The organism is Deltaproteobacteria bacterium (assembly GCA_005879535.1).
Lineage (GTDB): Bacteria > Myxococcota > Myxococcia > Myxococcales > 40CM-4-68-19 > 40CM-4-68-19.
Window position 1 is genome coordinate 1 of the sequence record VBKI01000072.1, and the last position, 50,886, is coordinate 50,886.

44 protein-coding genes are annotated in these 50,886 nt (G+C 69.2%); 19 read left to right on the plus strand and 25 right to left on the minus strand.

Going from position 1 to position 50,886, the window contains the following annotated elements:
- From E6J58_16715 to E6J58_16735, 5 genes are all read right to left on the minus strand, one after another.
- Positions 1-624, minus strand: a 624-nt coding sequence (locus E6J58_16715) for a polysulfide reductase (GenBank protein TMB35267.1), incomplete at its 3' end; no start/stop codon positions are given.
- On the minus strand, positions 621-1,388 hold the full coding sequence (locus tag E6J58_16720) for a 4Fe-4S dicluster domain-containing protein (protein TMB35268.1): 768 nt from the start codon (positions 1,386-1,388) through the stop codon (positions 621-623). The genes E6J58_16715 and E6J58_16720, both read right to left, overlap by 4 nt.
- Before the next feature lie 2 nt (positions 1,389-1,390).
- Complete coding sequence (locus E6J58_16725) at positions 1,391-4,042, minus strand: formate dehydrogenase (protein ID TMB35309.1); 2,652 nt, start codon at positions 4,040-4,042, stop codon at positions 1,391-1,393.
- Positions 4,043-4,063: 21 nt separating this feature from the next.
- Positions 4,064-4,633 (minus strand): dehydrogenase, encoded by a 570-nt coding sequence (locus E6J58_16730; GenBank protein ID TMB35269.1) that lies wholly within the window; start codon positions 4,631-4,633, stop codon positions 4,064-4,066.
- Positions 4,634-4,688: 55 nt separating this feature from the next.
- Positions 4,689-5,165 (minus strand): YbhB/YbcL family Raf kinase inhibitor-like protein, encoded by a 477-nt coding sequence (locus E6J58_16735; GenBank protein ID TMB35270.1) that lies wholly within the window; start codon positions 5,163-5,165, stop codon positions 4,689-4,691.
- A gap of 57 nt (positions 5,166-5,222) precedes the next feature.
- Between E6J58_16735 and E6J58_16740 the strand changes: the two genes are divergently transcribed.
- Positions 5,223-6,164 carry a D-glycerate dehydrogenase gene (locus E6J58_16740; GenBank protein ID TMB35271.1) on the plus strand — a complete coding sequence of 314 codons (942 nt, stop codon included), beginning with the start codon at positions 5,223-5,225 and terminating at the stop codon, positions 6,162-6,164.
- A gap of 42 nt (positions 6,165-6,206) precedes the next feature.
- On the opposite strand, the gene E6J58_16745 is transcribed toward E6J58_16740, so the two are convergent.
- The 11 genes from E6J58_16745 to E6J58_16795 form a co-directional block, all read right to left on the minus strand.
- Positions 6,207-7,373, minus strand: a complete 1,167-nt coding sequence (locus E6J58_16745; GenBank protein TMB35272.1) for an exo-alpha-sialidase — start codon at positions 7,371-7,373, stop codon at positions 6,207-6,209.
- Positions 7,374-7,466: 93 nt separating this feature from the next.
- On the minus strand, positions 7,467-11,162 hold the full coding sequence (locus tag E6J58_16750; protein TMB35273.1) for a hypothetical protein: 3,696 nt from the start codon (positions 11,160-11,162) through the stop codon (positions 7,467-7,469).
- An 86-nt stretch (positions 11,163-11,248) separates the two neighbouring features.
- On the minus strand, positions 11,249-13,750 hold the full coding sequence (gene ppsA, locus E6J58_16755; GenBank protein TMB35274.1) for a phosphoenolpyruvate synthase: 2,502 nt from the start codon (positions 13,748-13,750) through the stop codon (positions 11,249-11,251).
- Between the two features lie 45 nt (positions 13,751-13,795).
- Positions 13,796-15,070 (minus strand): pyridoxal phosphate-dependent aminotransferase, encoded by a 1,275-nt coding sequence (locus E6J58_16760; protein TMB35275.1) that lies wholly within the window; start codon positions 15,068-15,070, stop codon positions 13,796-13,798.
- Between the two features lie 46 nt (positions 15,071-15,116).
- The gene (gene ligD, locus E6J58_16765; GenBank protein TMB35276.1) at positions 15,117-17,633 is read right to left on the minus strand and encodes a DNA ligase D; all 2,517 of its coding nucleotides are present in this window, start codon (positions 17,631-17,633) and stop codon (positions 15,117-15,119) included.
- A 20-nt stretch (positions 17,634-17,653) separates the two neighbouring features.
- Positions 17,654-17,977 carry a hypothetical protein gene (locus E6J58_16770; protein TMB35277.1) on the minus strand — a complete coding sequence of 108 codons (324 nt, stop codon included), beginning with the start codon at positions 17,975-17,977 and terminating at the stop codon, positions 17,654-17,656.
- The gene (locus E6J58_16775) at positions 17,974-18,906 is read right to left on the minus strand and encodes a hypothetical protein (GenBank protein ID TMB35278.1); all 933 of its coding nucleotides are present in this window, start codon (positions 18,904-18,906) and stop codon (positions 17,974-17,976) included. Before E6J58_16775 ends, E6J58_16770 begins: the two co-directional genes overlap by 4 nt.
- A gap of 22 nt (positions 18,907-18,928) precedes the next feature.
- A complete protein-coding gene (locus tag E6J58_16780; protein ID TMB35279.1) occupies positions 18,929-19,780 on the minus strand; it encodes an alpha/beta hydrolase in 852 nt (283 codons plus the stop codon).
- Entirely contained in the window at positions 19,777-20,001 is a 225-nt protein-coding gene (locus E6J58_16785; protein TMB35280.1) for a hypothetical protein, read from the minus strand. The genes E6J58_16780 and E6J58_16785 overlap by 4 nt, the downstream gene beginning before the upstream one ends.
- Positions 19,998-20,948 (minus strand): xanthine dehydrogenase family protein subunit M, encoded by a 951-nt coding sequence (locus E6J58_16790; protein TMB35281.1) that lies wholly within the window; start codon positions 20,946-20,948, stop codon positions 19,998-20,000. Before E6J58_16790 ends, E6J58_16785 begins: the two co-directional genes overlap by 4 nt.
- On the minus strand, positions 20,945-23,932 hold the full coding sequence (locus tag E6J58_16795; GenBank protein TMB35282.1) for a 2Fe-2S iron-sulfur cluster binding domain-containing protein: 2,988 nt from the start codon (positions 23,930-23,932) through the stop codon (positions 20,945-20,947). Before E6J58_16795 ends, E6J58_16790 begins: the two co-directional genes overlap by 4 nt.
- 72 nt (positions 23,933-24,004) lie before the next feature.
- Here E6J58_16795 and E6J58_16800 point away from each other — a divergent pair, with 72 nt between their 5' ends.
- Complete coding sequence (locus tag E6J58_16800) at positions 24,005-24,502, plus strand: type 1 glutamine amidotransferase (GenBank protein TMB35310.1); 498 nt, start codon at positions 24,005-24,007, stop codon at positions 24,500-24,502.
- Positions 24,391-25,410, plus strand: a complete 1,020-nt coding sequence (locus E6J58_16805; GenBank protein ID TMB35283.1) for a M28 family peptidase — start codon at positions 24,391-24,393, stop codon at positions 25,408-25,410. The genes E6J58_16800 and E6J58_16805 overlap by 112 nt, the downstream gene beginning before the upstream one ends.
- Here E6J58_16805 and E6J58_16810 read toward each other — a convergent pair.
- On the minus strand, positions 25,393-27,219 hold the full coding sequence (locus E6J58_16810) for an AAA family ATPase (protein TMB35284.1): 1,827 nt from the start codon (positions 27,217-27,219) through the stop codon (positions 25,393-25,395). The two genes, E6J58_16805 and E6J58_16810, sit on opposite strands and share 18 nt — an antisense overlap.
- A gap of 35 nt (positions 27,220-27,254) precedes the next feature.
- Here E6J58_16810 and E6J58_16815 point away from each other — a divergent pair, with 35 nt between their 5' ends.
- The 3 genes from E6J58_16815 to E6J58_16825 are packed head-to-tail and all read left to right on the plus strand — an operon-like array spanning position 27,255 to position 29,288.
- A complete protein-coding gene (locus E6J58_16815; protein TMB35285.1) occupies positions 27,255-27,674 on the plus strand; it encodes a CBS domain-containing protein in 420 nt (139 codons plus the stop codon).
- A gap of 8 nt (positions 27,675-27,682) precedes the next feature.
- Entirely contained in the window at positions 27,683-28,585 is a 903-nt protein-coding gene (locus tag E6J58_16820; GenBank protein TMB35286.1) for a 2-dehydropantoate 2-reductase, read from the plus strand.
- Between the two features lie 37 nt (positions 28,586-28,622).
- Positions 28,623-29,288 carry a cyclic nucleotide-binding domain-containing protein gene (locus E6J58_16825; protein ID TMB35287.1) on the plus strand — a complete coding sequence of 222 codons (666 nt, stop codon included), beginning with the start codon at positions 28,623-28,625 and terminating at the stop codon, positions 29,286-29,288.
- A gap of 212 nt (positions 29,289-29,500) precedes the next feature.
- Here E6J58_16825 and E6J58_16830 read toward each other — a convergent pair whose 3' ends face one another.
- Positions 29,501-31,246, minus strand: a complete 1,746-nt coding sequence (locus E6J58_16830) for a histone deacetylase (protein TMB35288.1) — start codon at positions 31,244-31,246, stop codon at positions 29,501-29,503.
- Between the two features lie 25 nt (positions 31,247-31,271).
- Here E6J58_16830 and E6J58_16835 point away from each other — a divergent pair, with 25 nt between their 5' ends.
- The gene (locus E6J58_16835) at positions 31,272-32,426 is read left to right on the plus strand and encodes a DNA polymerase IV (GenBank protein ID TMB35289.1); all 1,155 of its coding nucleotides are present in this window, start codon (positions 31,272-31,274) and stop codon (positions 32,424-32,426) included.
- Between the two features lie 59 nt (positions 32,427-32,485).
- Entirely contained in the window at positions 32,486-33,025 is a 540-nt protein-coding gene (locus E6J58_16840; protein TMB35290.1) for a prepilin-type N-terminal cleavage/methylation domain-containing protein, read from the plus strand.
- A gap of 4 nt (positions 33,026-33,029) precedes the next feature.
- Here the strand turns inward: E6J58_16840 and E6J58_16845 are convergent, their stop codons facing one another.
- Positions 33,030-34,964: a hypothetical protein gene (locus E6J58_16845; GenBank protein ID TMB35291.1), complete on the minus strand. Its 1,935-nt coding sequence runs from the start codon at positions 34,962-34,964 to the stop codon at positions 33,030-33,032.
- Between the two features lie 94 nt (positions 34,965-35,058).
- Here E6J58_16845 and E6J58_16850 point away from each other — a divergent pair, with 94 nt between their 5' ends.
- The 9 genes from E6J58_16850 to E6J58_16890 all read left to right on the plus strand — a co-directional run bounded on the left by E6J58_16850 (position 35,059) and on the right by E6J58_16890 (position 42,414).
- A complete protein-coding gene (locus E6J58_16850) occupies positions 35,059-35,433 on the plus strand; it encodes a DUF488 family protein (GenBank protein ID TMB35292.1) in 375 nt (124 codons plus the stop codon).
- Positions 35,434-35,486: 53 nt separating this feature from the next.
- Positions 35,487-35,915: a hypothetical protein gene (locus E6J58_16855; GenBank protein TMB35293.1), complete on the plus strand. Its 429-nt coding sequence runs from the start codon at positions 35,487-35,489 to the stop codon at positions 35,913-35,915.
- 49 nt (positions 35,916-35,964) lie between these two features.
- Positions 35,965-36,999: a hypothetical protein gene (locus tag E6J58_16860; protein ID TMB35294.1), complete on the plus strand. Its 1,035-nt coding sequence runs from the start codon at positions 35,965-35,967 to the stop codon at positions 36,997-36,999.
- A 69-nt stretch (positions 37,000-37,068) separates the two neighbouring features.
- On the plus strand, positions 37,069-38,139 hold the full coding sequence (locus tag E6J58_16865) for a type III polyketide synthase (protein TMB35295.1): 1,071 nt from the start codon (positions 37,069-37,071) through the stop codon (positions 38,137-38,139).
- A complete protein-coding gene (locus E6J58_16870; protein TMB35296.1) occupies positions 38,133-38,687 on the plus strand; it encodes a hypothetical protein in 555 nt (184 codons plus the stop codon). Before E6J58_16865 ends, E6J58_16870 begins: the two co-directional genes overlap by 7 nt.
- Positions 38,680-38,928: an acyl carrier protein gene (locus E6J58_16875; GenBank protein ID TMB35297.1), complete on the plus strand. Its 249-nt coding sequence runs from the start codon at positions 38,680-38,682 to the stop codon at positions 38,926-38,928. The genes E6J58_16870 and E6J58_16875 overlap by 8 nt, the downstream gene beginning before the upstream one ends.
- Positions 38,922-40,556 carry a fatty acyl-AMP ligase gene (locus tag E6J58_16880; protein TMB35298.1) on the plus strand — a complete coding sequence of 545 codons (1,635 nt, stop codon included), beginning with the start codon at positions 38,922-38,924 and terminating at the stop codon, positions 40,554-40,556. The genes E6J58_16875 and E6J58_16880 overlap by 7 nt, the downstream gene beginning before the upstream one ends.
- Positions 40,556-41,632 carry an NAD(P)/FAD-dependent oxidoreductase gene (locus tag E6J58_16885; GenBank protein ID TMB35299.1) on the plus strand — a complete coding sequence of 359 codons (1,077 nt, stop codon included), beginning with the start codon at positions 40,556-40,558 and terminating at the stop codon, positions 41,630-41,632. Before E6J58_16880 ends, E6J58_16885 begins: the two co-directional genes overlap by 1 nt.
- 56 nt (positions 41,633-41,688) lie before the next feature.
- Positions 41,689-42,414: a DUF3014 domain-containing protein gene (locus tag E6J58_16890; protein TMB35300.1), complete on the plus strand. Its 726-nt coding sequence runs from the start codon at positions 41,689-41,691 to the stop codon at positions 42,412-42,414.
- A gap of 2 nt (positions 42,415-42,416) precedes the next feature.
- On the opposite strand, the gene E6J58_16895 is transcribed toward E6J58_16890, so the two are convergent.
- From E6J58_16895 to E6J58_16920, 6 genes are read right to left on the minus strand one after another with little or no spacing between them, the layout of a single operon-like run.
- Positions 42,417-43,946: a hypothetical protein gene (locus E6J58_16895; GenBank protein TMB35301.1), complete on the minus strand. Its 1,530-nt coding sequence runs from the start codon at positions 43,944-43,946 to the stop codon at positions 42,417-42,419.
- Positions 43,947-44,162 (minus strand): hypothetical protein, encoded by a 216-nt coding sequence (locus E6J58_16900; GenBank protein TMB35302.1) that lies wholly within the window; start codon positions 44,160-44,162, stop codon positions 43,947-43,949.
- A 39-nt stretch (positions 44,163-44,201) separates the two neighbouring features.
- Positions 44,202-44,417: a hypothetical protein gene (locus tag E6J58_16905; protein ID TMB35303.1), complete on the minus strand. Its 216-nt coding sequence runs from the start codon at positions 44,415-44,417 to the stop codon at positions 44,202-44,204.
- A 52-nt stretch (positions 44,418-44,469) separates the two neighbouring features.
- Positions 44,470-45,624: an MFS transporter gene (locus E6J58_16910; GenBank protein ID TMB35304.1), complete on the minus strand. Its 1,155-nt coding sequence runs from the start codon at positions 45,622-45,624 to the stop codon at positions 44,470-44,472.
- Complete coding sequence (locus E6J58_16915; protein ID TMB35305.1) at positions 45,621-45,959, minus strand: ATP-dependent Clp protease adaptor ClpS; 339 nt, start codon at positions 45,957-45,959, stop codon at positions 45,621-45,623. Before E6J58_16915 ends, E6J58_16910 begins: the two co-directional genes overlap by 4 nt.
- Entirely contained in the window at positions 45,956-47,011 is a 1,056-nt protein-coding gene (locus E6J58_16920; GenBank protein ID TMB35306.1) for a GNAT family N-acetyltransferase, read from the minus strand. Before E6J58_16920 ends, E6J58_16915 begins: the two co-directional genes overlap by 4 nt.
- Positions 47,012-47,343: 332 nt before the next feature.
- Between E6J58_16920 and E6J58_16925 the strand changes: the two genes are divergently transcribed.
- Entirely contained in the window at positions 47,344-50,592 is a 3,249-nt protein-coding gene (locus E6J58_16925; GenBank protein ID TMB35307.1) for a PEGA domain-containing protein, read from the plus strand.
- An 18-nt stretch (positions 50,593-50,610) separates the two neighbouring features.
- Positions 50,611-50,886, plus strand: a 276-nt coding sequence (locus E6J58_16930) for a hypothetical protein (protein TMB35308.1), incomplete at its 3' end; no start/stop codon positions are given.

Consider the following 50,886-nt stretch of genomic DNA (forward strand, 5'->3'; position numbering starts at 1 on the left):
CAACGTCGTCCGCGCCTCTTGCCAGAGCGGCACGGCGGTGTTCGCGAGCAGCACGCCGGTGTAGCTGGTGAGCGGCAAGCCGACGACTCCGGAGGCCAGCGCTGCCGCATCGCCGATCCGCCCGGGAAGCAGCGCCGCCGCGGCGCAGCCGCCAAAGGCCGAGAGCAGCCATGTCCCCAGGTTCATCGGCGAGGTCGGGCGGAAGACCCGCAACATGTAGATGAACCGCTTGCGCATCCCCAGGTCCTCGATGAGCAGGCCGGCGCTGGCCACTGCGCCGGCCGCCGCGATGAAGCGTGCACGCCGCGCAATGCGGGGAAGCTTTCCTCGACCGAACAGCGAAGCGGCGGCGCCCAAGGCCGCCGATGCGCCCGCCAGCCCGCCGACGTAGAAATAGGTCGGAACGGGCCACTTCCACACCGACTCCTTCAACAGCGGCAGGCCGTAGTACGAATCGTCATCTGCCGTCGCTTCACGCCGCCACGGTCGCCGCTCGAACGGCCGCGCCTCGTCGACGTGTCCGATGCGCTGGAGCGCACCCTCGCCGCGCAGCGCTCCAAGATGCTGGTCGATGTTCCGCCCATCCAACGGAACGCTGCGAGCGGGATCCGTCGCATCGCTCATGGCGTCACCACCGCTGCGAGCGTGAGCGCGGCGAGCCCGACCGCCGCGGCTCCCATCGACAGCCAGCTGCGCCGCACCTTCTTCGTCGGCACCACCGGATCAGGAGGCAGGTTGTACTTCTCGGGGCGATCGCAGAGCAGGAAGAAGGCGTTCAAACCGCCGGTCCCGGGCTGGCTTTCCGGATCGGCTCCGTAGAGGTACGCCTCGCCCATTCCCTGCGCGTGCAGCTCCTCGACGCGGGAGCGAGCCTTGACGCGCAGCTCGACGAGATCCCCGTACTGGATCGATCCGGTGGGGCAGTGTTTCGCGCAGGCCGGCGTCAGGTCCGCCTTCAGGCGGTCGTAGCAGAGCGTGCACTTCCAGGCCCGGCCGTCGTCGCCGCGCCGATCGACGACGCCGAAGGGACAGGCAGAGACGCAGTAGCCGCAGCCGTTGCAGATGTCCGGCTGCACGTAGACGCTGCCGAACTCCGTGCGGACGATGGCCCCGGTGGGACAAGCCTCGAGGCATCCCGCACGCGCGCAGTGCTTGCACACGTCGGACATCATCAGCCAGGAGAAGCTCGAGAGCGTTCCGCCGAGCGGGACCGGGCGCTCGACGAAGGAGACGTGGCGCCAGGTCGACGATCCGAGATGCCCGGTGTTGTCGTACGAAAGGCCCGTGAAGTTGAAGCCGTCGTCGGGGAGCTGGTTCCACTGCTTGCAAGCGACCTCGCAGGCCTTGCATCCGATGCAGAGCGTGGTGTCGGTGAAGAAGCCCTTCATCGCTACTCCTTCGCGGGGTCGTGCTGCAGCGGCTGCTGCTTGAACGGCCGCAGCCCGACGATGTCGCGCGGCGGCCCCAGCTCCGGCCGCGCGGGGAACCCGTGGACCGCCGCCCGCCGCACGCGACCGCGCCGCCCAGGGCGGATGTCGGCGGTCAGGGCCTTCGATTCCTGGATGTGCACGTTCGGGTCGGCGACGAAGGCGAGGAGGTCATTCGAGGAGTCGCCGCGGACGCGGCCGGTATAGCCCCAGTGATATGGCACCCCGATCTGGTGCACGGTGCGGCCGCGGACGCGCAGGGGCGAGAGGCGGCGCGTCACCAGTACGCGGCATTCGATGTCGCCGCGGGCGGTGGAGATCGTCGCCCAGCCGCCGTGCACGAGCCCGCGCTTGCCGGCGAGCTCGGGCGATACTTCGCAGAACATCTCGGGCATCAGCTCGGAGAGCCAGGAGAGCCAGCGGCTCATGCCGCCGGCCGTGTGGTGCTCGGTGACCCGGTACGTGGTGAGGACGCACGAGAACCGCGGATCGGCGAAGGCGCGATGATACGGGTTGCTGCTGGTGTGCCACTCCAGGCGGCGCGGATTGCATTGCTGCCGATAGAGCAGGTTCTCGACCACCGACTCTTCGGGTTCGTAGTGTGTCGGAAGCGGACCGTCGAGCAGGCCCGCCGGCGCGTACAGCCAGCCCTTCCCGTCGATCTGGAGGATGAACGGATCGACGCCGGAGATCGCGTCCAGGCCGGTGGCGCCGAGGATGGGCCGGTACGCAGGAGGCCGATCGGCGATGAAGTCCGGGTTGTCGTAGCCGGTCCACTTCTGCGCCTCCTCGTCCCACCAGACGTATCTCTTGCGTTCGCTCCAGGGCTTTCCGTCCGGGGCCGCGGAAGCGCGGTTGTAGAGGATCCGGCGGTTGTCGGGCCATGCCCATCCCCAGTCGGGCGCGACCCAGTGTTGCTCGCGCGCTGGCTTGCGACGCGCCGCCTGGTTGACGCCATTCGCGTACACGCCGGCGTAGATCCAGCAGCCGCAGGCGGTGCTGCCGTCGCGCTTGAGCTGCGCGTATTTCTGCAACGGCTTGCCGGTGACCAGGTCGCGGCCGTTGATCTCCGCGAGGACCGCCTCCGCGTCGGGCTCGCCGGGCTTCAGCTCGGGATAGTCCCACGTCAGCGCCCGAATCGGCCGGTCGCGATCGATGGTCGAATCCGCGTACAGCTCGCGCAGCCGCTTGCCGAGCTCGTAGGTGAACTGCAGGTCGGAACGGCAGTCGCCGGGCGGCTCGACCGCCTTGTGGTGCCATTGCAGCATGCGCTGCGTATTCGTGAACGAGCCGTCCTTCTCGGTATGCGTCGCCGCCGGGAAGAAGAAGACCTCGGTGCCGATCTCTTCCGGCCGGATCTCGCCGCTCGCGATCTCGGGCGCGGTGCGCCAGAACTCCGCTGTTTCGGTGAGCGCAAAGTCGCGGACCACCAGCCACTCCAGCTTGCGCAGCCCTTCCCGGTGGTATGCCCCGTTGCTGGATCCGACGACCGGGTTCTCGCCGATGACGAAGTAGCCGCGGAGCTTGCCCTGCGCCATGTCGGCGACCGTCGTCATGTGCGAATGGTCGCCGGAGATCGCCGGCAACCAGCGGAATCCCCAGTCCGTCTCCTCGGTCGCCGCCTCGCCGAACCACGATTTCATCAGCGACACGAAGTACGCCGGATACTCCGACCAGAACCCCGCGCCGGCGGAATTGATCCGGAGGTATTCGCTCAGGTTGTCGTGGTTCGCATGTGGCATCGGCAGGTAGCCGGGCAGCAGATTGAACAGCGTGGGGATGTCCGTCGACCCCTGGATGCTCGCGTGGCCGCGCAGCGCCATGATGCCGCCGCCGGGCCGGCCGATGTTGCCGAGCAGCAGCTGGATGATGGCGGCGCTGCGGATGTATTGGACGCCGACGGTGTGCTGCGTCCATCCCACCGCGTAACAGAAGGCGCCGGTACGATCGGGCCCGGAGTTCTCGCAGAGCCACTCGCAAACCTTGAGGAACTTCTCCGGGGAAACGCCGCAGATGTCCGCTACCGCCTCGGGCGTATAGCGCGCGAAGTGCTTGCGGAGGATCTGGTAGACGCAGCGCGGGTGCTGCAGCGACGGGTCGGATTTCCGATGCGTGATGTCGAGCCCGCGGACCTTCGGAGGAACACCTTTGGGGACGACCTCCTTGTGGCCCGCGGCGGGCATGTCGCCGACGTCCGCGTATTTCCACGTCTCGGTGTCGTATTCGCCGGACGCGGCGTCCCAGCCGCTGAAGAACCCTTCCAGGTCCTCGGGATCCGCATAGTCGTCGGAGACGATGACCGGCGCGTTGGTGTAGTTGACGACGTATTCCTTGAACGCGCGGTCGTTCTCGAGGATGTACCGGATGATGCCGCCGAGAAACGCGATGTCGGTACCGGCGCGCAGCGGCACGTACAGATCCGCCATGGCGCTGGTGCGGGTGAACCGCGGATCGACGTGGACGATCTTCGCCCCGCGCGCCTTCGCCTCCATCACCCATTGGAACCCGACCGGATGGCACTCGGCCATGTTCGAGCCCTGGATGACGATGACGTCGGCATTCTTCAGATCCTGCTGGAACGTCGTCGCCCCGCCCCGTCCGAACGAGATGCCCAGACCGGGCACCGTGGAGCTGTGTCAGATCCGGGCCTGGTTCTCGACCTGGATGACGCCGAGCGCGGTGTAAAGCTTCTTGAGCAGGTAGTTCTCTTCGTTGTCGAGCGTGGCGCCGCCGAGGTGCGCGATCCCGAGCGTGCGCTGCACGCCGTTTCCCTTCGGGTCCTTGTCCTCCCAGGTCTGATCGCGCGCGCTCTTCACGCGCTGCGCGACCATCTCCATCGCCTGGGCGAGCGGGATCCCTTCCCAATGCGTCCCGAACGGACGGCGATGAAGGACGCGATCGATGCGATGCGAGCCGGTGACGAGCTGGAAGGTTGCCGCCCCCTTCGGACAGAGGCGGCCGCGGGAGACCGGCGAATCCTCGTCGCCTTCGATGTCGAGGATGCGTCCGTCCTTGACGTAGACGTTCTGACCGCACCCGACGGCGCAGTACGGACACACGGACTTGTGGACTTCCGCGCCATCGATGCGCGGGCGCAACCCGGCGCTGCGCTCCGTCCAGGCGGACGGGCCCAGGGCCGTGAGATCGCCGTGGAGCGCCTGGCGGGCGACCGGCCACACGCTCGACAAGACCTTGAAGAGGCCCACGCAGGGAAGGTATGGCGCGGCTGGGGCGCGCGCATATCGTTTGTGCTCAAACGATCTACTTCCCGCGCTTCTGATACGTCCCCATCAGCTCTGCTTTCCCCAGCAGGTGGCCGGCGAAAGCGCGCTCGAGCTGCTGTCGCGTGGGCTTCTTCAGATCGTCGAGCACCATGTCGAGCGCGGTGAGGACGAAGAAATAGCGGTGGCGTCCGACGGGTGGACATGGGCCGCCGTAGCCGATCCGTTTCCAGTCGTTGAGCCCCGGCAGCGCCCGGCCCGGCAGCGCCGTCTCGGCGACGCCCCGAGGCAGTCCTTTGCAGTCCGGTGGCAGGTTGTAGAGGACCCAGTGCACGTAGTCCATGCGCGGAGCGGCGGGATCGGGCGCGTCGGGATCGTGGACCACCAGCGCCAGGCTCTTCGCGCCCTGGGGAGCTCCGGCGAACTCCAGCGCGGGAGAGACGTCCTTTCCCTCGCAGGTATGGAGCTGCGGAATCTCGCCTCCGTTCTCGAAGTCGGGGGAGCGGATGGTCAGCATGCGCGCACTCTGCTCCGCCGTCCGGCCTCGTCAAGAGGCTCGTGATAGAGAGGGCCGGTGGAGAAGCCGCGCGTCCTGATCACCCGCAGGCTGGCGCTCGCGCCGGACAGCGTGTTGGGAGCGGGCATCGAGATCGATCAGCACGACTCCGAGGAGGCGCTCGAGCGCCGCGAGCTGTTGCGCCGCGTGCGCGAGGTGTCGGCGCTGCTCGCGGTGCTCGGCGATCGCGTCGACCGCGAGCTCCTGGATGCCGCTCCCCGTTTGCGCATCGTCGCCAACCACGCGGTCGGTTACGACAACGTCGACGTCCCGGCGTGCACCGCCCGCGGCGTCTGGGTCACCAACACGCCCGACGTCCTCACCGACGCGACTGCGGACCTGACCTGGGCGCTGATCCTCGCGCTGGCTCGCCGCGTCCGCGAAGGAGAAAGGCTGATTCGCGCAGGCGCGTTCCGCGGCTGGGCGCCGACGATGCTCCTCGGGCGCGAGCTGCGCGGCCGGACGCTCGGCGTCCTCGGCTATGGCCGCATCGGGCGCGCGGTGGCGCGGCGCGCGGAAGGGTTCGGAATGCGCGTCTTCTTCACCGCCCGGGGCGGCGGCGTGCCCTTCGACGAGCTCCTGCAGGAGTCCGACGTCCTTTCCATTCACTGCCCGCTGAATGCGCAGACGCGCCATCTGATCGGCGCCGCCGAGCTGCTGCGGATGAAGCGCGGCGGGATGCTCGTGAACACCGCGCGCGGCCCCATCGTCGACGAGGCGGCATTGGTCGCCGCGCTCGAGTCCGGATACCTGGGAGGGGCGGGACTGGACGTCTTCGAGAACGAGCCCGCAGTCCACCCCGGGCTGCTCAACCGCGACGACGTGGTCCTGCTCCCTCACCTGGGAAGCGCTACGCAGGAAACCCGCCAGAGCATGGCCCGGATTGCGCTGGAGCAGGTCGAGCGGGTGCTGCGGGGAGAACGCCCTACCAGCGCGGTGAACGAGGTCGCCGCGCAATGAAGTCGTTCGACGGGCGCCGCGACAAGCGCGTGCTCATCAAGGTCATCGGCGAGTAGTGCGAATCAGGAGGTAACCGAGCCCGCCCGGCTCGAACCCTGCCGCGTTGCGCACGTTGATTACCAACTCTCCGGAGGGAAGCTCCCAGTAGACGTCCGCGCGGACGTCCTGTTTCGCGTCGAGTTGGGGGACGTCGAGAAGCTTTTCCCAGTGGACCCCATCCGCGCTTCCCCAGAGCGAAGCCTGCCTCCAGCCCGCCGGAGAGACGTCGGCGTCGAGCTCGTAGGTGGCGCCGACCACGTAACCGCCCGCGCGGATGGCGTGCGTGGAGTAACTCGCGGACGGCAACGTCTGGTAGCGCGTCACGCTTCCGTCGAGGCCGATCCGGGCGATCCCCGGACGCGGTGGAAGGTAGCTGATGTCCTGGCCGCACAGCAGCGAGCCGTCGGGCAGGAGGGTGGCGTCGACGATGTCGCCGTCCTGCGACCCCGCGACAATTGCGGTCCAGGTGGCTCCTCCATCCGTGGACCTGTACACGCCCGACTGCAAGTCCGTGTCGCCGAAGAAGGCCCAGAGCGCGTGTCGGGCCGGGTCGGCGATCAGCCCATGGCCGTGGCGATGACCCTGGAACAGGCGACGGACGGCCCAGGTCGCGCCTCCGTCCACCGATTGCCAGAGGCGGATGAGGGCATTGCCCGCGGTGAAGACCTGGTACTCGAGGAAGTACGCCGCCTCGTCCAACTCGGCGAAGGTGTGCGGCGTCAGCGATCTGTACGCTCCGAGCGGGAGCACTTCCGTCCAGGTCGCGCCACGGTCCGTGGAGCGGGCGATGGCATGGCCAGCGCCTGTCGCCACGTCGGCGAGCAGCGTGCCGTCCGAGAGCGGCTGAAGCATCCAGAACGAGGCCCCGCCAGTGGTCGCTCCGCGTTTCGACCAGGCGCGGCCGTCGGCGCTGGACCACAGCTCCGCGTCCGAGGCGGCGAGGTTGACGCCATACGCGGTGCCCGCGCGATCGACGGCGAGCAGATTGAAGCCCGTCTCCGTGTAGGTGATCTCGGCGGCCAGGCGCGAGCCGGCGTCGCGGGGGTCCCCAGGCGGCAGCGCTGGACCGCCTGCGTCTGTGGAGTCCGTAGTGGAGTGCGCGGCCGGCGGGACAGAGCCACCGCAAGCGACCAGGGCGAGCGCCGCCACTGCGGCCGTGGCACGTGTCATCGCCGCAAAGGTGAGGCGGCGGCGGCCGGGACTAAGGCCTGGCGATGCGGGTGCTGCTCAGTTCAAGACGGACGGGGCCGTCCTCCAGGCCGATCACTGTCGCGTGGTGTGCAGGAGCATGTACCCGCGGCCGCCGGGGCCGAAGCCGGAGGCATTGCGGACGCTCACGACCAGCTCTCCGGTGGCGAGCTCCCAGTAGACGTCGGTGCGGACGTCGTCGTTCGGGTCGAGCTGTGGGACGTCCAGCAGCTTTTGCCAGCGGATGGCGTCGCCACTTCCCCAGAGCGAACCGCGGGTCCAACCCGGCGGGGAAATGTCGTTGCTCGTTTCGTACGTCGCCCCCACGACGTAACCGCCGGCGCTGATTGCGTGGGTCGAGTAGCTGGCTGTTGGAAGCTGCTGATAGTCGGTCTCGGTGCCGTCGAGGGCGACCCGGGCAATCTGCGGAGTATCGGGAATCGACCCACGGTAGCTGATGTCCTGGCCGCAGAGGAACGAGCCGTCGGAAAGCACGACGCCATCCACGATGTCTCCGGCCTGCGTGTTGCCGATGATCATCCTCCAACTGGCGCCTCCATCCGTGGAACGGAAGAGGCCCGACTGGTTGTCGAAGTCGCCGAAGAACGCGAACAGCGCGTGGCGCGCCGGATCGGGCATCAGGCCGTGGGCGTGCCGGTGACCCTGGAAGGTGAACTGCACGGACCAGGTAGCGCCGCGGTCGAGCGACTTCCACAGCCGGATCGGCGTCGAGGCGGTGGTGAAGACCTGGTACTCGATGAAGAAGACGACGCCGTCCAGCTCGGCGAAGCTGTGCGGCGTGAGCGTGCGATACACGCCGGTGTTGAGGACCTGCGTCCAGGTCACGCCGTGATCCGTCGAGCGCGCGAGCGCATGGCCCGAGCTCGTCACCACGTCGGCGATCAGCGTGTTGTCGGACAGAGGGGTCATCATCCAGAATGACGCGCCATTTGCGGTGCCGCCGCGCCGCGTCCAGCTACGGCCGTCCACCGTGGTCCAGACCTGCGATTCGGGTGCGTTGAGGTTCACGCCGTACGCCGTTCCGGAGCGATCGACGGCCATCAGATCGAAGCCGGTCTCGGTGTACGTGACGGTCGCGGAGAGCGTCCCGCCACCGTCGGCCGGTCCGGCATCGGCCGGTCCCGCGTCGGGTGGACCCGCATCGGGAGACCCGGCGTCGGGTGGACCCGCATCGGGAGGCCCGGCATCGGGCGTACCGCCGTCGGTACCGCCCGCGGCTCTGCTCCCGCTGACCGTGAAGTCGCGGAACCAGATGCCCGCCAGGTCCGTCCACATCCCCGCTGTTCCCGCCGCCGTGACGGCTGAGGCCGAGGAATCGTTCACGATCACTTTCGCTATGCCGTTCGCCGAGCCCACCAGCTTCACCGGGTTCGACCCGGTCACGGACAAACCGATGGTCGCCCACCATCCCAGGTCCGCAATCCCGCTCGGCGCTTGTCCGAGCACGGTCACGGTCGCGCCGTTGTGGCGCCTGACTTGCAGCGAGCCGTTTGCAAGCAGCGCGACGTCGTAGCGGTCGTTCGAGGACTGCTGGCGCAGGTCGAGCTCCGCTACCCCCGCCGAGAAATTGATGACCTGTGCAGACACGGTGCAGTCGGCGCAGGAGAGATTCTGCACCACCGCCTGGTCGCTGCCGTCCAGGTCCGATTCGGCCCGGGGAGTGGTCGCGCTGGTGTGCCACGATCCGGAAACGACACGCCAGTTGGACCCGAGGCCCGTAGCTCGGTTGAAGCCGTCGGAGAACAGGACTCCGGAACCGGCGTCGGGCGAGCCGGCATCGGGCGGGCCGGCATCGGGCGAGCCGGCATCGGGAGGTCCTGCATCGGGCGGCCCGGCGTCGGGAAGTCCTGCATCGGGCGTACCCGCATCGGGGGAACCGGCATCGGGCGTTCCGGCATCGGGGGAACCGGCATCGGGCGTTCCGCCGTCGGTCCCGCCAGCTGGCGCTCCCGTCACCGTGAATTTGACAAACCAGATTCCCGCGAGGTTGGTCCAGATCCCCGCCGTACCCGCCACGCGTATGGCGGATGGCGACGAATCGTTGACCACCAGCTTCGTCACGCCGTCCACCGACGCGACGAGGTTCACCGGATTCGAGCCGGTCGCCGAGAGCGCGATGGTCGCCCACCAACCCAGATCCGGGATCCCGCTCGGCGCCTCGCCCAGCACGGTGACCGTTGCGCCGTTGTGCCGGCGGATCTGGAGGTTGCCGTTCGCCAGCAGCGCGACGTCGTATCGATCGTTCGAGGACTGCTGGCGCAGGTCGAGCTCCGCTACCCCCGCCGAGAAATTGATGACCTGCGCGGACACGCTGCAGTCGGCGCAGGAGAGACTCTGCACTACCGCCTGGTCGCTGCCGTCCAGGTCCGATTCGGCCCGCGGAGTGGTCGCGCTGGTGTGCCACGATCCGGAAACGACACGCCAGTTCGGGCCGAGCCCGGTGGTTCGCTTGAAGTCGTCGCTGAAGAGAATGCCGGATTGCGCAGGAGGAGGTCCCGCATCGGGAGTTCCGGCATCAGGCGCTCCGGCATCGGGCGTTCCGGCGTCGGGCGTCCCGGCGTCGGGGGCGGGGGGCGCGGCATTCGGCGTGGGTGCAAACGCGAGCGCGACGTTGCCGCTGCTGCTCGCGTCGGGTGTCTTCCCGTAAAAGCAGGGGATCCGGGGAACGGTATTCGGCAGGGTCTCGGCCGACGCCGGATATCCCTGGAAGCCGCCACTACCGTCCAGCAGGACGGGGCTCCCGAACGACCCGTTCGCAAGCACCCGGTAGAAGAACTGGTAGTTCGTGTTCGTGGACAGTACGCGGTTCCAGAAGATCACCAGGCTGCCGCCCACCCGCGTGATCGCGGGCTGCAGCGCCCAGTCCGCGGCGCTCTCCACCTGCGTCCGCCCGCTCCAGCTTCCGCTCCAGCGGCGATACCAGAGCTGACCGTTGACGTCCTTGTAGAGGAGGTACACGCCGCCGCCGCCGTCGCCGGCGGCGCTCAGCGCCGCGCCATGGTAGATGCCCTCGGGAAACACGGCCTGGCGCGCGCCCCAGGTCGAGACGGGATCGGTGTCCGTGCGCAGGCGCATGTAACCGGCCTCGACCCCGTGCGTGCCGTAGATCAGCATGAGCTGATTTCCGGCTACCGGCAGGATGCGCCCACCGGGCCGGTCGGCGAAGGTATCGAGCGAAGGCTGCGCCTGGAACGTCGCGCCCCCGTCGCTGCTGACCGCCATCACCATCGTGAACGTGCCGTCGGCGTTCAGCCGCTGCGCCCAGACCCAGAGCCGTCCCAAGGAATCGCGCGCGAGCTCCGCGCGCAGATACGCCGTTGCGCTGGAGGTCGAGTCGAAGACCTTGACCGCCGTCTGCGACCCCCAGTCCGCGTTGCCGTTCCATCGCCACCACTGGAAGTACACGTCGTGCGCCGTCGAGCCCGAGAGCGTCGGCCCTTCCCAGGAATAGACCAGCGCGACGTCCATCCCGACGGCGAGCAGATCCGGCGTATCGCGCTCGCAGCAAACGTCCTGGACCGGGGCGTACCAGCGCCAGGTCTGCGCTTCGTCCGTGCTCCGGTACATCGAGAGCCAGTGCCCACTTGCGCCGTCCTGCTGCACGGCCAGGAGCCAGGTGGCGGGGGCGCCGTTCTGAGGATCGAGCCGCACCAGGTGTCGCTGGGCCGGCAGCGTCAGGGCGTTTCCACCGCCGGCGGCCAGGACGTTTTGCGGCGCCGCAATCAACAGCGCCGCCGCTAGTGCGACCATTCCCCCCTCCAGTGCCGAGGGAAATGTAGGGATTCGAACGGAAACTGCAGCGGCCGCACGGAGGGCGACCGACTCCCGGCGCCTGGCTAGTCGCTACCGGGAACGAACGGCTCCGTATCCGCCCACGCGGCGGCGGGCTCGGCCACTGGGCGACGCGTTCCGCCCAATCGACGGACGTCCGTCGCACGGCGCGACGGCTGCGGCGGACGCGGCTGCTGCTCCGCCTGCAGGACGCGCTCGCTGGTCCGCAAGAGCGAGTCGGGGATCAGCGAGATCGAGTCGATCCCCTGCTCCACCAGGAAAGCGGCGAACTCGGGGAAGTCGCTCGGGGCCTGCCCGCAGATTCCCACCTTGCGCCCCTTGCGCCGCGCAGCGTCGATGATCCGGGCGCATGCCTGCAGCACCGCCGCGTTGCGCTCGTTGAACAACGGCGCGACGAGTGCGCTGTCGCGGTCGACGCCGAGCACGAGCTGCGTGAGATCGTTGGAGCCGATGGAAAACCCGTCGAAGATGTCCGCGTACTGATCGGCGAGGAAGACGTTCGAAGGCAGCTCGGCCATCACGTACACCTCGAGGCCGTCCCTCCCCTGCGCCAGCCCGCCTTCGCCCAGGACCTCGATCACCTTCCGCCCTTCGTCCGGGGTCCGGCAGAAGGGCACCATCAGTTTCAGGTTCTTGAGCCCGAACTCCTCGCGCACGCGCCGCACCGCGCGCAGCTCGAGCATGAACCCCTCCTTGTAGCTCGGATGGTAGTAGCGGGATGCCCCGCGCCATCCGATCATCGGGTTCTCCTCGACCGGCTCGAACTGCTTGCCGCCGAGAAGCGTCGCGTACTCGTTCGACTTGAAGTCGCTCAGCCGGAGGATGACTGGCTTGGGATGGAAGGCGGCGCAGATCGTGCCGATGCCCTGCGCCAGCTTGTCGACGAAGTACTCCGTCTTGTCCGTATAGCCGCGGGTGATCTCGTCGACCTGTGCGCGCGTCGCCTCGTCGAGCTGCGAGTAGCGGGTGAGCGCCAGCGGATGGACCTTGACCCAGCTCGCGAAGATGAACTCCATGCGGGCGAGCCCGACCCCGTCGTTGGGGAGCATCGCCGTCTGGAATGCGTTCTCCGGATTGCCGACGTTCAGCATCATCTGCGTGCGCGGCCGGGCGAACTGCGTCCGGTCGATCTCCTCGACTTCGTACTCGAGAGCGCCGCGGTAGATCCTTCCCTGCTCGCCTTCCGCGCAGCTCAGCGTGATCTTCTCGCCGGAGGGCACGCGCGAGGCCGCGTCCCCCGTTCCCACCACCGCGGGAATGCCCAGCTCGCGGGCGACGATCGCCGCGTGCGACGTCCGTCCGCCGCGCTCGGTGACGATGCCCGCCGCCATCTTCATGATCGGTTCCCAGTCGGGATCGGTGTTCTCGGTGATGAGGATCTCTCCCGCCTTGAACTGATCGAATTGCCCGGCGCTCCGGATCACGCGCGCGGTGCCTACCGCAACGCCTTCTCCCACCGCGAGCCCTTGCGCGAGCTGCTCGCCCTTGCCGGTCAGCTTGTAGATCCGCAGCGAGGCTCCCTTGCGATTCGAGTGGACGGTCTCCGGCCGCGCCTGCAGCACGTAGAGCTGTCCGCTGTCGCCGTCCTTGCCCCATTCCACGTCCATCGGGGAATCCGACCCGCGCTTGACGGCGTAGTGCTCCTCGATCCGCATCGCCCAGGTTGCAAGCTGCAGGACCTCGTCGTCGTTCAGCGAGAATCGCGCGCGCAGCTCTTCCGGCACTGGCACGAGCGTGGTTCCACGCTCGCCGTAGACGATGCGCTGCTCCTTGCTGCCCCGCGTCTTCCAGACGATCGGCCGGTATCCCTCGCGCAGGGTGTCCTTGTGCACGTAGAACTGGTCGGGGACGACCTGACCCTGGACGACGGCCTCGCCCAAGCCGTAGCTGGAGGTGATCAGCACGACGCCGCGGTGGCCCGACTCGGTATCGAGCGTGAAGAGGACGCCGGAGGCGGCCTTGTCACTGCGCACCATCTTCTGCACGCCGACGCTGAGCGCCACCTGGAGGTGGTCGAACCCCATGTGCGAGCGGTAGCTGATCGCCCGCGCGGTGAAGAGCGAGGCGAAGCACCGCTTCACCGCCTCGACGAGCGCGGCTTCGCCGCGAACATTCAGGTAGGTGTCCTGCTGTCCCGCGAAGCTCGCTCCGGGAAGGTCCTCGGCAGTCGCCGACGAGCGCACCGCTACGTCGGTATCCGCCCCGCCGAATCTCGCCGACAGCTCCCGGTATGCGGCCAGCGCCTCGCTGGCGATCTCCTGCGGCATCCCGGCGGAGGTGATCAGCGCGCGGATCTCCGCGCTCCGCGCGACCAGCTCCTGCACGTCGTCCGGACCGATTCCGGCGAGCAGCTCACGGATCGTCTCGTCCAGCCCGGCTCTGGCGATGAAGTGGCGGTAGCCTTCGGCGGTGATCGCGAAGCCGTCCGGGACGCGGATGCCCAATGGCGAAAGCTCGCGGATCATCTCGCCCAGCGAAGCGACCTTTCCGCCCACCAGACCGACGTCGCCGAGCCCGACCTCCGCAAACCAGCGGACAAAGCGCATGGCTATGCCTCCACTGGCAAAGCTGTACACCGGTGCTGCAGCGCGCTATCGCGGGGAGGCCATCGCGGACTGAACGAGGTGTTCGATTCTGGTCAGCGCTTCCTCGAGCTGCGACTGGGGGGCGCCGAACGAGAAGCGCGTGTAACTGCGGAACCTCGAGGCGCGCCGGCTGCGGCGCTTTCCCGGGTTCACGTCGAAGAACTCGCCGGGCACCGTGATCACTTTCCTCTCCAGCGACGCTCTGAAGAAGCCCATGCCGTCATTGAGCGGCGCCGGGAGCCCGGCGAGGTTGCCCCACACGTAGAAGGTGCCGTCCGGCGCCCGATCGGCCCGGATGCCCATGCGCTCGAGGCGCTGGATCATGCGGTCGCGCTTCTCGCGGAACGTGGCGTTGATCGCGAGCGTCTCTTTCTGCACCACCTCTTCGCTGAGCAGCGGGATGGCCGCGCGCTGGAGCGGCCGCGATCCGCCCCCGTCGAGGAATGAGCCGGCGCTGGCGACCGCTTCGATCACCTTCTCCGGACCGACCGTCCAGGTGACGCGCCAGCCCGGATACCGCCAGTTCTTCGTCAGCCCGTCGAAGATGATCACCGGGTCCCGATTGACGTCCTCGACGTAACGGGCGGCGCTCTCGATGGGGAGCTGGCCGGGCCGTCCCGTCCACACGTAGTGGGAGTAGAACTCGTCGATCAAGAGGGAGCAGTCCAGCTCGCGCGCCGTTCGCACCCAGCGTGACAGCTCGTCGCCTTGCACGAGCTTGCCGGTGGGATTGCACGGATTGCTCATCAGCAGCGCCGAGAGGCCGCGACCCTGGATCTCCTTGCGCAGGTCGTCCGCGGTGAACGCGTACCCGCGCTCGCCTTCGAGGAGGATGGGAATGGCGGTGAACGCCTTGAAGACGTCCAGCAGCTCCTCGTACGCCGTGTAATCGGGCAGGAAGTGGCCGAGGTTCACGTGGCCGAGCGATGCCGCGGCCCGGGTGAGAGCGGCGCGGCCGCCGCCACAGATGCTCACGTTCTCGGCGCTGTACTGCGAGCCCATCCCTTTGCGAAACAGGCGGTTGTAGAGCGCTGCGACCGACTCGCGCAGTTCCCAGATGCCCGGGACCGGGGCGTATTCCTGATCGTCGACGCGCACGCCGACTTCCTTCACCCGGGGCGGCGCGCCGGGCAGCGGGCCGGTCTCCGGTTGCCCCTGGCCGAGGTTGCACCAGGAAGGGTCCGCGCTGCGGTACCCGAGCTTGTGCGCCTCGGAGGTGACGTAGATGACGCCGGTGCGTGGCACCGCGCGAAACGCGGGGATGACGACTTCGTCGCTCACGCCGTGAGCGTAACACGCCAACCGGAGACATCGACTTTGGTGCAAATCACCGCTTGTAACGGGGGAGTCGCAGGCCTTGCGTCAGCGCGGGCGCGAACAAGTCGCCCATTTCCCGCAGACGCGACGGCATCGTCCTCAGATTGAACTGCTTCGGATCGAGGCCCGGCTTGACCTCGCTCCAAAGCAGCGGTGTGGAGACGGCCGCGCCCGCCACTCCGCGCAAGGAGTACGCCGCCACCACCGTCTTGCCGTACGCGTTCTGCATGCAGTCGAAGTAGAGCCGCCCGCGCCGCGCGGCGAGGGACCGCTCGAGGGTGACGTTCTTCAGCTGCCTCGCCACCGTATCCCCCACCTGCAGCGCGAACGACTCGGCGTCTTCGTACGTGTGCCCCTTCGCCAGGGGGACGAAGATGTGCAGCCCGCGCTTTCCGGTGGTCTTGGGGATGCTCGGAAGTCCAAGCCGCTCGAACATTCCGTGCAAGACCTGCGCAACCTCGACCGCCTGCTCGATCGTCTCCCCTTCCGCCGGATCGAGGTCGAACACGACCCAGTCCGGCTGGGTCAGGCTCTGCGCGCGGGAATGCCAGGCGTGGATCTCGAGCACGGAATTCTGCGCCAGCCAGCGCAGCGCGCGTGGGCTGTCCACGACGAGATGGCGGACCGCCCCTTTCTTCGTACGCGCGGGAGTCTCGACGGTGTGCATCCAGTCTTCGGCCATCGCGCCGACGTCCTGCTGGAACCAGCTCGCTTTCTCGATGCCCTGGTTCCAGTGGACGAGCGTCAGCGGACGGTCCTCGACAGCCGCCAGCAGCACCGGAGAGACCGCTTCGTAGTACGCGGCCACGTCCGCCTTCGTGATCCGGTCCTTCGGGTAGAGCAGGCGGTCGGGATTCGTCAGCTTCTGCTCGGGTTGCGCCGCAGGAGGCGGGACCTTTCTCGGAGCGTCGATCTTTCGCTTCGGCGCCTCCGGCACCGGCGCCGGTTTTTCGCGGATGCACTCCTCCGGCTTCTTGTCCGCACGAAGGCCCTGGAACGCCGGATGGCGCAGCTTCCCGTCGTGCGTCCATTCGGTGAAGCGCACTTGCGCGACCAGGCGCGGCTCGACCCAATGCGCGTCTCGCAGCCGCGGAGCGCCCCGCGCCGGCGAGGTCTGCCGCTCGTCGCCGGCGAGCTGCTTCTGCAACTCCCTCCGCTGCTTCGAGGAGAAGCCGGTTCCCACTTTGCCGGCGAACTCGTACCCACCCTTCCCGTCCGCGACCGCCAGCAAGAGTGCGCCCAGCGACCCCGACGCGTTGCCCTTGCCCGGCGTCCATCCCACGATCGCCAGCTCTTGCGTCGCCTGCGCCTTGAGCTTCAGCCATTCGCGCGAGCGGCCCTTTTCATAGACGGAGCGACGCGCCTTGAGGATCAGCCCTTCCAGCCCGCGCTCCCGCATCCGCTCCAGCGCTTCGTTGACGTCGCCCGGCACCTCTTCAGCCAGCCGCACCTCGGGCGGAGCGTTGGAGAGGACGCTGCGCAGCAGGTCTCGCCGTTCCTCCAATGGGCGGCCGCGCAAGTCCTCTCCGTCGAGCCGCAGCAGGTCGAAAGCGAACAGCACGGCCTCGTCCACACGGCCCTGCTGGATGAGCTCGAACCGCGGTACGCCCTGCGGGTCGAGAACGCAGACCTCGCCGTCGATCACGGCGTCGCCGACGACGATGCGCGCGAGCGCCCGCGCGATCCGCGGGAACCGCTCGCTCAGATCGAGAGCGTTGCGCGTCCACATCGCCACCCGGCCGTTCGACAGCGCGCAGAGCGCCCGATAGCCGTCGTACTTCACCTCCGCGTGCCAATCGCCCGCCGGCGCCGCATCGACGAGCGTCGCGAGCATCGGCGGCAGGTACCCGCGCAGGATCGCGTCGGGCGCCGCTCGCGGCGCGCGCAGCTTCCCGCTCCGTTCGGGACCGCGCGTGGCAACCCGGCCGCTCACCACCGACTCCGGCCGCTCCGCCACGACGTCATACGCCGGGTTCTCCTTGCCATCCTTCGCCTTGAACATCAGCCACTGCGCCTTGCCGGGTGCGTCGCCGTGGGTGCGCACCAGGTGCCACTGTCCCTGCAGCTTCTTGCCGTGGAACTCGACGACGATGTGGCCTTTCTTCCGCTGCTCGGAAAGCTTTCCTGGCGGAACCGAGTCGCAGGTGCCGTTGTCCCAGATCAGCGAATCGCCGGCCCCGTATTCGCCGTCCGGGATCCGCCCTTCGAAGCTGCCGTACTCGAGGGGATGATCCTCGGTCTGGATGGCAAGGCGCTTGATCGCCGGGTCGTAGCTGGGCCCCTTCGGCACCGACCACGATGCGAGCGCGCCGTCCATCTCCAGGCGGACGTCGTAGTGGAGCCGCGTGGCGTCATGCTTGTGCACGACGAAGGTGGGCTCGGGGTGCGGGACGACCGCGCCCGGCGGGGGCTCCGGCGTCACGGCGAAGTCGCGCCTCGCCTCGTATTCGGGGAGCTTCTTTCTCAACGCAGCGCCCCGCGGGCGTGCCGCCGTGCGCTTGCCGGACGAGCTGCGTGCGCGAGGCATGTGCGTACGGTCGGCATGGGTCAGCGCGGCGGGTAGTCCAGCTCGACGTCGAGTTGCTCGTCGCCGCGGGCGCCGTCGATGCGCATTTCCACTCGCGCGGTCTCGCGCGGCCGCAGCGTCGCCTTCTCGCCTCGCAGCAACGGGGCCCCGCCCCCTCGTGGCCGCAGGCGGAAATTCACCTGGATCGCGCCTTCGCCCCAGCCGATATTGCGGATCGTCGCCTCGGCCACTGGTCCGCGCATGCGCGCCGACAGGAGCTGCGGCCGCGGACCCGAGCAGCCGCGCACCCAAGCCAATCCGGCGACGAGGACGACCGTCAACGACGTGAAGAGCGCGCGCTTCATCCCGGGACCCACGGTTTGTCGAGGACGAAGAGGACGATCACCGCCAGCGTCAGGAGCACCATCAGCGTCGCGAAGCCCATCGTGGCCACCGGATCCGCCCGCTTCGCGGAGCGTCCCAGGCTGACGAAGCCGAGAGGCTCGGGGATCACCGGCAGCTTGTGCTCGGCTTGATACTCCCAGTCGGGGAGCAGCGCCTCGTCGAGGAGCGCGGGGGTGATCTTCGCGAGCCGGCGCGCGACTTCCTCGCAGTGCTCGGCAGTGAGCATCACGCAGGGCCAGAGCGGAGGCGCGCCGAGCTGCCGCTGGAGCGCGCGCGCGAATCCCACCTGGGCGAGGAATTTCTCACCCTCGTCGTCGTCGAGCTGTCCCCAGACGACGATGGGGATCTCTTCGCCGGTGACTTCCTCGATCTGCCGGACGAAATAGGCGATCAGGTCGGCCGAGCCCGACGCGGTCTCGATGTGACGCACGCGCGCTCCGTCGATCTCCAGGGCGCCGTAGTATCCCGCCTCGTCGGACAGGTCGAAGCGCAACGGCGCTCCATCAGTGCGGTCCAACACCTTCGCCAGCGCAGCCCAGGGTCCGTCTGCCCTGGCGTCCAGCTTGCCGAGTTGCCGGCGTCGCTCGGCGACGGGTTCGCGCGCAGACCGGCGGCGCAAAGCGTAGAAGCCGAGCCGCGCCGCCCCGAGCGCGCCGCTCGCGCTGATCGTCGCCAGGTACGCGTACAGGACGAGCAGGAAGAGAATGGTCAGCGTCTCGACGTTGCTGCGCTGCGCGAGCGTGACGAAGAGCTTGCCGTAGATCGCGAGCACGACGACGCCGGCCACCGAGGCGCAGAAGAGCACGGCATACGTCGCCGCCAGGATCTGGACGCGGCGCGCGTAGTCCTCGGCGGAATCGGCGCCCGGCTCCGTGATGAGCCGCTTCAACAACCCCCGCACCGGGGAACATCTACCCTAGAAAGGAGACGAGGAGCTCATTCACCCTCTCGGGAGCGTCCGCTTGTACCCAGTGGGTCGCCGACGCAATCCGCTCCAGCCGGAAGCGCGGAACCCAGCGCCGGTCCGGCTCCGCAAGCTCGCTTCCCAGCCAGCGATCGCGATCGCCCCAGATGATCAGCGTTTCCGCGGCGACGGGTCTCCAGCGCGGGCTGCGGTACCGCGCCGCGGCCCGGTAGTAATCGATCGGCCCGGTGCGATCTCCGACCGCAGCAATCATCGTTTCGATGTCCGCGGCGTCGTAGGCGTCCCTGCGCGCGGGCGTGTACCGGAACAGCGACCGCAGGCGCCGCGGCGTCATGAATCGCTCGGGCAGCAACGGAAGCTGGAAGAAGTACATGTACCAGCTCTTCCGCAGCTGCCTTGCCGTGCGCAAGCCCCGACTCATCTGCTGCGGGTGCGGGACGTTGAGGATGGCGAGCTTGCGCACGCGGTCCGGCTCCGACATCGCGACGTGCCAGGCGATGTGGCCTCCCCAGTCGTGACCCACCAGATCGGCGCGCTCGCGTCCAAGGCTGGAGAGCAACCCCGTCACGTCGCGCGCGAGCCGCTCGACGCGGTAGGCGCCGACGGCGCGCGGCTTGTCCGAGCCGCCATATCCGCGCAGGTCCGGAGCGACGGCGCGGAATCCCGCGGCCGCAAGAGCGGGGAGCTGATGCCGCCAGGAGATCCAGCATTCGGGAAATCCGTGCAACAGAACGACCAGGGGGCCGTCGCGCGGTCCGGTGGCCGCGCAGTGCAACCGCACCTCTCCGGCGTTCGCGGTGAAGTGCTCGACGCCCGAAGGAGGCACGGCCCCGATCAGGCGACGTCCGGCTCCGCGGCGGGCGTGCAGCAGACGCGACCGGCCCCACAGCGGCTCGCGTGCGCGAGACCGTCATCGGGTCCGGCCGGCGACATGGTGAGAAGGCACCAGTAGACAGTGGTGGCTTCCTGGCGCAGGGCGAAGAGCGCCCGCCGATCGTTGTGCGAGGCGCCCGAGACCTTCGCGCGCAGGTAGGTACAGAGCTGCTCGTGCTCGTTCACGACAAGCCTCCCGCCGCCAGCAGCGCGCGCCTGACGGCGGCCTGCAAGAGCGGCACTTTGTACCCGTTGTGCTGGAGCGGCCTCGCGCCCTGCACCGCGGCTTCCGCGGCTTGCGCCGCGAGGGCCTCGTCCACGCGCTTGCCGCGGATCAACGCCTCCGCCGCCTTCGCGCGCCAGGGAACCGGAGCGGCGGCGCCGAGCACGACGCGCGGATCGTCTCCGAGCGTCACCGCCGCCTCCGCCAGCGGCCAGTCGAAGGACTGCTTCTCCATCAGCTTCACGTAGCCGGACTTGCGTCCGGCGGGTACGCGCACCTCCACGATGAGCTCGCCGGGCCGCAGCACGGTCTCGCGCGTCACGTCGGTTTCGGGTCTGACGAAGAACTCCTCGATCGGAACCGTCCTCTCGCCCTCGGGCCCCTTCAGCGCGAGCGAAGCCCCGAGCGCCGTCAGGGCGGTGCCGGTCGCGCTGGGATGCACGATCGGGCAGAGGTCGTTGTCGAACACCGCGTGCATCTCGTTCTGGCCGTCGATGGCGAAGCACTCGGTGCCGCCCTTGCGCTTGCAACGGAACTCCTCCTTGCGGAAGTACCAGCAGCGCGGCCTTTGCGCGAGGTTGCCACCCAGCGTCGCGGCATTGCGGATCTGGGGCGTCGCGGCCGCCGTTGCCGCGTCGGCCAGGGCCGGCGCCTGCTTCCGGATGCGCGCATCCGAGGAGAGCGTCGCCAGCGTGACCAGCGGACCGAGGCGCAGCATGCCGTTCTCGGCGCGTACGAAATCGAGCTCGCGCAGCCTGCGGATGTTCACCAGCACGGTCGGCTCGTCGAGATGCTCCTTCAGGCGGTCTGCGACGTCGATCCCGCCCGCCTTGAATAGCGCTCCTTGCTGCGCGCCCGCGGCCATCGCACCGGCCAGGTCTCCGGGCTCGATCCAGGCGAAAGCCTTCATGACCGCACCCCCTTCGCGGCGGCGAGCACCCGCGCGGGCGTGATCGGCAGGCTGCGAACGCGCGTACCTGTCGCATGCGCCACCGCGTTCGCGATGGCCGCACAGGTCGGCACGGTGGCGGGCTCGCCGATCCCGCTCGCGTCCGTATTGCTGCGCCCTCGGAAGTGATCGAGGACGATCGCCTCGATCCTGGGAGCGTCCTTCGCGCCGGCGATCCGGTAATGCTCGAGGTCGGCGTTGACCATCCTCCCCGTGCGCAGATCGACGACGCGGCGCTCGTGCAGGGCGTACGACACCCCCTGGATGATGCCGCCGTTGATCTGGGACTCGATCGCGAGCCGGTTCACCGGCCGTCCGCAGTCATGCACGGCGAGGGCGCGGAGCACGCGCACGATCCCCGTCTCCATGTCCGCTTCCACCTCGACGAACTGCGCGCCGCCAATGGTGGCGGTGTGGCGGTCGCCGTCCTGCCATCCGGCGTAGTCCCGCACGCGCGAGGCAAACCCGCGGACCGTCTTTCCCAGCCTCTTCGCCGCCGAGCGGACGTCGCCTCGCGCGCCTGCGGCCATCAGCTCCGCCTTCGCACGCTCGGCGGCGAGGCGCACCGCGGGCGTGAGCAGCTGCGTGGTCATGCTGCCGCCCGAAGGCGGTCCCTCGGGCAGCGCCGTGTCGCCGATGTGGACGATCACGTCTTGCGGCCGGACGCCTAGAACTTCGGCGACGACCTGCGCGCAGGCGGTCCGGATCCCGCCGCCGATGTCGGCGACGCCGCTGCGGCATTCGATGCTGCCGTCGTCGTGGATCAGCACTTCCGCGTTGGAAGGCGGGCCGTCGAAGTTGTACCAGAGGCCCTGGGCGAATCCGACGCCGCGCCGCACCTTGCCCGTGTCGCGCCGCTTGCGCAGCTCGTCCCAGCCGAATTTCTCCCGCCCGATCCGGCGCTCCTCCCGCCGCGCGGGATGCGCGTCGTTGCGATCGCGCAGGGCGATGGGATCCATCCCGAGCTTCTCCGCCAGCTCGTCGATGGCCTGCTCGAGCGCGAACGCGCCCTGCGGATGCCCCGGAGCGCGGAAGGCCGCTGCCGGTCCGGTGTGGAGGAAGACGTCGTTCTCCTCGCTGCGCACCGCTTTGGCGGGATACAGGTTCTTCACCGGCCCCGCGCATCCCGCGCCAGCGGCGCAGCCGGCGCTGCCGAACGCCTTCAGCTCGATCGCCTGGAACGTCCCGTCTTTCGCCGCGCCGAGGCGCAGCCGCTGGATCGAGCTGGGCCGGTTGCCCACCGCGAGGTGCTCGGCGCGGCGATCGAGGAAGAGGCGCACGGGTCGCTTCGCCTTGCGGGAGAGATGGAGCGCGATGACGCCGTGGTTGCCCGCGCCGAACTTGGCGCCGAAGCCGCCGCCGGTGAACTCGCAGATCACGCGCACCTTGCTCTTCGGCAGCTTGAACAGCGTGGCGATCTCGTCCTGCACGCTGTGGATCCCCTGCGTGCTGGCGTAGAGCGTCGCACCGTCCTCGCGCCAGTCGGCGACGACGCCGTGCGTCTCAATGGCGGAATGCGTCTGCACTTCGGTCCGGTATTCCTGCTCGAGTCGGACCTCGCTGCCGGCGAGCGCCTTCTCCACGTCGCCGTCATTGCCGCCGACCACCGGGCCACGCACGTTTCCCTGCTGCGGAACGTCCTTCGCGGCGCCACCACCGCCGGCCGAGCCCTTCTGTTCGACCGGGCTCTCGAAAACGAGCGGTGCGCCGGGCTTGCGGGCGTCGTCGATATCGGCCACGTGCGGAAGCACCTCGTACTCGACGCGCACGGCGCGTGCCGCATCCTCCGCCTGCGCCGCGGTGGCTGCAGCCACGGCGGCAACGGGCGCACCCTCGTACCGGATGTGCGGGTACTTGTCGGGTGTCGCCGGCTTCAGCTTCAGCTCCGCCGGGCCAAGGAGCTGCTCGACGACGTACGTGGCGTGGACGCCGGGCATCCGCTCGGCAGCGCTGACGTCGACGTTGCGGATGCGCGCGTGCGCGTAGGGACTGCGCACCACCGCGGCGTGCAGCATTCCAGGCAGCTGCACGTCGAAGCAGTATCGCGCGCGGCCGGTCACCTTCTCCGGCCCGTCGATGCGCGGCACCTTCTGGCCGACGATCTGGAGCTGCGCGCTCCCGTCCCACGCAGGCGGCTCGGAACCGGGGACCTTGCGCTCTTTCGCCTGCAGCGCGCCAGGCAGCCCCACCTGGAACGTCCGCGAGGCCTCCCCGCTACCCTTGTCCTGCGCCTTCGCTGCGTCCGTCTCTGCCGTGCCACCCTCGACCAGCGAGGTGTTCCCGAACGCCGTGGCGCCGGAAGCGGCGCGCGCGGTCGCGGGCAGATCGCCCTGCGGTGGGCCGGCTTTCGCGGGCGCGGTGCCGGCTGCCGCCAGCGCGGCCTCGAACACCTTGGGATATGTCCCGCAACGGCAGGTGTTCCCTGCAACGGCCTGCCGCACGTCGTCCTCGGTGGGGTGCGGGTTCCGCTGCAGCAAGGCATGGCAGGACATCACCATCCCCGGCGTGCAGAAGCCGCACTGCAGGGCGTCGTGCGCGACGAACGCCGCCTGGATGGGCGCAAGCTGCTCGCCGCGCGCGAGTCCTTCGATCGTCGTGACCGGCTTTCCCACCGCGTCGAGCGCGAACGTCAGGCAGGAAGGAACGGCCGCGTCGCCGAGCATGACCGTGCACGCGCCGCACGCGCCGCGATCGCAGCCGATCTTGGTTCCGGTCAGGTGCAGCCGATCGCGCAGCACGGAGGCGAGCGTCTGCCGCGGCTCCACCGAAATGCGACGGTCGACGCCGTTCACGCGCAGCGAGATCTCTACCTCCCCCGGGCCGAGCTTCCTCGCCTTTCCCCGCGGCTGCTTCCCTCCTGCTCCTTCCAGCAGCGCCGCGGCCGAAGCCGCGAGCCCCGCTCCCTTGACAAATCCGCGCCGGGTCAGCTTCGTCTCGTCGGACATGCGCGCGCCTCCGCGAAGCGGGGATCGCATACACCGGAGCGCGCAGAAGGGAAAGACGTGCCTGCGATCCTGATGCTGGTCGGGCCGGAGTACGAGGATCTCGAGGTCTGGTATCCGAAGCTGCGTCTGGAGGAGGCCGGCTTCGAGGTCAAGCTGGCCGGCCTGGGCGAGCGCGAGTACCGCGGAAAGCACGGATACCCGTGCAAGGTGGACGGGCGCGTCGCTGACTTCCCCGCGACCTCGCTCGCCGGAATCGTGGCGCCCGGCGGCTGGGCGCCGGACAAGATCCGCCGCGACGCGGAAGCGCTGCGCCGCGTGCGCGAGATCCACCAGGCGGGAAAGATGGTCGCCACCATCTGCCATGGGCCGTGGGTCCTCATCTCTGCGGGAATCGTCCGCGGGCGACGGCTGACCAGCACCGCCGGGATCCGCGACGACGTGGTCAACGCCGGCGCCGAATGGGTGGACGCGCCGTCGGTGATCGATGGCAATATCGTTTCCTCTCGCGTGCCGGGCGATCTGCCTGCGTTCGGCAAGGCCATGCTCGAGGTCCTGGCAAAGCAGAAGTGAAGGTCGTCCTCGCGCTCCTGGTGCTCGTCGGCGCGACCCTCGCCGCCCTGGTGGTCGTGGTGGTGCAGCCGGTCTTCCGCAAGGGGCCAGCCTGGCGCGGTTCGCGCGCGGATGCCGGCCGGCTCGGCGGGCTCGTCCGCGCTTTGGTGGCGCTGGGCCCACGGAACGACGCGGCAGGACAGTCGCGCGCCGCCGACTGGATCCGCGGACAACTCGGCGAGCGCGCCATCGAAGAGCAACGTTATTCCGCGCACGGGGAGATCTTCCGCAACCTGATCGTCCGGCTGGGCCCGGAAACGGAAGATCGCATCGTCATCGGCGCTCACTACGACGTCCGCGGGCCGTACCCGGGAGCGGACGACAACGCCAGCGGAACGGCCGCGCTGCTGGAGCTCGCGCGCGTGCTCCGCGGATCGGAGCTGCGTCAGCGCGTGGAGCTGGCCTTCTACTCGAACGAGGAATACGGGCTCCTCGGCAGCGCCGTTCACGCGGAGAGCTCCCGCAAAGTCCGCGCGATGCTGTCCCTGGAGATGCTCGGCTGCTTCGATCAGCCGCAGCAGTTTCCCTTTGGCGCCCTGCGCCTGCTCTATCCGCAGCGCGGCGACTACATCGTGGTGGTCGGCAGGCTCGAAGACTTCCCGCTGGTGCGCGCCGTCAAGGCTGCCCTGCGCGCGAACGGGGCCGGCGTCCGGTCGATCGACGCGCCCGATCTCATTCCCGGGATCGCCGACTCCGATCATTCCAGCTTCTGGCGTCGAGGCGTGCGCGCAGCGATGGTGACCGACACCGCCTGGTACCGCAATCCGCGCTACCACACCGCTCGCGACACGCCGGACACGCTCGATTATGCGCGGATGGCGCGGATCGTGGACGGCCTCGCCGCCTGGGCTTCAACGGTCCCACGCTGAGCGCCAGGCTCCGCAGCGCTCGGCGTACATGACGAAGCCCTCGTGGAAGGGGTGCCGCGCGATGGTCGCGCTGTCGCCGATCACGATCAGCTTCTTGCGCGCGCGGGTGAGCGCCACGTTGATGCGCCGGATGTCGGCGACGAATCCGAGCTCTCCTTCAGGGTTCGAGCGGACCAGGGAGACGACCACCGCTTCCTTCTCCCGCCCCTGGAAGCCATCGACGGTGTCGATCTCCAGCTCGCCTGCGTCATGAAGGAGCTGGCGCAGGCGCTGGACCTGCGCGTCGTAGGGGGAGATCACGGCGACGTCCTTTGGCGCGAGCCGCTCGAGCAGCTTGCGCACCTCGGCGGCGACGAGCTGGGCTTCGCCCTCGTTCAGCCTGGAATCGCTCTCCTCCGGCGTCTCGTCGTCGAATCCGCGGCCGGCGGTGTCGATGAACTCGAGCGGCGCATCGTCGATGGCGTGCTCCGCGACCGCCGGATGGGCACGGAGCTTGCCTTGATAGAGCGCATCAGAGGGGTAGCGCATGATCCGCTCGTTCATCCGGTGCTGCTCGGCCAGCGTCACCGTCGCTTCAGGTCGCGCCTTCGCCAGCCGCTCGAACAGCGAGAGCGAGAGCTCCTGCGCGTCGGCGGCCAGCACCGTGGGCGGAAGCTGCAGGTGGTCGCCCGCGAGCACTGCGCGATCCGCCCTCAGCAGCGCAAGGTACGCGGCGGGCTCGACGGCCTGCGTCGCCTCGTCGATCACCGACAGCGCGAAGCGGCGACCCTCCAGCGCGCGCGATTCCACTCCAGTCAGCGTGGCCAACACGACCTGCGCCTTCTCCAGGACGGCGAGCTCCGCCCGATCCTCGAGCTCGCGGGCCTCCGCGAGCAGCTCTCGCGCCTCGCGCTCCTGCGCCCTCGCTTCCGAGAAGCGGCCCGGGCCGCGCCGCTGTTTCCGTTTGCGGGAATCGGCGCGCAGGCGGATGGCCTGCTCGACCAGCTCGGCGGCGATCCGGGCCTGCGGATGGACCCTCGTCCTCTCGTCGAGGGTGTGCTCGACGACGGCGGGAAGGACGCGGGCAGGATGGCCCACGCGGACCACGTCGACCCCGATCTCGACGAGGCGCTCCACCAGGTTGTCCACTGCCAGATTCGAGGGAGCGGCGGCGAGGACCTTCTGCCCGCGAGCCGCCGCGCGCCGGATCAGCTCGACGAGGACGGTCGTCTTTCCCGTGCCCGGAGGACCGTGCACGAGCATGAAATCTTCGGCGCGCTCCGCCAGATCGAGCGCGGCCTGCTGCTCTGGATTGAGGTGCGATGCGATTCCCGGCTCGCTCCGGGGCAATTGCTGGAACCGCGGCGGCTCCCCACGGAGCGCCGAATGCCAGCGGCGGACCTCGCGCATCCGCCGGATGCCGCCGCAAAGCCGGTCGTACGTCGCCGAGGACGGTAGCAGCTCGACGTTCACGCGGCCTTCGGTCGCCCAGTCCGGCGGCGGCTCGTCGAACGCGACGGCAAAGCGCGCGCGCTGGCGGCGCGCCACGATCCCGCTCGGCGCGTCGTCGCCAGGCTCCCGGCGGGGAAGCACCCGGACGATCGATCCGACGCCGATCTGTTGCGCTCCCAGCTCTCCGCCGCCCGGTCTTGCGTACGTGACGAGGGAGCGGCCAGCGAGACCAGCTTCTTCCACAGCCTCTACGTCGGTGAGCGCCAACCCGCGCCGGACCCGCTCGACGAACGGCAATTGCGCGAAGCGCTCCTTCTCGGCGGCGCGCTCCCTGTCGAGCAGCGCACCGAGCCGATCGAGGTGCTGTTCGAGGTCCACTCCCTTCTCCTATACTCGGCGTACCGGAGGCGCGCATGGCCACCATCGAAAGACACGTCACCAACGCGCTCGTCGCGCTCGATGCGATGACGCCCTGCCGCGAGGCGGCGAAGGTGATGCGGGACAAGAAAATCGGATCGGTCGCCGTGCGCGAGGGCGGGAAGGTGGTCGGGATCGTCACCGAGCGCGACCTGGTCGCGCGGGTCCTGGCGGCGGGCGACAGCGGAGCGATGCCCATCGGCGAGGCGATGCGGACGGATCTGCCGAGCGTCCCTCCCGTCACCAGCGAGGCGGAGACCGCCGAGCTGATGCGGACGCATTACACCCGTCACCTCCTGGTCGAGGAGAAAGGCCAGGTGGTCGGGATCATCTCGATGCGCGACGTCATCCAGCTCATGCTCGACGACAAGCAGTTCCTGATCGAGCAGCTGCAGACCTACATCGACGGCCGCTGAGCTTCCGCATGAAGTTCGTGATGATGGGCAGCGGCGGGGTGGGCGGATATTACGGCGCCCGTCTGCAGCAGGCGGGGCACCAGGTCGCCTTCGTCGCCCGCGGCGCCCACGCCGAGGCGATGCGCAAGAATGGGCTGCGGATCCGAAGCGAGCTGGGCGATGCGGCGCTGCCGGCGAACGTGATTGACGACCCTGCCAAGGCCGGGCCCGCGGATCTGGTGGTGGTTGCGGTGAAGCTTTGGGACACCGAGAGCGCCGCCCGCGCGGTCGCGAGCGTCCCCGACGCCGCGGTGGTCTCCTTCCAGAACGGAGTCGACAAGGACGACGTTCTCGCGGGCGCAGTGGGTCCTGCCCGCGTGCTGGGCGGGGTCACCCACATCGGTGCCGTCATCGCCGAACCGGGCACCATCGCGCACACCGGCAAGCTCCAGCGCGTGACCCTGGGCGAGCTCGACGGCTCGCGCACGGCGCGGCTGCAAGCCGCAGTCGAAGCGTTCCGCTCGGCGGGCGTGGAGACTGTCGCCAGCGACGACATCCGCCGCGTCACCTGGGAGAAGTTCGTCTTCCTCACCGCGCTCAGCGGCATGACCGCGCTGACCCGCAAATCCATCGGCGAAGTCCGCGCCCATCCGGCGACGCGCGCGATGCTGCTCGACGCCTTGCGCGAGACCGTCGCGGTCGCCCGCGCGGAGGGCGCGCGCGTCGACGACGCGTTCGCGCAGAAGCAGCTCGAGATGGTGGACACGCTGCCCGCCGGCATGCTCGCCTCGATGGCACAGGACGTGCTGCGCGGACGCCGCCTCGAGCTGCCGTGGCTCAGCGGTGCCGTGGTCCGGCGCGCCGAGCGACACGGGCTGGCGGTTCCCGCACATCGCGCCATCTACGCAGGGCTCGTGCTTCACGCCGGATAACTTGCGGTCCTCTCGAAGTCCGTGCGATGCACGATGAGTGGCCGAGGAAGGAAAGCTGAACCGCTGGCGCCTGTTCGCCGAGCTGACCTCCGAGGACGCCGACGTGGTCCTGAAGGCTTGCGAAGAGCGGAACCTCGTCGGGGGCGAGGAGCTCTTTCGCGAGAACGATCCGGGGGACTCGCTGTTCATCGTCCAGAGCGGGCGAGTCGACATCTTCAAGAACATCCGCGGCGACGTCGATCGCTCGCTGGCTTCGTTCGGACCCGGCGACGTGATCGGCGAGATGAGCTTCATCGACGGGGCCAGGCGGAGCGCCACCGCGCGCACCACCGAGAAGAGCGAGTTCCTGGTGCTCTCGCGGCAGAGCTTCGCGAAGGTGCAGCGCGACCGGCCCGACATCGCCGCGGCGTTCTTCCGGAACATGGCCGGGATCGTCGCTTCCCGGCTGCGCACCACCAACGAGCTCTACCGCGAGGCGGTCGCGTTCAGCATCGAGGCGACCGGCGCGCACACGCTCAATCTGAAAGCGCTGGCCGACGAGCTGAGGCCGGTGACGCTGCACCTTGGGGGCGGGCAATCGATCGCCGGGCGGATCCTGCAGATGGATCACCACGCCGCCGGCTACACCGTGGTCCTGAAGCTGAGCAACGACCAGCTCACGATCATTCCGTACCACGCCATCCAGCGCATCGATCTCGCCTGAAAGACCACCGGGCTGGCAGGCCATGAAAGCCTCGAAGGCTTACCTTCCGTGCTGGAGGTGTCCAAGCATGCTCTGGTTCCTCGGCGCGCTGCTGATCGTCGTCTGGGTGATCGGTGTCGCCTTCAAGGTCACGACCGGTCTCATCCATGTCGCCCTGATCGCAGGGCTCATCCTCTTCATCCTCGGCTTCTTCCGCGGACGCCGCACGACCGCTACCCCCTAGCGAGGGTGAAGCGGCAGCCGGCTTTTGCGGCGTCGATCGCTGCTCGATCGTCGGGCCGCGGCTCCAGCCACTTCACCATCTCGTCGGTCTCCCAGACATACGGCTCGCCGTTCAAGCGGATGCGACCCTCGGCGACGGCCCGCGTCGCTTCGGCCAGGGACACCTCCTTCAACAGATCGACCAGCGCCTCGAAGCGCCCTTGCCGGGCCGGATCGACGAAGCGCAGGAACTCGCGCCCTCGAAACGCGAGGTGATACGCGGCCGGACGGAAGGCGAGCCCCTCCAGACCGAGCCGCGCGGCCATCCTGGAGATCAGCTCCAGCACTTCGCGCGAGAGGCCCAGGCCAGGAACCTCCTGACCCGGAAGCTGTGGGCGCTCCGCCGAGAATCGTGCGCGCGGATTGCGCAGTGCGATCCAGTGCACGTACAGCATGCGCGCACCTGCGATCTCGCGACGTTCGAAGACGGCCTCGATCAAGGCCTGTCCGCTGGGAACGTCGATGAGCCTCGCGCTCTGACCCACGCCTTCGTCGTGCACCTCGACGCGGAACGGACCGTAACCCATCCGGCGCAGAGCGCCGAGGATGCCGTAACGGTGGAGCGCGTGCTCCAGGCCCTCCGCGGTGTAGAACCCGAGGAGCAGGCGGCGCCTGGGCGTGGCGATGCCGAGGTCCTCCGCAATGTCGTCCATCCCGGCCGCCGGCTCCCCCAGATCCTCCGGAGCGAGGCTGCGCGCAATCGCCGAGAACCGCGCGACCAGCGGATCGTAGTCGCGGGGAATGGGCGCGCGACTGCGGATTCCGAGCGCAAGGCCGGTGCCGGCGAGGACCCGCCAGGCATCGGGCGAGTAACCGCCTCCGGGAAGCCAGACGGAGGGAATGCGGGAGAGCGCATCGGCGACGCGGAGATCGCGCTCGCGGCATCCATCGAGCGAAAGACCGAGCCGCCCGATGGGGTCTCCCGCAAGCACGTCACCGCCGGCGAGCACGAAGGCCAACTCGGCCTCGGGCAGGCGTTGGAGCAGCGCCTCCAGCGCCGAAAGATAAGCGGCGTCGCCGGTGCGCTCGGGTAGAACCGTCTCGTCGGCGCCCTCGACGCGGCCCCAGTCGGATCCGGAGATCGATCCGAGGAAGGCTGCCGGATCCCGCGCCAAACACGCCGCAATCCCGTCCGGTGGATGAGCGTCGAGATCGAGGACGAGCACGCGGCCGCGAAATCCGTCGGCGCGCACCGCGGCGATGGCCACTGCCACGTCGTTGACGGGGCAGAAACCTCCCGCGACGTCCGGCGCGGCGTGGTGGAATCCGCCCAGGAGATTGAGGGCGCGCCGTCCCACCCTGCGCGGATTCGGTTGGAAGACCATTTCCCGCGCGGCGTCGATGACCGCCCCGCAGACGAGGCGCACCGTGTTCATCATCTCGTCGACGGGCACGTCGCTGGGATCGATCCCGAAGATCTGCGCCAGGGTCTCCGCCCGCCCCAGCGAATCGAGCAGCTCCGGAGTATGCACCCGCGCCAGCTCGTCGTAGCCGGCGCGCCGCGGGAGGCGAAGATTGCTCCGCCGGAGGGCCCGCCGCTCGAGCAGGAACCAGAGGGCGAAGTCCGCGCGCCGCGCCTGGAAGCCGGTACGTGCCTCGAGCGCGCTGAGCGGCCACCGATACTCGGGGGCGTACCAGACGGCGAGGTCGCGGCCGTAGAGCCAGCGGCGCACACGGTTTTCCATGCTCGCCAGCATCCGGCGGGCATACTATGCGGCGCCGATGCAGCGGGCCATCCTGCACGTCGACATGGACGCGTTCTACGCGTCGGTCGAGCAGCGCGACGACCCGCGGCTGCGTGGCAAGCCCGTGGCGGTCGGAGGCGCCTCCCGCCGCGGCGTGGTCTGCGCGGCAAGCTATGAAGCGCGTCCCTTCGGCGTGCGCTCGGCGATGCCGATGGCGCGGGCGCTGCGCCTCTGCCCGCAGCTGATCGTCGTTCCGCCGGACTTCTCCAAATACTCGACCGTCAGCGACCAGGTCTTCGAGGTGTTCCACTCCTTCACGCCGGAGGTGGAAGGGCTGTCGCTGGACGAGGCGTTCCTCGACGTGACCCGGTCGCAGGCGCTGCTCGGATTGCCGCGGCAGCAGGCAGAGGCGATCAAGTCGCGCATCCGCGAGCGCACCAGCCTCACGGCCAGCGTCGGAATCGCCGAGGTGAAGTTCGCGGCCAAGATCGCTTCCGACCTCTGCAAGCCGGACGGCCTGTTGGAGGTTCCCGTCGGGCAGGTTCGGGAGTTTCTCGCGCCCCTTCCCGCCTCCCGCCTGTGGGGAGTCGGGCCGCGCACGGACGAGCAGCTGCAGCGGATGGGGCTGCGCAGGATCGGCGACGTGGCCGCCGCCGACGCGGCATACCTGGAGGCGCAGCTCGGCTCGATGGGCCCCTGGCTGCACGATCTCGCCAACGGCATCGATGCGCGCGCGGTGGAGCCGGACGCCGAGGCGAAGAGCATCGGCGCCGAGGAGACGTTCGACGACGATCTCGAGGGCGACGACCTGCTTCCCTTCATCCACGAGCAGGCGCTGCGGGTGGGTGCCCGGCTGCGCAGGGCCGGAATCCGCGCCCGGTCGGTGCACCTCAAGATCAAGTACGCCGACTTCCACGTGGTGACGCGCCAGGAGACGCTGGCCCTTCCGACCGACGATTCCGCGGAAATCTTCCGCGTGGCCGTGCACCTCCTCGGTAAGGTGGATGCGCACCCGGTGCGCCTCACCGGCGTCCACGCCGCAGACTTGAGCACAGCCGCGCCGCAGCTCGGTCTCTTCGACGCCGATCGGAAGAAGCGCGAACGGCTCAACCGTTCCCTCGATGCCATCGAGGAAAAATTCGGCGCCGGCGCGATCGTCCCGGCCGATCTCCTCCCCACGCGAAAGAAGTAGGCGCGGGTAGGTGGACAGGGATGTTGCGCCCCCTGCGATCCGCGGCACACAATCCTGGCATGGAACGGAATGTTCGCCCGCATCGCGGATTCACGATGGTCGAGCTGATGATCGTCGTCGGGCTCATCGGCATCCTCTCGAGCATCGCCATTCCGGGATACCAGCGGATTACGGCCCGCGGCCATCGCTCCGAAGTGCCTACGGTGATGAGCAAGTTCCGTCTCTACTTCAAGACGACGCACGACAACCAGGGCACGTTCTCGACTCCGCAGACCCTCGCTCCGGGCACTACCAGCGCGGTGAACCCCTCGGCGGCGGTACTGCCCGGTCAGCCTTCGGCCTGGGTAACGAATGCGGCGGGCTGGGTCGACCTGCCCTTCCCGCCGGAGGGCCCGATCCGCCTGCGCTATTGGTACACGATCGGTTCCGCGACCGACGACGGCAGGGTGCACGATGTGACGATGCAGGCCTGCGGCTCGTTCCCCGGCTTCGGCCCGGACACGATCCCCTGCATCGGGGGAATGTCCGGCAACTACCTCTATACCGAGCTGCTACACGGCAACGGCACGTACGAAGTGGTCGAGCTGCCCGACTTCTGATTGATCACTGCGGTGCCGCGGGCATTCCCGAGGTCTTGCCGGTTGCGACGTCCAGGATTCCTGCAGCCGTCCCGTTCTGCATCCTGAGGATGCCTTTCTTCACCTGGTGCTGGCGAAGGACCTGTATGAGCCTCGGCATGTTCGCCTGGCGTGTTGCAAGCCATTGCTGCGTGACCGTGACCAGCGCTGCCTCGCCCTTGAGGTCGATGCGCTGCACGCCGGGGCCCGCGGAGTCGGCGGCGAGAGTGACCTGGTGCGGCGTGCCGAAGTAGAACCCGTACGCGACGGCCACGATGCTGGAAACGAGCAGGAGGACGGCGAAGAACGGCTTCGCCCGGCCGCGCTTCTCCTCCAGGCCACGGAAATCGCGCAACTCGGTCTTGATCGCGGGCTGCGCCTGCTGGGCCGCAGGCGGCCTCGGCCGGGGCTGCTGACCCGGCAACACGACCTCGGGATCCAGCGCGCCAGTTCCAAGCCGCGGCGCCGCTCCGACGCCACGCAGGCGGTCGGCGGTCTCCTTCAAGTTGAGCAGGTCGCGGCTGAGCGCTGCGCTGGCCGCGGTGACGATCTGAAGGTTTTCGACCTCGCCCTTGCCGATGGCGGCGTTCGCTTCCTTCTGCAGCCGCGCGGCAGCCTCGTCGACGAGCTTGGTGAGCGCCGCGAGAGCCTCGCCGTCGACGTTGGGAGCAACGTTCGCGGAGGCCAGCCGCGTGCCCTCGGCGGTCGCCACCTCCAAAGCCATCCTCACCGCCAGCGTTTCGACGAAATGCGATTCCGGTCCCGCATTCTCGATCGACACCCTCTCGCCCACGCTGAGCAAGGCGGCGATCTTCCGCGCGGACGCCACCACATTGCGCGGAATCGCGGGACCGACGTCCCCGCCCTTGAGAAGATCCATCGCCGCCTCCTTGCAGACGGCGACTGCGGCCGGGACGGGCCAGCGAGGGCCCTTCAGCGCAGGCGGTTGCGGCGCGGGCCGTTGCGGCACGGTCGGACCGGGAGCTGCGCCGTCGCCCTCGAAAAGCCCGGACAAGGCGCCCGCGCCGTTCTTGGGTTTCGGTACAGGGGCCGGCCCAGCAGACGGAAGTGACGACGGCACCACGCGTGGCGCCGCGGGGACCGACCCAACTGCGACATCCGCGCCGGCCGATGCTGAACGTGTCTGGGGACCCGCCGGTTTCCGATCGCTGAATCCCGGGGGCCGCCCCGCCACCGGCGCCGCGCGTCCGGACGCCGCCGGCGGCGTCGGATGGGGCGGGGAGGAACGGACGGGTGCCGCGGGCTGCGCGGCCACCGGCTGCCTCGCGCTGGACCTGATCCATTCGTGGATGCGCCCTTCTTCGTCGGGTGCGAGTCCGGCGAAGCGGATCTGCGCCGTCGGCCCCCGGCGGACGACGACGCCCCAGATCTGGAAGGAATCCCAGGAAAGGCGGACCGTATCGCCGCTCTTGAACGGGAGCTGCCCCGCGGCTTCGACGCCAATGGGCGACACTTTGGCGTTGTCGATGCGGGAGGAGGAGCTGCGCGTCGCGACGGCCACTGCCGCCGTTGCACCTGGCTCCGCTGGAAACGCCAGGAAGACGGCCGCGGCGAGGCGCGCGACGAACTGGTCCTTCGGGATCGGCATGAACAGCAGGTCGCTGGCGCCGGCGCGAAAGCATTCATCGCGTTGCGCGGCCTGCTCGCGCTGCAGGACCGCAATGACGCGGGCCCCGCGGTCGCGGACCTTGGGCGCGAGGACCTGCAGCGCCGCCGGGAGCGGCGCACCCGGACCGCCGTAGAAGACGGCGATGGCATCGGCGTTGGCCGCAGCAGCCTGCGCCGCTGCGGCGTCCGCCAGGGAAACCGCCACGACCTCGAACTTGCCAGCCTCGCGAAGCCCGCCGGCGAGCGCAGGAAGCATCTTCGGATCGGCGACGACGAGCAGGCGCGCGGTCACGTTTCTCCTCTCGTAAACCCTACCCTACCGTTGGTCGGATGAGAATTTTCATTCGCTGCGGCAACTCGAAGCGGGCGGCGGTACAACACCGCCGATGCCGATTCGGACCCGCCGCTGGAACGACCGCAAGCTGCCGGGCGACAGCCTGCGTCTCTTGGTGTGCCGGTATCGTCCGCGGGGGGTGCGGAAGGCGGAGGAGACGTGGGACGAGTGGGATCCGGATCTCGGGCCGAGCCGCGCGCTACATGCCGACGCTTACGGGAAGAACGGGCCTCCGATCTCCTGGGAGGAGTATCGGGAACGCTTTCTCGGCGAGATCGCGGGACAGCGCGGGCGCATCGAGGAGCTGGCAGCGCGGGTGCGCGCCGGTGAGACGATCACCCTGCTCTGCTCCAATTCCTGCGTGAACGACGAAACGTGCCACCGGTCCCTCCTCCGCGAGTTGATCGAGAACGCTGTCGGTCGCTGAACAGGCTTTGATGGTTTTCGCGAGCGAGGCGGGCTCGCGTGTTACGGAGGATCATGTCGCGAAGGACGCTGTGGTTCTTCCAGCGCACGGCGCCCGGCGAGATCCGCCGGATCCCGAACCCTTCGATGCAGCGGTTCCTGGTGGGCGAGCGCGCGCTCCGGCATGACGGCGACGGATTCGTGCGCTGCATCGGCATGTCGCTGGAGCTTCACGACCGCAAACCCGCGCACGTGGCGCGGGTGTGGTTCTCGAAAATCCGCGTCAACGACGAAGGCCGCGTCGATCCGCATCACCGGCACGAGACCGCGAAGCTCGCCCGTACGGAGACCCAGCACGTCCATTCGGGATCTTCGGTCGTGGCCGCCGGTCACCGCTTTGCGAGCCGGCGCCTCTCGCACCTGGCCGAATGGCACCCCGAGGAGCGCGATCTGGCCGCGCTCCGCGCGGTCGTGAATACGAAGGCCGGAAAGCAAATGCTGTAGGCGCTCCCGCACCGAAGGTGTGGGTGTGCGCCTATGTTTTGGAGTGCCCGTGCCTATGGCCTGGATGATCTACGGCGCGAACGGCTACACGGGACAACTGATCGCCGAGCTTGCCAACGCCCGCGGCGAAAAGCCCATCCTCGCCGGTCGCAACGCCGCGAAGGTCCGCGCGCTCGCCGAAAAACTCGGATTGCCCTGGCGGGCGTTCGCGCTCGATCGTCCCGACCTGCGCGACGTCCAGCTCGTCCTCCACTGCGCCGGACCGTTCTCCGCGACCAGCCGCCCGATGGTGGACGCCTGCCTCGCTGCGCGCGCGCATTATCTCGACATCACCGGCGAGGTCGAGGTCTTCGAATCGGTCTTCGCTCGGGACGCGGAAGCACGGGAGCGCGACGTCGTGCTGTTGCCCGGGACCGGGTTCGACGTGGTCCCGAGCGACTGTCTCGCTGCCTCCCTCAAGCAGCGCCTGCCCTCGGCGACGACGCTCGAGCTCGCCTTCGCCTCGCTGGGACGCGCCAGCCCGGGCACGCTGAAGACGTCGATCGAGGCGGTCCCGCGGGGCGGCCTGGTTCGTCGCGGCGGCAAGCTCGTGCGCGTCGCTCCGGCGTTCGAGGTGCGCGAGATCCCCTTCGCCGACAAGCGGCGCACGGCCATGTCGATCCCCTGGGGCGACCTGGCCACTGCATGGCGAAGCACGAAGATCCCCGACATCACCGTCTTCGTCGCCGCGAAGCCGTCGGCGATCCGCGCCGCCCGCCTGACGCGGTTCACCGCTCCGCTCCTCGGCCTTGCTCCAGTGCAGCTCTTTCTCAAGTCGCGCATCGAGCGGAACGTGAAGGGTCCCGGTGCGGAAGAACGCGCACGGGGAGGCGCGCAGTTCTGGGGATCCGCCAGCGACGGGTCCCGTTCGGTCGAGATGACGATGTCGATCCCCGAGGGGTACACCTTCACCGCGACGGCGGCGCTGGAGTGCGCGAAACGCGTCCTCGGTTCCGGCATCCATCCGGGAGCGTGGACGCCTTCACTGGCATTCGGGGCCGGTTTCGCAGCTTTCTTGCCGGGTGTGCGAGTCGGCGTTCGCTGACGCGCAGGCTTGCGACGTCGGTGGCCTTGTGCGCGAGTACGCGCCGTGCGTGATCCGACTTTCGACGCGGTGGGGCGAGCTAGCGCCGCCGGCGCGCGCATCCTCTCCGTGGCGCAGGCGTTGCCGCCGCACTTCGTCGATCAGGAGACGCTGCTGGCCGCCTTCCGCACGCTGTGGGGCGAGAAGCACTTCAACGTCGACCGCCTCGAACAGCTGCACCGCGCCGTCCGGGTGGGGGGTAGGCACCTGGCATTGCCCCTCGAGGAGTATCGCCGCCTCGAGAGCTTCACCGCGCGCAACGCGGCATGGACACGCGTAGCAGTCGACGTGGGGGCTGACGCGATCCGGAGCGCGCTCCTCGCCGCCGACGTCGCGCCCGCCCAGGTCGACCATCTCTACTTCGTCACCGTGACCGGTATCGCGACCCCCTCCATCGATGCGCGCCTGGTGGAGCGGCTCGGCTTGCGGGCAGACCTGAAACGGATCCCCATCTTCGGCCTCGGCTGCGTCGCCGGCGCCGCGGGGCTGGCGCGCGTTGCGGACGTGCTCCGGGGCGCCCGCAACGAGGTTGCCGTGCTCCTCGCGGTGGAGCTGTGCTCGCTCACGCTGCAGCGCGACGACCTCTCGATCCAGAACATCGTCGCCAGCGGCCTCTTCGGCGATGGTGCTGCCGCGGCGGTCGTCGACGGGGGCGCTCGCAACCAGGGGCCGCGCGTCGCCGCCACCCGCTCGGTCTTCTATCCGGGCACCGAGCGGGTGATGGGCTGGGACGTTGTGGACTCCGGATTCAAGGTGGTGCTCTCGCCCGGCGTCCCGCAGCTGGTCCGGGAGAAGCTGCGCTCCGACGTCGACGGCTTCCTCGGGGCGCAAGGCCTGCGGCGCTCTGACATTGCTCATTTCATCTGCCACACCGGCGGTCCCAGGGTGCTGGAGGCGGTCGAGGACGCGCTGGAGCTTTCCCGCCCTGCCATGCAGCGGAGCTGGGACTCCCTGCAGAGCGTCGGGAACCTCTCCTCGGCTTCCGTTCTCTTCGTGCTCTCCGATCTGCTCGGCTCGGGCGAGGCGCGCCCTGGCGACCGCGGGCTTCTCCTCGCCATGGGCCCCGGCTTCTGCTCGGAGATGGTGCTGCTCGAATGGTGACGGCTTACCTCGTCTTCCTGGCGCTGTTCGGTGCAGAGCGCGTCGCGGAGCTCGTGCTTTCGCGCCGCAATGCGCGCATTGCTCTCTCGCGCTCGGGCGTCGAGAGCGGCGCCGCGCATTTCCGCTGGATGGCCGCGGTGCACGCGCTGTTCCTTCCTGCCTGCGCGGCGGAAGTGCTGCTGCTCCGCCGGCCGTTTCCCGGTGCCCTGGGCTGGGCCTGCGCCGCCGCGGCGGTCTGCGCGCAGATCCTTCGCTGGTGGGCGATCCGCAGCCTGGGCTGGCGCTGGAACGTGCGCGTGATCGTCGTCCCCGGCGAACCTCCCGTGCGCAGAGGCCCTTACCGGTTCCTGCGCCACCCGAACTACCTGGCCGTCGCCGTCGAGATGCTCTGCGTCCCGCTTGCCCACGGCGCCTTCCTCTGCGCCCTCGCGTTCTCGCTCGTCAACCTGGCGCTGTTGCGCGTGCGGGTGCGCATCGAGGAGCAAGCGCTCGGGCCTTCGTGGGAGCGCGAGTTCTCGGGCGTGCCGAGGTTCGTTCCGCATGGATGAGGTGCTGGGCGAGATCGCCCGCGTGCTGCGCGAGGAGCTCGGCCTTTCGCGGGAGCCGAGACCGTCCGACGATCTCGTCGTCGATCTGCAGCTCGACTCTGTCGGCCTGCTCACGCTGGTGGTCGGTCTCGAGGACCGGTTCCGGGTCGCGCTCAAGGAAGAGGACGCCGCCGCGGTCCGCACCGTCGCCGATCTGGCGGCGCTGGTGCTCCGGCGGCGGGAGGAGGCCCGCGCGTGCTGAGCGGCGGTCCCGCGGCTCCGGTGCGGCATGGCACGGTACACGCCGCGCTCGAGTCAGCGGCGCGCTCGCGCTGGGGCCTTTCGTTCCTCGATGCCCAGGAGCGCGAAACCCGGCTGTCGTTCGCGGAAATGTACGAGCGTGCGCGGCGCGCGGCGGGAGCGCTGCGCGACCTGGGCATCGAACGTGGCGACCGCGTCGCCATCGTCCTTCCCACCGGCCCTGAATTCATGGACGCGTTCTTCGGCTCGGTGCTGGCGGGCGCGGTGCCCGTGCCGCTCTATCCTCCCGTTCGCCTCGGGCGCATGGACGAGTTCCACCGGCGCACCGCGCGCATGCTGCGGATCTGCGGCGCGCGCCTAGTGCTCAGCGACGCGCGCATTTCGCGGCTGCTCGGCGTCTCCGTCGCAGAGGCGCGTCCCGCGCTGGGGCTTCGCCGGCTGGGCTCCGGTGCGCCGTTCACCGCCGATGCCGATCCGGCCGACCTGCTCCTGATCCAGTTCTCCAGTGGGACGACCGTGGATCCGAAGCCGGTTGCGCTGACGCACCAGAACGTGCTCGCCAACGTGGCGGCCATCGAGACCATCGTCCCGGCGGACGATGCGCAAGCCGGCGTCTCATGGTTGCCGCTCTACCACGACATGGGGCTCATCGGCTGTCTGCTGCTCGCGCTGTATCGGCCGGGACCGTTGACGTTGATTCCGCCGGAGGCGTTCCTCGCGCGCCCCGCAATCTGGCTGCGCGCCATTTCGCGCAAGCGAGCGACGATCTCCGTGGCCCCGAATTTCGCCTACGGCCTCTGCGTGCGCCGGATCCGCGATGCGGAGCTGGAGGGCGTCGATCTGTCTTCCTGGCGCTTTGCCCTGAACGGCGCCGAACCGGTTGCGCCGGCGGTGCTGCGCCGCTTTTCGGACCGCTTCCGACCTCACGGTTTCGACTCGCGCGCCCTGATGCCCGTCTACGGACTCTCGGAAGCGTCGCTGGCGGTCACGTTCACGCCGGCGGGGAGAGGTCCACGCGCGGTTGCAGCGGGCGCGCGCGAGGTCGCGTCCGTAGGAGCGCCGCTCCCGGGCGTGGACGTCGACGTGCGAGAGGGGCGCATCTTCGTTCGCGGACCCTCGGTGATGCGCGAGTACTTCGGAAATCGCACGGCGACGGAGATGGCGCTGCGCGAAGGATGGCTCGATACCGGCGACCTCGGCTTCATCGACGGCGAAGAGCTGTTCGTCTCCGGGCGGGACAAGGAGATCGTCATCCTCCGTGGCGCGAACCATGCGCCGCAGGAGTTCGAGGAAGCGCTGGACGCGGTTGCGGGAGTGCGCCCCGGCTGCGCTGCCGCCGTCGGTATCCCGACGGCCGAAGGAGAGGTGCTGGCGTTGCTCGTGGAGGCGGACGGCACCGCCGATCCCGAGCAGATCCGTTCCCGCGTGACCGAGCGGACAGGGATCAGGCCGGAGCAGGTCCATCTTCTGCCGCCCGGGACCTTGCCGCGCACCTCGAGCGGCAAGCTGCGCCGCCGCGAAGCGCTCCGACAGCTCCAGTCCGGCGAGCTGCGGCCGCCCGACCCGGTCACCGTCCTTCATGTCGCCCGCGAAGCGGCACGCTCGCTCCTGGCGAGGATCCGCCGCTGATGCACGACGTGGTGATCGCCGGCGGAGGCCCGGCGGGGCTCGCCGCGGCGATCCAGTCGGCCCGCCGCGGATTTCGCACCCTCGTGCTCGAGCGGAGTGAAGGAATCCCCGACAAGGCCTGCGGCGAGGGTTTGATGCCCCGCGGGGCGGGGGAGCTGGACCGGCTCGGCGTGCGAGTGCCCGACGATCGATGCGCGCCGTTCCGCGGCATCCGGTACTTGCAGGAGGACGGCACGATCCTCGAGGCGCGCTTCCGCGGGCGCCCGGGGGTGGGGATCCGCCGCACGGCCCTGGTGGAAGCATTGCGCAAAGCTGCCGACGCCGCCGGAGCGGAGGTGTGGCGGCGCTCCGTCGTCTCCGCACGTGCCCGCGGCGACGTCGTCGACGTCGAAACCGACGCCGGACACATCGAAGCCCGCCTCGTGATCGCCGCCGACGGCCTTCACTCACCGCTGCGCCGCGCCGCGGGCCTCGAGGGTGTTTGCGGATCCGGCTCCATGCGCTTCGGCGTGCGGCGGCATTTCGCGCTCGCTCCCTGGACAGACCTGGTCGAAGTCCATTGGGCGCCGGGTATCGAGGCGTATGTGACCCCGGTGGGCCCCCGGACGGTCAACGTCGCGCTGCTGCGCGACCGCGACGCCCCGGGCGAGTTCGCCGATCTGCTGGCTTCCTTTCCTCGGCTCAGCGCCCGGCTCGAGGGTGCACCGTTCGAGTCCGCGGTGCGGGGCGCCGGACCTCTGCTGCAGCGTGCGCGGGCGAGGTGGGCGGCGCGCCTGGCGCTGGTTGGAGACGCGGGGGGATACGTCGACGCGATCACGGGCCAGGGGCTGTCGCTGGCCTTCGCGGCGTCCGCTGTCCTGATGGAGACGCTTCCCGACGATCTGTCCGCCGACCTTTCGCCCTTTCTGCGGCGCTACGACGAACGGCTGCGGGTCCGTTGGCTGGCTTACTCGCTTCCGGCAGCGGCGCTCGTCGCACTCTCGCGACGTCCAGGGCTGCGGCGCTCGGCGCTCCGGGCGCTCCGTGCGGTTCCCGGCGGTTTTTCCACCTTGGTCCGCGCGGTGGCGATGAGCTGAGCGTCGCGTCGAATGGTGAACCGAAATGCCCGCGGATATGCGAGTGTTCGGCGGTCATGGAGAACAAGCGCGCGCTATGGATTCCGATCGCCGTGCTCGCGGTGGCCGTCGCGGCGGTCGCCGTATGGTTCTTGCGGAGGAAGCCGGAGGCTCCCGTCCCGGTTGCTCAGGCGCCTTCCGCGGTGCAAAAGCCAGCCGACGCCCCGCTTCCGCCGCCGGAGAAGAGCGACGTCCAGGTGCGCAAGGACCTGGGCGCGCTCTCGTCGCGGCCGGAGTGGGCCCAGTGGCTCGGCGTCTCCGATCTGCTCGACCGCTTCGTCGTGATCGTCGACAACGTGGCCGAGGACGTGAACCCGCGCAAGCAGCTCGACTTCGTGAAGGTGACGCCGCTCCAGTCCGAGAAGCTGGATACGTCGCGGTACGACCGGATCGCGGACGTGCTCGCTTCCATCGACGCCAAAGGCGCTGCGCAGGTGGTGCGGGATCTCCACCCGCTGCTCGAGAGCGCGTACCACAAGCTCGGGTATCCGGACCGCAGCTTCGATCAGGTAGCGACGAAGGCGCTGAAGCGCATCATCGACACGCCGGTGTTCGACAAGCCGCCGCGGCTGGTGCCGAAGGGAGCGAACTTTGCGTACGCCGACGACAAGCTGGAAGCGCTGGGGCCGGTGGAGAAGCTCCTGCTGAGGATGGGATCGCGGAATACGCGGCTCATCCAGGGGAAGGCGCGCGAGCTCGCCGCCGCCCTCGACCTCCGCGTCGCCAGTCAGAAGGTCCGGTAGCCTCAGAAGGCCTGCCGGATGGCGAGGGCTGCTCCCTGGTCGAACGTCTTCTTCGTCGACCACCCAACGCCGAACCAGGCGTCGAGCTGGAACTCGTCGATGATCAAGGCGTGGATGCCCAGACCGACCGCGTTCGCGCCCGTGAGCTTGTCCTTGTTGGTGACGCGGTCGATCGCGCCGTAGCCCACGGCGTTGTGGAAGATGCCGAGCTTGAACACGTCGCGCAGCAACGAGTACCGGAACTCGAGCTGCAGCCCGCCGTACCGGCGCGCGTATTCGTTCCCGAATGGGCCGCGCAGAACGTCGCCGCCGATCGACGCTTCCTCGGGAAAGAGGACGAATCCGGTGCGCGACATGCCGTGCACCTCGACCCATAGCTCGTTCCAGCCGAAGGGAAACATCTTCTGGTACCAGCCTCCGACGTGGAGCGCGCTCTCCTCTCCCGTATGCGGCGGCCCGTACACGCGCGCATCGATGCCAAACCGGTGGTGACGGTCGCGGCGGATGTTGTCCGGGTCGAACGTCAGCTCCAGCGCCGCCTCCGCGTACTGCCGCGTGTGCGCGATGTCATACGATGACGTGAACATCGAGCCGCTCACCGGCTCGACGGAGAAGAGGAGCCGACGCTGTACGCCCCCGCCCAGCGAAGTGCGGACGTACGCGACGGGCGCGAACACCAGGTGGACACCCGCCTCCAGGGTCGTGAACAGGAAGCTCTCGAGGCGAAGATCGGGACGCTGCCGGTCCGTCAGCTCCGCGCGCGCCCGCACCGCGGGCCGCAGCACGCCGGTGATCGAAGGCGCCTCGTAGCGGAAGTCGCCGGTCGCCCGCGTGAAGGTGAACGTCGAACCTGGCTCGGCGAGCTTCTGGCGCAAGGCGCCGGCGACCCGCCCGCCCACCTCCCAGCGATCGTCCGGGAGCAGCAGGCGGCCGGAATGCCAGGTGGCGCCGATGGCGCCTCCTTCCACTGAGTCGATCTCCAGCTCCGGAGAAAGCCCAGCCCGGAATTTGCCCGGCTGGACCAGGATGTGCAGCTCGTACGGGCGACCGGGGCGGACCAGGCCGAAGGACATCCTCTCGATGGGATCGATCTCGTCGAGCTGCACCCGTGGCGCGCTCACGCTGGGGACGGGGACGATCTCGTACGCGAACTCGCCGAGGCCGAGGCGTTTGGCCATCGCGCGGAGCTGTCGCTCCAGGTCGGGCTGGTTGAAGACGTCGTGCTCGATGTTCAGGTCGAGCCGGAGCCGCAGCGTCTCGAATGCGCCTCCCCCGAGGAAGATCACCTTGTCGAGCCGTCCCTCGTCGATGTCGACGACGATCTGTTCTCCCTGCGGACGAGCGCGCACGGTGGCAAGCGCGTATCCAGCCCTGTGCAGGAAGCCGGCGAGCTTAGTCGCCACCAGGCGCGCGTTCGACGGCGTTGCCGTCATGTTGGCCGGCAGATCGAGCGCGCTGCGGTAGACGTCCTCGAGCAGCGCCACGTTGCCGTGGAACACCAGCAGCGGCGCGAGCAGCAGGGCGGCGAACATTCAGCGGCGGTCCGAAAGGCGGACGACGAAGCGCAGGCCGAACCACGTCTCGTCGATGGCGCAGACCCTGTTGTCGACCAGTCCCAGCGAAAGACCGTAACGGCGCACGGCGCCCGGGCTGCAAGCGAATCCCTCCGGCGCGTCCGCGAGGAGCACACGCGAGCCGTCCTTGATCCCGAGCTTCTGCGGAAGCGGCGTTCCGGAATAACCGGCCACGACGGAGTGGTACCACAGCCCCGGCGGTGAACGCTGCGCCTACCGGCGTCGCGAGCGAGACCGGGAACGGCCGCGGCTGCTGCTGCGGCGGCGCGACCGGCTGCTTCCCTTGGTCTCGCCCTTGCGGCGGCGGGTCTTGTTCACGGTGGCGGCGGCGATCCGCTTCGCGGTGCCGGTGCTGCGGCCGCGACCCTTCGCGGACCTCTTGATCTTCTCGTACTGCCTCTCGCGCTTGTTGCTCCAGGATTTCGGCATTCGCTTTCCTCCGGCGCCAAAAGCGGACGCAGTGCCCCCGCTCGCGCGCAAGCTATGCACTCGATTCCTCGGGAGAAAGGGGGAGGAGCAGGAGAAGCAGCGGCAGCAGCTCCACCGCGGCTGCGTAAGTGTAGAGCGGGGCGGCGCTGTGGAAACGATCGTAGCCTGCGCCCGAGAGCGCGTATCCGGCGGCGTTGCCGGCGCCGAAGACGACGGCGGAGAAGACCGCTTGCCCCGTTGCGCGCAGGCGCGCCGGCACGATCCGTTGCATCGCCTCCACGGCGCAGCCCCAGAAGAGACCGAAGCTCAGCGCGTGCAGGAGCTGAAGCGCCACCAGTTCGGGGGCGCTCCGGGCATGCGCGACGAGCGCCCAGCGAACCGCGGTGCCGGCGAAAGCGACGCCAAAGAGGATGCGCAGCGACAGGCGGCGGAGAAGCGGCGGAAAGGCGAGCAGCGCGAACACCTCGGCGAGCACGCCGACCGCCAGTCCAGCGCCGGTCACGCTGGAGGACAGGCCGAGGTCCCGCACCAGCACCCCGAACAATAGATGATACGGAGCACACGCCGCCCAATGGATTGCGCATACCGCCAGCACGAACAGCAGCCGCGGATTGCGCAGCAGCACTGACGCGTCGCGCCAGCGGGGCCGGTCCGGATGCGCCTCGACCGGCGGAAGCGTCTGCGCGAGAAGGGCATATCCCCCGACGCAAGCGAGATATGCGAACGGCATCGCGCGATCGGCGGGCCGGTCGCCGCGCATCGCGAGCAGCAGGCCGAGGCCCTGCGCAGTCACCACGAACCCGATCGATCCCCACAGGCGAGTCCGCGCGTAGCTGTGGCCCTCGAGACGCCGCACCGCCTCGACGGTCGTGGAATCGAGAAGCGGAACGACCGCGCCAGAGAACATCGCGGAGAGCACCAGCACGACGCCCACCTGCGCCGGCGTGCGCGCGAACGGCAGTCCACAGATGGCGAACAGCATGCCGGCGGTGCACACCGAGAGCGCACGCGCCGGCGCGCCGAGCCGGTCGGCGATTCCACCCCAGATCAGCGCGGCCGGAGCCGCCACGGCTTGCTGCGCGAACGTGACCGCGCCGATCTGCTCGCCGGAGAACCCCAGCCCGCGCAGGTACGGTGCGAAGTAGGAAAGGAAGGTTCCGACGCCCGCGTAATGAAGGAAGTAGAGCCAGCGCAGCCGCCCGATCATCCCGGCGCGTCTTCCGGCTCCATCGTGCACAGCAGCGGGAACGCCGCCTTCTCCGCGAGCGCCAGGGTCTCTTGCACCTTGGTCTCGGCGATCTCGAAGGTATAGACGCCGGCCACCGCCATGCCGTGCGTGTGCGCGTGCAGCATGATTGCCGTAGCGTCGGCATCGGACTTGGCGAAGACCTCCCGCAGGACCAGGACCACGAACTCCATCGGCGTGTAGTCGTCGTTGTGCAGGAGCACCTTGTAGAGGCGCGGCCGGTCGAGCTTGGGCTTCGCCTTGGCCTTCGGCTCGGCGACGCCCACGTCGCCCTGCTGCTTGCGGGAGGGGCTCATGAGGCCGCCTTGAATATAGGCGACTCGCGCATCGAGCGCTCGACGCTGGCCGCGCGCGCCGGCGTCTCGCGCGCCAGGTGCTCGCGGACGGCGCGATCGAGCTTCGCGTCGGTGAAGCCGTGCGCCGAGTACGTCAGCGCGGGCAGGAACCCGCGCGGGAGCTTGTGCTCGCCTCCCGCGCCTCCTTCGAAGACTTGCAGATTGCGTGCGATGCAGTCGGCGATGGAGTGGTAGTAGCAGACGTTGAAGTGCAGGAAGGGGTGCTCCTCGAAGCAGCCCCAGTAGCGGCCATAAAGGCGCGTCGGCGAGGCGACGTTGAACGCCCCCGCGATGAGCTCGCCTCCGCGGAATGCCCCCACCACCTCGACGGCGTCGGGCATGCCCGCGAATGCCGCCAGATAGAATTTCTCGTTCAACCAGCGCCGCCCCCACATCAGCTTGTCAACCGTGCTGCGGTGGAGTGCGCCGCCTTTGCCCAGCGCGCGGGATCGCGCCGCAGCTCCTCGCCTCGAATGGTACGGATCGCGATGCCCTGCTCGGCGGGCGCCGCCATCTCGCGGCGCAGCATGTGCCGCCGCTTGGAATTGAAGCGCCCGAGAAAGTCGTCGATCGAGCGATACCCCTCGTTGCGCCAGTGGAATTGCCAGGAGACGCGGAGCGCCATGCCCGCCTGCTCCAGCTCGCGCGCGCCGACCTCGTCGGGGAACAGGACCTGCCAGGTCGGGTACGCTTCGGCAGCGCACAGTCTCCGCGCGGCATCGATGATGCGCGCCGTGCAGTCGGCGCGGTCCTCTCCGGCCGTCACGAGGATGCGCTCGCCGGTACACGGCGTGAACGGTACCGTGAGCGCCAGCTTCGGGTAGTACGCGATCCTTCCCCGGGACAGCGAGGCAGCGAGGTCCCAATCGCGGGAGAAATCGCCGTCGCTGTCGTCCTTCAACCAAGCCGGTGCAGCAGCAATCAGCCGGGATCCTCGCCAGAGAGTGAGATGCCGTGGATCCCAGCCGGCGCGGGCGGAGACGCTCGCGGACCGCTCCAGCGCGTGCAGCCATGCATGGCGCATGAACGGTGTTGAGCGGGGAGAGAGGAGACCGTCCCAATCCTCGGGACGGACTTCGTTTACCGCCGTCAAAACGCGTACATCGAACGCCCGCATGACGATCCTCCGTAGCGTGCGTCCGCTGCGGGCGCAATCGTGACGCGCTGCTGTAGGGGCGGATGCGAACCTTGCGCACTTGTCATCACCCTGTAGTCCAAAGTAGATCGCTCGTTGGACGATCGGCCGGGGGGCGCGCTCCTCCTGCACCGTCCAACCGGAGCACGGCCGTCCGACAGCGCGCTGGGGGACCACGAGGCCTGCGGCGTCCGGTTGAGGGGGAGTTCGATGATCGTCGCGGTCGTTCTGCTCGCCGCTTCCGCGGCTGCCGAGCCTCGTCCGCCCTCCGACTGGCGCGCCGATACCCTGCTCGCGGTCAATGAGGAGGCCTCAGCGACGGCCGCGGAACCCTCCGCCGAGGTCCTGCGTGTCGGCAAGATCACGCACACGCCGGTGGAGAAGTCGCCGCGCGGAGAGGCGGTGGTGATCCGCGCCCGTGTGCAGGATCCGTCGCGGCTCTTCCACCCGTTCGTGTTCGCGCGCAAGTCGGGGAACGCCCGCTACGAGGCGTTCACGATGCGAGACCGTGGAACGCGCCGTGGTTTCGAGGCGCGGCTCCCCTCGAGCATGTTGTCCGAAGGGTCGTTCGAGTACTTCATCGAGGCGCAGCACGACGAAGGGGCGCCCAGCCGCGTCGGCTCGCCGCGAAAGCCGATCGCTTGCGCCGCGTTCGACCCGCCGCCCGAGCCGATCAAGGTGACGGTGCGAACGCCGGAGCCGGGCGCCGCCGTCCGCATCGACGACAAGGACTCCGGAACTACTCCGCTCACTGTCCGCCTGTTGCCCGGACGCCACACCGTCTCCATCACCGGTCCCGACGGCCGCAGCGCGGAGCAGCAGATCGACGTGAAAGGCCGGAGGATGGATCTGGCGGTGGACCTGCCGCGCCAATCCGGCGGCCCCGCGACTCTCGCCGTACAGAGCGACCCGCCCGATGCCAACGTGCTCCTCGACGGCACGGTGGTTGGACGGACCCCGTATCACGGCGCTTTGCAGACCGGGGAGCACACCGTGACCGTCGAGATGGAAGGTCACCTGAGGCAGCAGCGGAAGGTCTTCGCGCGCGAGGGGCGCGACGCCACCGTGTCGTTCGCGCTCATGCCGCTTCCCAAGGCGCCCGCGCTGTCCGTCGAGTCGGATCCGGTAGGAGCGATCGTTCTCGTCGATGGCAAGGAGCGCGGCCGAACGCCGCTGATCGCAGCGATGCCGCCGGGGCATCACCAGCTCGTGCTGCAATACGAAGGCCGCCGCGAAGTGAGCACCGACTTCGAGATGCCGAAGGACGGCGACTTCTCCGTGCGCCTCGATCTGCCGTTCGCCGATCGCAGCGGCTCGCGACTGACGGTGAGCTCGATGCCGGCCGGCGCCAACGTCACCGTCGATGGCAGCGGGGTCGGGGTCACGCCCTGGTCCGCCGAGACGCGGCCCGGCGTTCACAAGGTGGCGGTGTCCGGCGCCGGATTCGTCAAGGAAGAGCGGACGGTGCAGGTCTATCCCAACCGCGACACCGATCTGGCGTTCGCGCTCCAGCGCGCCGGACCCGCCCGCCTCCACGTCGAGGCCCAGCCGGCGGCGATGGTGCGCGTCGACGGCAAGGAGGTCGGTCGATCGCCGCTGACCGCCGAGGTCCAACCGGGAGAGCACCAGCTGGAGGTCGCGGCCGACGGCTACAAGACGGTGGCGCAGCAGGTGACGGTGGACGCGGGCCAGGGACTCTCGGTCCGGATTCCCCTGCAGAGAGCGGTCTCGCAGGAGCCGCCCCTCATCGCGGTCTCTTCGGACCCGTCGGGCGCGCAGATCTTCCTCGATCAGAAGCTCGTCGGCGCGACCCCGCTGAAGATCCGGACCACGCCCGGGCCCCACGAGGTCCGGCTCTCGCTCGAGGGGTACGTGCCGCGCGTCACTCGCCCGGTGCTGCCCAACGACCGCGATTTCGAGCTCCGCGTCGCCGTCGTCCTGACCCCCGTCCGCGGCGGCGAGCAGCGGCAACGCGCCCCCACGGCCGACGAGCTCTTCGACGCACAGATCGCGGCGGCGCACGCCTGCTCCGTGCGCGGAGATCTCGAGTGCGCGCTTTCCGGTTATCGCGCCGCGTATCAGCAGCGCGCCAATCCGCGCCTGCTCTTCAACGTCGCGCAGATGAGGCGGAAGCTCGGCCGGTACGATGAAGCCGCTTCCACCTATCGCGAGTTCCTCACGCTCGCGGAAAAGCAGAAGGGAGCAAAGCTCCAGAAGGAGCTCGTCGCAGAGGCGCGGATCCAGCTCAAGGCCTGCGAGGGCAAGCTGGTGCCCGCGCTCGCGTCCGCCCCGTCGGCAGCCGCTGCGGCGCCGCCTCCGTTGTCGGAGGCGCCGAGCGCGGGTCAGGCGCCGGAAGACACAGTCCCGCCGCGGCTCAGCCACGATCCCGTCCGCAGCACGATGCGGGGACGTCCGTTGCAGTTGCTGGCGGACATTTCCGACGACCGCAGCGGCGTCGCATCCGCACAGGCCTGCTGGCGCAATGCGTATGGGCGCGACTTCGAATGCCACGCGCTTGGGAACGTCGGCGGCGATCGGTACGGCATCGAAGTTCCCGCGCGCGCCGTCACCGACGGCTTCGCCTACTACCTGGAAGCCTGGGACAACGCCGAGAACGGGCCGGCGCGCAGCGGAGCGCCCGAGCTGCCGCATGCCGTCGTCATCGACGATCCGGCTCCCGCGGCGGTCAGCGCCGGGATGGGAGTGGCGGTGGTCGAGCCGCGACCTGGACCGGTGGTAGAGGCGGCGTTCCAGAGCGGCGGACCCGCGGGTAATGCTTCCATGCTTCCGCCCGCGCTGACGGGTGCTGGAGCGCGAGTGGTCGCGCAGCCGCGGATTGCGACGCCCTGGACGGTGGCTGCAATCCTCGGGGGCGAGCGGAGCAGCGAGAAGTCGTACACGGATTCAGCCCTCCTCGGCCGCATCGGCATAGAGGCGACGCGCCGATTCGACGAGAACTGGTTCACGGCGGTCACCGCCGACTGGCGGTCGTCCCGCCAACAGTACGCGCCCTTCGATGGGCCGCCTGCTGCGCGGGTGACGGTCGACGAGAACCGGTTCGACTTCTCCGCTGCCGCAGGGTTCGACCTCGGCGCGCTGCTGGTGTCGAACGGCCGGCTGGAGCTGACGCCGCTCGGGGGCCTGCAGTTCCTGACTGCCAGGAACACGGGCTTTCCGTTCGATCTGCTTGGACCCAGCGCCGGGCTGCGGGCCTCCTGGTCTTTGCCGCCGTTCGCGCTGCGCGCGGTGGGCTCGTACGCGTTCAACCTGAACAAGGATTCGAGCGGCCCCAACGCATTCCTGTCGCCTGTCTCCGCCCTCGCCATCCGGGCCGGTCTCCAGTTCCGGGTCAGCCCCGCGTACGCGATCGAACTCGATTACGTCGGTGACGCGATCAAGTTCGAGCACGTCTGGCGAATCGGGCACGGAGCAGTTCTCGGCTTCAGCAGGTCTTTCTAGGCACCTCGAGGGGATTCCATGCGGCTGCATACCTCTGCAATCGGCAAGCTGTTTCCACTCCTGGGCACGTTCGCGCTCGCCGCTTGCGGAGGCAGTGTGAGCCCGCCCGACGTGATCCCGGGTGACGAACAAACGGTCAACACCGGTGCATTCGTCCAGCTGGACGCGAGCCGCACCTCGGATCCGCAGAACAGGCTGCTGACGTTCGGATGGTCGTTTCTGAGCCGGCCGCTGGGAAGCGAGACGACGCTCGTGGACGCGGGCTCGGCGAAAGCGTCGTTCCTGGCGGACATG

Coding starts and splice junctions, on each gene's coding strand:
- E6J58_16720 (TMB35268.1), bottom strand. CDS start 1,388: ATGAAGGGCTTCTTCACCGACACCACGCTCTGCATCGGATGCAAGGCC.
- E6J58_16735 (TMB35270.1), bottom strand. CDS start 5,165: ATGCTGACCATCCGCTCCCCCGACTTCGAGAACGGAGGCGAGATTCCG.
- E6J58_16745 (TMB35272.1), bottom strand. CDS start 7,373: ATGACACGTGCCACGGCCGCAGTGGCGGCGCTCGCCCTGGTCGCTTGC.
- E6J58_16750 (TMB35273.1), bottom strand. CDS start 11,162: ATGGTCGCACTAGCGGCGGCGCTGTTGATTGCGGCGCCGCAAAACGTC.
- ppsA (TMB35274.1), bottom strand. CDS start 13,750: ATGCGCTTTGTCCGCTGGTTTGCGGAGGTCGGGCTCGGCGACGTCGGT.
- ligD (TMB35276.1), bottom strand. CDS start 17,633: ATGCCTCGCGCACGCAGCTCGTCCGGCAAGCGCACGGCGGCACGCCCG.
- E6J58_16770 (TMB35277.1), bottom strand. CDS start 17,977: ATGAAGCGCGCGCTCTTCACGTCGTTGACGGTCGTCCTCGTCGCCGGA.
- E6J58_16790 (TMB35281.1), bottom strand. CDS start 20,948: ATGAAGGCTTTCGCCTGGATCGAGCCCGGAGACCTGGCCGGTGCGATG.
- E6J58_16795 (TMB35282.1), bottom strand. CDS start 23,932: ATGTCCGACGAGACGAAGCTGACCCGGCGCGGATTTGTCAAGGGAGCG.
- E6J58_16800 (TMB35310.1), top strand. CDS start 24,005: ATGCTGGTCGGGCCGGAGTACGAGGATCTCGAGGTCTGGTATCCGAAG.
- E6J58_16805 (TMB35283.1), top strand. CDS start 24,391: ATGGGTGGACGCGCCGTCGGTGATCGATGGCAATATCGTTTCCTCTCG.
- E6J58_16815 (TMB35285.1), top strand. CDS start 27,255: ATGGCCACCATCGAAAGACACGTCACCAACGCGCTCGTCGCGCTCGAT.
- E6J58_16820 (TMB35286.1), top strand. CDS start 27,683: ATGAAGTTCGTGATGATGGGCAGCGGCGGGGTGGGCGGATATTACGGC.
- E6J58_16830 (TMB35288.1), bottom strand. CDS start 31,246: ATGCTGGCGAGCATGGAAAACCGTGTGCGCCGCTGGCTCTACGGCCGC.
- E6J58_16835 (TMB35289.1), top strand. CDS start 31,272: ATGCAGCGGGCCATCCTGCACGTCGACATGGACGCGTTCTACGCGTCG.
- E6J58_16840 (TMB35290.1), top strand. CDS start 32,486: ATGGAACGGAATGTTCGCCCGCATCGCGGATTCACGATGGTCGAGCTG.
- E6J58_16850 (TMB35292.1), top strand. CDS start 35,059: ATGCCGATTCGGACCCGCCGCTGGAACGACCGCAAGCTGCCGGGCGAC.
- E6J58_16855 (TMB35293.1), top strand. CDS start 35,487: ATGTCGCGAAGGACGCTGTGGTTCTTCCAGCGCACGGCGCCCGGCGAG.
- E6J58_16870 (TMB35296.1), top strand. CDS start 38,133: ATGGTGACGGCTTACCTCGTCTTCCTGGCGCTGTTCGGTGCAGAGCGC.
- E6J58_16875 (TMB35297.1), top strand. CDS start 38,680: ATGGATGAGGTGCTGGGCGAGATCGCCCGCGTGCTGCGCGAGGAGCTC.
- E6J58_16885 (TMB35299.1), top strand. CDS start 40,556: ATGCACGACGTGGTGATCGCCGGCGGAGGCCCGGCGGGGCTCGCCGCG.
- E6J58_16890 (TMB35300.1), top strand. CDS start 41,689: ATGGAGAACAAGCGCGCGCTATGGATTCCGATCGCCGTGCTCGCGGTG.
- E6J58_16895 (TMB35301.1), bottom strand. CDS start 43,946: ATGTTCGCCGCCCTGCTGCTCGCGCCGCTGCTGGTGTTCCACGGCAAC.
- E6J58_16905 (TMB35303.1), bottom strand. CDS start 44,417: ATGCCGAAATCCTGGAGCAACAAGCGCGAGAGGCAGTACGAGAAGATC.
- E6J58_16910 (TMB35304.1), bottom strand. CDS start 45,624: ATGATCGGGCGGCTGCGCTGGCTCTACTTCCTTCATTACGCGGGCGTC.
- E6J58_16915 (TMB35305.1), bottom strand. CDS start 45,959: ATGAGCCCCTCCCGCAAGCAGCAGGGCGACGTGGGCGTCGCCGAGCCG.
- E6J58_16920 (TMB35306.1), bottom strand. CDS start 47,011: ATGGCTGCACGCGCTGGAGCGGTCCGCGAGCGTCTCCGCCCGCGCCGG.
- E6J58_16925 (TMB35307.1), top strand. CDS start 47,344: ATGATCGTCGCGGTCGTTCTGCTCGCCGCTTCCGCGGCTGCCGAGCCT.